The following is a 56,817-nucleotide window of genomic DNA, read 5'->3' as shown; positions in this document are numbered from 1 at the left end:
CTGATAAGGGTGAGGTCGATGGTTCGAGTCCATTCAGGCCCATTTATAATTTGTGGAGGATTACTCAAGAGGCCGAAGAGGACGGTTTGCTAAATCGTTAGGTCGGGAAACTGACGCAAGGGTTCGAATCCCTTATCCTCCGTTATCCAATGGCCCGTTGGTCAAGCGGTTAAGACACCGCCCTTTCACGGCGGTAACACGGGTTCGATTCCCGTACGGGTCATATTTAGGTATTATCCTAATTTAAACTGGAGATATTGACATCGCGGAGTAGAGCAGCTGGCAGCTCGTCGGGCTCATAACCCGGAGGTCACAGGTTCGAATCCTGTCTCCGCAATTTTATTTTACCTAATTTTTTAGGTCCGGTGGTGTAGGGGTTAACATGCCTCCCTGTCACGGAGGAGATCGCGGGTTCAAATCCCGTCCGGACCGTTTCTTTTTCAAGGTCCGATAGCTCAGTTGGTAGAGCACTTGATTGAAGCTCAAGGTGTCGGCAGTTCGACTCTGTCTCGGACCATAAAAATATATTTTGGCCCGTTGGTCAAGCGGTTAAGACACCGCCCTTTCACGGCGGTAACACGGGTTCGATTCCCGTACGGGTCATATGTAAGCAACTCTATAAAGGGTTGCTTTTTTATTTGTCTAAATATATTTCCTAGCTTTGTTCAATTTGATAGATAAAATACACTTTATTCTGCAAAATCTGTCAAAAATTGGCCCTTTTTGATAGAATATGAAAGAAAATGATTGATTAACAGCTGGATTTCCTTTATAATATCCTATGTTAAAAGAGAAAACGATTTCAATTAATGGAGGGAGGTAGATTATGCTTACCGAAGAAAGGCAAAAGTATATTATGGAAGCCTTAACCAAAGTCCCTATCTTAAATCTTCAGGAGGTATCAAAACAGTTAGCTGTTTCTGAATCAACCATTAGAAGAGATTTTGATAGTTTGGAAAAGGCGGGGAAATTAGAACGTATACATGGTGGAGCCAAAAGAGTTCAGCAACGTAATATGGAAGCTTCCTTATCCGAGAAAAGCCAAGTGAATGTTTTAGAAAAACAACTCATTGGAAAATTAGCCGGAGAAATGGTTGCTGATCATGACACGATTTATCTTGATTCTGGTACCACGACGATTGAAATGATTCCCTGGATTATTAATAAGGAAATTATTGTTGTGACTAATGGCCTGGAAGTTGCCCAAGCTCTCTATCAATCACAGATCCACACCATTGTTGTGGGCGGTGAAATTAAAGAAAGCACGGGAACCTTGATCGGTGGCATAGCCTTATCTCAAGTTCAATCTTTTAACTTTGATAAAGCTTTTATAGGAATGAATGGCATTGATCTTGATACAGGATATACCACACCTGACATTGAGGAAGCACAAATTAAGAAGGCGGCAATTGACCATAGTCGTTACCGTTATATCTTGGCTGATGCAAGTAAATTTGACCAAAGTACTTTCTGTCACGTCTGTGATTTAGACCGAGCTATTTTATTAACTAATGAGAGCAATTCAAAATATGAAAACTATATGAAAATTATGGAGGTATCTCAATGATTTATACCATTACCTTTAATCCAGCTGTGGATTTAGTAATGCAAGTTGATGATATAAAATTAGGTGACCTAAACCGCTCCCATGAAGACCACTATGTGGCAGGTGGTAAAGGGATTAATGCATCAGTCGTTTTCCAGCGTTTAGGTAAGGAAAATATTGCCACTGGTTTTATCGGTGGGTTTTCTGGTCAATTTATTATTGATGAATTAGAAGCCGAAGGGGTTAATACCCATTTTATCGAGCTTGACCAGCCTACTCGGATTAATGTGAAGCTCAAAGGCCCACAAGAAACCGAAATTAATGCCCAAGGGCCAAAAGTCGATGCTGATAAATTCCAGGAATTAATGACCTACCTGAATGAAGAACTAACAGAAAATGATACGGTCTTTCTAGCAGGTAATGCTGCCCCTGGATTGGATGAGGAAGCTTATATCAGTATTGCTAAATTGTGCCTCGAGAAAAACGCCAACTTTGTTTTAGATTCTAATAAGCAATTACTAAAAGCATGTTTAGAATATAAACCTTTTATTATTAAACCTAACCGTGAAGAACTTGGTGAATTATTCGAAACTCAGATTGAATCAGACGCTGATTTAATAAAATATGCTAAGGCCTTACAAGAAGCTGGAGCTTTAAATGTTTTGGTATCTTTGGGTGGCGACGGAAGTTTATTGCTTACTGAAAGAGGGGATATCTACCGGGCCAATGTGCCTACAGGAAAGGTTATAAATTCTGTAGGAGCTGGCGATTCCATGTTGTCGGGCTTTATAAGTGCTTACGTTGAAAGTAAGGACTATGCAGAATCATTAAAAATCGCTGCAGCTACTGGGTCAGGAACAGCCTTTTCCGTTGGCATTACGACGAAGGACTTAGTTGAAGAATTAGTTGATCAAATTGTCGTTAAGAAAGAAAATTAAAAAGGAGGATTCAAAGCAATGAAATTATCTGATTTATTTGTCAAAGAGGCTATGGATCTCAACTTACAAACTGAAAGTAAAAAAGATACCCTAGTCCATCTAGCTAAGCGTTTCTCAGATTGTGGAGGCGTCAGTGATGCTGAGGCTTACGTGGAAAAATTAGAAGCCAGAGAAGCTCAATCCACTACTGGCGTTGGTGATGAGATTGCCATTCCCCATGCCCAACATGAATCAATCAAAGAAGCGGCTATTATTTTTGCTCGGAGCGCAGAAGGAATTGAATGGGAATCCTTTGACGGTCAACCAGCTAAATTAATCTTTATGATTGCTGCTCCAGAAGGGGGCGGTGGGGAACACCTGAAGGCCTTAGCGCAATTGTCTAAAGTCTTGTTAAAAGACGGAGTCAAAGATGCTTTATTAAAAGCAGAAAGTCCTGATGAAGTCCTAGAAATTATCAAGGCTCATGATGAAAGTGAAGAAGCAACGGAAGAAAATAGTGAAGCCAAAGCTGCTCCAGTTGAAGCGGATAAGACTGATAGTACTGATAATGATGTATATATCGTTGCCGTGACCGCTTGCCCAACTGGGATTGCCCATACCTATATGGCGGAAGAACGCTTGAAAAAAGCCGGACAAGCCGCTGGTTACCGGATTAAGGTTGAAACTAATGGTCAAAGTGGGGTAGAAAACCGCTTAACCAAAAAAGATATTGAAGAAGCGACAGCTGTTATTGTTGCTGCTGACAAACAAGTTGAAATGGCTCGTTTCGATGGCAAACCAATCATTATTGTTCCTGTTGGTGATGGCGTTAACAAGGCTGACCAGTTAGTGGAACGAGCAGCCAATGATAAGCTACCAATCTATCATGCTAAGAAAGGCCAAAATGCTGAAGAAGAAGAAGAGAGTTCAGATGGCGAAACATTAGGCCGTTTAGCTTATAAGCACTTAATGAATGGTGTTTCTCATATGTTACCATTCGTTGTTGCTGGTGGTATCTTAATTGCCTTGTCATTCTTCTGGGGCATTACTTCCGCTGATCCAGCTGCTGATGACTATAACCAAATTGCTCAAGCCTTAAATACAGTAGGTAACTTATCCTTTGCCATGATGCTACCTATGTTGGCTGGTTTTATCGGTCATTCCATGGCAGACCGTATCGGTTTAGTTATCGGGGTTATCGGTGGTATCTGTGCGGAACCAAGTAAATTTGCTGCCTTTACTGGGGTTGGAATTTTTGAAAATTCGGTTTCTTCTGGTTTCCTTGGCGCCTTGGTTGCTGGTTTCTTAGCCGGCGGTATTGTTTGGCTATTAGAAAAACTATTTGCCTGGCTACCTAAATCCTTAAACGGGATGAAATCGATCTTCCTATACCCAGTCCTTGGGGTATTGATTATGGGCTTCTTGATGCTTTTTGTGATCAATGGCCCAATGGGTGCTGTGATGAACGGCTTAATGAGCCTTATCAATAGTATTCCACCTTCCATGACCATTATTTTAGGTTTTGTGGTTGGAGCGATGATGTCTATCGATATGGGTGGTCCGATTAATAAAGCTGCCTATGTTACTGGTACTGCCCTAGTTACTGCATCTGCTGGTGCAGGGTCTAACGTGATGGCAGCCGTAATGTGTGGGGGTATGGTTCCACCACTAGCCATTGGTATCTCTGCTACCTTGAAGAAGAGTCTATGGACTGAAGATGAACGGAATAGTGCCTATGTTAACTATGTCATGGGGGCTGCTTTCATTACTGAAGGGGCGATTCCTTTTGCTGCTAAAGACCCTCTACATGTCATTCCACCACTAGCTATTGGTTCAGGAATTGCTGGCGCCTTAAGCATGTTCTTTGGCTGTGTTTCCTATGTTCCTCATGGTGGTGTATTTGCAGTCTTAGCTGGTGGGGTAACCAATGGTCTAATGTACTTAGTCGCATGGTTAGTCGGCGGACTTATTGGTGGTCTACTGCTTAATGTATTTTTAAGCCGCGCTAAAGCAAGTGAACAAAGTCAAAAAGCTGAATAGTTTAAGTAAGTCCTTGTGTGTTGCACAGGGACTTTTTTATGAAATGATTAATTTATGCAAAGACTAGTTGGCGTCACTTTTCATCTATGCTATACTTTTAGCTATTGAAGATTCTTACCTTCTTAATAACTTTTTTACACAACTCAACTCAGTTATATTTAAGAATCTTTAAGTCGCTGCACAGACTGTGCAGCTTTTTTTATTGCTTTATGATAGTCATTATAGATCAGTGATGAATACTTTTTACTAAGGGCAGGAACATTGTCATATCAAGCTTTAATTAGTAGAATATAAGGGTCAGCTCATTATGAGTAAAATAGTAGGAGGAATTGCAATGAAGAAATGGATTTTACGCCTAATGGCCCTATTAGCTGCTTTTACCCTAGTGGCTTGTCAATCAGGCAATACTGATAGTGATAAAACGGTAAAAGTAGGGGTAGTTGGTGAGAAAAATGACGAATGGGACTACTTAAAGGATGAATTGAAGGAAAAGGAAGGCATTGACATTGAATTGGTCAAATTTACTGATTATCGGATGCCAATTGAAGCCTTGGAGCACCATGAAATCGATATGCATAGTGCCTTAACCGAAATTTATATGGATAATATGAATGAAGAATCTGGCTATCACAACACCACGATCGGTTATACCACCCTTAACCCCATGGGGGTCTTCTCCAATAAGATTGAAAAGATTGATCAAGTTAAAGAGGGCGACAAGGTAGCTGTGCCTAATGATGTCTCAAATGAAAGTCGGGCACTCTTACTCCTTCAAGAAGCAGGGTTAATCAAATTAAACCCAGATAAAGGGCTCATGCCAACGGTTGAAGATATCACTGAAAATCCAAAGAATTTGGAATTCATTACCCTAGATTCCAACCAAACAGCTAGTGCTTTAAACGACGTGACGATTTCTTGCATCAATAACGATATGGCCGCTGACGCAGGCTTTGTGCCAACCAAGGATTCCATTTATTTAGAAAAGGCGACCGATAGTTCTAAGCCTTATTGGAATGTCATTGCTGTTGATGAAAAGAATAAGGATAATGAAACTTACAAGAAAATTGTGAAGTACTACCAAACCCCTGAAGTCGCTAAAATTATCGATGAAAAAAGTAATGGCTCAAGTATTCCAATTTGGGAAAGTCAAAAATAATTAAAAAAGACCTATCCCTAGCTAAGGATTCCCTTAGTTAGGTGATAGGTCTTTGCTTTATTATAAACCGTGTGTGAGAAGGTTTGGGCAATATCCCGTTTCGCTAAGGTTTAAGAGTGGACTTTTTGTTAGTCTAAATCATAAGACCACAGATCACTATGCCAGTAATCATCATCAGTTAATGATGTTTTCTTTCGTATAGTTGATCGGCGTAAAAAGTCAACCATACCTTTCGTCTCTTTAAATTCATTAGGATTATACATAACTGTTACAGAATAATTTTTATTATCTTTATCATAGATTAGAAGTGAGCCAATATTATCTATATTATCAAATGACATCGTTTCGGATTCGTTTAGTTCACTAAATTGATCGGTTATTGGATAATCAAGTTCTTTAAACAATTCAAGGATGAACCCTTTATCGACATTATAAATAGAGAAACTATTCACTCTTTTCTCATCGTTGGTGACATTTATCACACCATGGTCTTTCAATCTGTATAGTTTAAATTTATCTCTTTTTGGGGTTTCACTAACATCACCGTCTTCTTTCTCCACGTCTTTAGGGTCATATCCCGTCAATTCACATACTCTTCGTGTTGTTTGAGCAGGATTATCCTTGAGTATCCGTGGGCTTAGTCGTTTACTAGAGAATACCAACAAAAGGATAAATGGGATTAGAGCAACGAGTAATATTCTTTTGACAGGATTACCTTTAATCTTTTCGTAAATAGCAATTCCTAGTAAAGCAACGGTAAAAAGCAATGACATTGTCGCCAATGTTATTGACGTAGAAGTGCTTATCATAGATTACCTCCTTATATATATTTTAGTTTGGTAAATGGTTTATAGCATATTGAGCTTCTTCCGGAGTAAATTGTTCCCCATATTGCGATACTAACTGATCATAGACTGCTGCCTTTGACATGGACATATTTGTATAGTAACTTTTAGCCTTTTCTAAAGCGTTTCTTTCCCAATTGGCTTGAACGTGATCAATAGCATATTGAGCTTCCTCGGGAGTGAATTTTTCTCCATGCTCTGAAACTAATTGCTGGTAGAGGCCCAGCTTTGACATAGACATATGAGAACTATAGCTCTTAGCTTTTTCTAAAGCGTTATTTTTCCAGGAAGCTTTTACATTAGTAATAGCATAATTAGCCGCTTCGGGAGAAAAATGCTCTCCATGTTCGGAAGTTAGCTGATCATAAAGCCCACTTTTTGACATGTAGAAATGATTTGAATAACTCGTGGCTTTTTGCAATGCGTTTTTGTATTCTTGAGGAGTATTATCCTTTAATTTAGATTCTGAACTTTCTGTTTTGTACGTGTGATATTCGCTTGATTTTGAATGAGATTCGCTATATTTTTTAGAAGATTCAGATGTATGGCTAGATTGAGATGCTGATGTATCTTTTTTGTCTTTATGGTCCGAATATGATCCAATAAATAGGATTATAATAATAAATATTATTAAACTTATCCCTCCAAATGCATTTTTATGATTATTTTTCATTTTTTCCCTCCTTAAATTTGTTAACAATAATTATATTAGGTCGTAAAATAAAAATAAATAAAATTTTATATTAAGTAAATATGATTATTTTAAAATTATTTTACTTTGAATATATATATTATAAAAAATAAACAAAGGTGAGGAGAGGGGAGCTACTTACACCATAATTAATTGGTTGAACCTTGATAGGATACTTTAATCTTATAAAGAAAACTTCAACGTGGAATCAATTGAAGAAGGTTATATAGAAGAGATAATAGAGCAGAGAAATAGGTAACTATATATTATTTGTGCACTAATAGAGATAAGAATGCTATAAAAAAAGCACCCCGAGGGGCGCTACGTGCTGGCATGGCAATATTCATGATATAGAAAAGTTATAGAATTTCGAGCAAAAACTAGCTAATATTAGACTTTACTAAGTTTTAGTAAGTTCTAGATACACTGTAAAATAAACAATAGTCATTTTTAGACTTCACTAGGTTTTACGAAACGCACCCAGAGGGAATCGAACCCCTTAGCTTATAAAAGGCCGTCATATCAACGTTTCTAGCCGTTCAAAACAGGTATTTATGAAATTTTGCCCCATATCTTGCCCCATGACCTAGTTTTTTATTAAAAATTGGCATAGTTTGCAAAGATTTGAGCAGACTTATCACGGCTATCTTTTGAGACGTGAGTATAGACGTTCAGAGTCATTTCTAAATCCTTATGACCTAATCGTTCCATAGCATTTTTAAGCGGAATGCCAGCGTCAGCCAGCAAAGTGGCATGAGTATGTCTAAAACCGTGCATATTTAACATTGGTAGGCCGTACTTTTTACATACTTTTGATAAAGCGTTCCTAGGTTCACTATGGTTCATATAACTATTATCCTTATATTGAGAAAACACAAGCTGATTTTTATTGAAAATATTAAAACCTAATTTAGTTAATGTCTTAGACTGTTCACTTTTCCAAGACTTTAGAATGTTTAGTGTTTTATCGTCAATACTAATCACTCGAGTGCTTTGGTCGTTTTTTGTCCCTTTGAGGTATTGCGTACGTTTTTTATTAACCTTTTTGCCACGGGCTATGGCTTTGTCGATATTTATTGTTTTCGCTTTATAATCGATATCAAGCCAAGTCAACGCACGAATTTCTTCACTTCTCATACCTGAAAAGGCTAATAGGCGATAGAAAGCATACCAGCGTTTTGTTTTCATTTGGCTTAGAGCATTTAAAACATCTTCTAATTCATCACGAGAATAAAATTTTTTCTTATTCTCGTCAATAGTGTCGTATGATAATTTCTTTTTAGGAATATGTACCTTGTCACAAGGATTATCTCTAATATAACCTTGATCAACAGCATATTTAAGTACCCGTTTTGTATTATTAAATAGTCTTCTGTATTGAGCAAATTGAGGATACCAATCATTAACTTGAGATTGTATTCTTTTTGGGCTTAATTTATCGATATAGATATTACCAAAAGCCGGCAGAATATGAAGATTAAAATAATCTTTGCTTCTTTCAAAGGTGCTTATTTCAACGTCATTTTTATAAATGCTTGCCCATTCATGATATAATTCTTTAAAAGTATATCGTTTGTTTTGTTTGAAGCGATCACCTACAAGGAACTTCTTTTGTTCTTCTTTATAGTAGGCGGTCGCTTCTTTTTTAGTCTGAAATCCTCTTTTGCGACATTCAACCTTTTCACCAGTTTCCTCGTCAACCCCAAGGTAGCCCCGAACTTGCCAGAACTCACCTTGCGAATTGGTATATTTCTTGTATGTTGCCATTCCAACATGTTCCTCCTCTAATTCTACCCCCACGGCTGAATTAGTAAGCGGTTATGTTAGTCTGGTGAAATAAGAAATTATAAATAAACTTCTTCATAAGCTTTTATTATTTGTAAGTCATGGATATGGTCATTTTGATCGATATGTAAATCTGAAATAATTTCTCTATCTTGTGTTTCATCACTATCAGGGTCTTTTTTCATCTCAGCAAATACATTATTTATCGAATTAATTTGATCTTGATAGTATGCTTTCAAATCGTTAATTGAATAAGAGTCCCTTTCTTTTAAGAATTGGTAAATCGGCGGTAGTTTAAAGGTTGAAAATTTAATAACTGGAACTTCATTAAGTAGTTCAACAAATTTTCTTACTTCAGAACTTTTTACTTCTTCAAACACAAAATAATCTTCTAAAAAGCTAAAAACATTATCAAAATCATAATTATAAAAGATTTTGCAGTCCAAAAAAGTAAGATAGTCGGAGTATTCAGAAAGCAAAAACACCTTTTTTATTTCATCTAGTGATGGTTTTGCCTCTTGATTTTCGATAGCTATTAACCGTTCCTCAGTTAATGAAACATTGGGCTGTTCCATTTGATAAAGGACAGGAGCGTTTAAGTCCTTTAAAAATTCATCAACAGTCTTATTTTTACTTAGTCGAATAAACTTGAATATTTTTCCGTAATCACTAGCAGAATGCTGTTGATAGATTTCTGTAGCTTTTTTATCCTCTTCACTTTGCAACAAATCGTCAACCGATATACCGCCTAGGTCTGCTATGGCTTTAAGGGTAATGCTATTTGGGACATTTTCCCCACGTTCCCATTTAGAAACGTTACTTTTTCCTGTTTTAGATATTCCATCAGTTTTATTTCTTATCTCATCAGCAAATTGAGCGAGAGTAAGTTTCAAGTTTACTCTTATTTCTTTGATTCTATTTCCTAATTGTTTTTTATCTATTTCCATTATTTCACCTCCTAGTTAAAGCTATACTATCACAAAAGTTTCAAAAGTTGAATATCGTGCTTGCAATTATTTAACTAGCATGTTAATCTTTAAGTGTCAAAAGTAGAAAGTAGGTGAGATAATGACCAGAGTAAAACAAATGCGTTCTTATATGGGAATGACTCAGAGCGATTTAGCGAATGTTTTAGATATTTCACTTCAATCTTATTGGAAAAAGGAAAAGGGAATTACTCCTTTTACCGATGATGAAAAAGTTATCCTTAAAAAGATATTTAATAAATCATTTCCAAGCGCAACAATCGATGATATTTTTTTTAATCAGAAAGTGTCAAAAGTTTAAAGCCTCCCCACGGCTGAATTAGTAAGTGGTTATGTTGAAGTAATAGAAAGGTGGTGAGGATATGAAGCAAGAAGAACTAACATCACTAGAGCAAGAGCTCTTAGACATCTTACCTAGAGGGAAAGACAATGCACGAACAGCCAGAGAACTGACTAAGCTGTTTAGTTGCCGGCTTTCATTGCGAGTTTTTTATGGTTTAGTTGAATCTTTACGCAAAAAGGGGCTACTCATTGGCGCAAGTCGAACCGACCCTAAAGGGTATTACCTAGTTAGTGATGAAGAGGAGAAACAGCACTTCTTAGCCAGCTATGAAGCGCAGGTTAAACAAGAATTAATCACATTAAGGATCATGAAGCAAGCGAGTTTATAGGCATTAAAAAAAAGCGCTAGCCGGTAACAAGCTAACGCCTTTGGATATGATATGTGACTATATTATATCCAAATTGAGGCTTTAAAACAAACAACGAAAGGCGGTGAGGGCATGTTTATATTACTAGTCATTTTGATGGCAGGAGTTATTCATATAGGTATGGTTAACGAGCAACTAACAGAAGAAAATGACAAGCTAAAACGGGCTGTATATGGCCATGAAGAAAGGAACGATTAACCATGAGTAACAACAACGTTTTTCAATTAGAGATCCCCGAGGATTTTCAAGATCAGTTTAAAGAATCATTAGTTTATTTATACCGTGAAGCCATGGAACAGGCTAGACGGGATTGTGCCATCACAAGGGAAATGCTAACAGTGGAAGAGGTATGCAAAATGTATAACACCAGCCGCAACACCATCACGGAAAATTGGCATAAAGAACTAGGTTTACCACTTAATAAGCTAGGTAACAAGATATATGTAGAACGGAAAGTACTGAATGACTTTATCAGGTCGCACCCTTATCAATAAAAAAAGACTTACAACAAAAATGTCATAAGTCTATCAATGTATAATGCTAGCCCATCACTAAATAAGGCTTGAAAAGGTTGCTGGAACAGCCTTTTCTTTATGCATATTATATCAATTATTTTAGTGATGGGCAATTTTAGAAAGGAAATTGCCCCATGGAAAAGAAAAATTATTTAACCGCAGAACAAAATCAACAGCTAGCCGAAAAATTAAGTCCTACTTTGACACTCATTAAATATCATCAAGCGGTTGAAGATCTAATATTAACCGCAGGAGCTTTTGCTACTAACGAAGAGCAGTTAAAGCAAATAGATAAACTTGAAGAAGAATTGAATGGAATGTTCATTGAATTTTTGATCAAAGAACAGGCCAGCACGTTAGATATTATATTTTGCGCACTAAATAACAGCGATAGGCCTAGAGACCTTAAAAACGATTTAAAAGACTTAGGAATTGAGGCGAACATTGATGGATAAAATATCTTACCTATACGGCCACGACAATATAGGAAATGAAAAAGCTTTTTTAGAAGAGCGTATGAAGCAATTAAAAAAACTTGATGAAACCTATAAAGGTTATGCGACTAGTAAAGTGGACTACCTTGAACGATCTGTTGCCCATTATGAATTATTGTTGGCCACATTGAGTTATGAGGTAGACCGATTTATCAATGGCCAAGCAGACATAACGACTTTAAAAAGCCTTTGTGATGACTTAGACCTTGATACTGAAGCGGTCAAACTGATGGAAAAATATAACATTGGCTATTTTAAGGATTGGGGTGATAGTGATGATTTACACGACTAAAGGCGTTAAAAATAACCGTCTTGAAGAATGTCAATCTAACGGAAGTGACTTTGAGACTTTGGCCTATCTTTGCGAGAATAACATTCAACATTTAGAGGGCATACAGCCCCAAAATAACGGGGATAAGCCCGTTCCTGATGGTATCAAGCTAAATGATTGCTTGTACTTCTTTAGTGGCAAAATCAAAGGAAATAAGCGGTCTGACAGCGAAACCATTAAAAAGTCACTCATCACTTTGGATATTGAACCCCGAGCGATTACCAACCAAGATAGCCCCATTGTTTACGATTACCTTAACTTTGATGAAACAATTAAACAGCTAAAGCAGGAGCTTAAGGGGCTAAAGTATATTATCTATCCAACAATTAATAGCCAGCCTAAACATGCCAGAATACGGGTAATTTTAGAACCTGAACACAGTATGACTAAAGACGAAACCGCTAGCATTACTCAGCGACTTATTGACCACTTTAAATATATTCCCATTGACCCGAGTAGTGGCGACTTCAGCCGGCTTATGGGCATGCCGGTAGATAACGGACTACACGACAACTATAAGGTCATTGTTAACCGTGATGGTGCGAAAGTGCCTATAATTCGTCCTCAGCAACACGAGAAAACGGCATTCACGGTTGATTATAGCCAAATAGGTGGAAATGGCTCTATTGGCAAAGTACCAAGGCTATTACAGGAAGTTTATTCCGGAATTGGCCAAGGGGAACGTAATAATTTCTTCACTAAGGCCTTTGGAACATTGTTAACTGCTAAGGTTGATCCTGAGTATTGCATAATGATTTGCCAAGATTGGAACGAGCGTTTCACACAACCGCCATTATCTGATAAAGAATTGGCCACAGTGATGAACAGCGTTTTAACACGAGAAGAGAGAAAGCGAGGCGTTGTAATGAATGAGTGATGAATTTAAAGACGTGCTGAACCGAGCCAAGCAGTTAAAAGAAATAGAATCTCAGTCAAAAGAAAAACCCAAGACTATGCGAGAAATTAGAAACACTTTATCTCAAAAAGGGCAGGAATGGAAAATAAAGCATAAAGATCCCAAAACCCAAAAATTTCCTAAAATGCATGAGGGGATCGCTTCAACCATTCTTAGAACGACCGTGCATTGCTACTTAATTGGCGACAATAGAGAAACTGCCATGCTAGCTTACTATGATCCTGATCAAGGGATTTATATCACAGGAGAAAATAATTTTATGCGACTAATAAGCGGTATTGATAGTCGATACCGTTCTAGGCAATGGAAAGAAGTTATTCAGCAACTTAGGGTCAGAGTGCCTTTAGTACCAGCTTTTTCTAGTGCTGACCTGATCCCCGTAAACAATGGCATTTATTCAGTCAATGAGCATAGGCTATTACCTTTTAGCCCTGACTATGCCATCACGAGCAAGATTGTAACTAACTACAATCCCAAGGCCACTAACCCAAATATTGATGGCTTTAACTTTAAAGAGTGGCTAAGGTCTATTGCTTGTGGTGATGAAGAAATCGTTACCCTGTTATGGCAGGTTATCAATGAAGCTTTGAACCCTAACCATACACGGAATAAGATAGGGTTTCTCATTGGTAGTGGGAACAGCGGTAAAGGGACGTTTCAACAACTTCTAATAAATCTTATTGGGAAGCAAAACGTCAGCACGCTGAAACCACCACAATTTGGCAGTCAGTATGACAAGGCCAATTTAATTGGCAAGGTATGCAATATAGGGGACGATATTTCTAACGCTTATATCGATGAAATAAGCGATCTGATGAGCATTGCAACCGGTGACCCTATAACGGTTGAAGAAAAATATCAACCGATTTATAGCGCCACCCTTAAACTATTCTGCTTATTTAGTGGGAATGATATGCCCAACGTACGGAATAAATCTTTAGGCTGGTATAGGCGGTTACTACTGATCCCTTTCAATGCTGATTTTAACGGTCAGAAAAATGACCCAAAGATTAAAGAAGTCTATCTGAAAGACAAGCGAATTTTAGAATATGTCTTGAAGAAAGCTATTGAAATGGAATTTACCCACTTTATCGAGCCAGAAGCCGTTAAAAAGGAAATTGCCAAATATCGCCGGTCTAATGACTATATTGAGGGTTATATTAACGATGAGTATATTTCCAATGGCTACCACGAATTGGAAAAAGTACCTAATAACTTTGTAAAGCATTCCCTAAAAGAATATAAGTATGATTTAGGAAATAGAAGTGCCTTGCCTTATGGTCTTATGACTAAATTCATTGAGGTCTTAGAACGGCTAACGGGAAATAAATATAGGCAGGCAAAACAGCGGATTAACGTCAGCGAATCGGAAAGCATGCCAGAGGAGATTCAGCCATACGCTAAAGGAAGCAACCCAATAAGAATTATTCAGAAAATTAGCTAATGTCCCGCTTTGTTCCGGTTTGTCCCGTATGAAGTGGAACGCTAAGATCAGCGTTATATCAATAATCTAATATATATGTTCCGCTTGTCCCACTTATTTAGTAATAAAAAGTAAAAAAATATATAGAAGTAAAAATATATAAGAGAGTGAACCCTAGAAGTGGGACACTTTTAGAAGTAACCCGAAAAGCCTTTGATATCAAGAGTTTTTGGCCTGCTTTTCCCTAAAAAGAGATGGGACAACAAAGGGGACAGATATCTATTTAAAATTATAAATATATAAAGAGGGATAAAATATGATCGATACAGACCTAGTAAGTCAGTACATTGAAGAACGTACCAATAAAATTATTCAGCTTTACCCTAGGCCATCTATTGCTAAAGTGATGGCAGGGCAAGAAATAACCATGCTGACGTTAGTATTAGCGGTAATCGGGTATTTGAATGATGAATTTGCCATTGAAGAGCTTGAGGAAGTCACCTATATGGCAGGTATGCCACAAGACGCCTTTGACCTTATGGAAGAGCTTGGCATTTTGTGAAGCAAGCCCCCGGGGAAAAGTTTATTGGATTAACCCACAGAGCGAACCGGTGGGAGGGGTCAATTACATAAACACTACCGTTATATAGATCCCTCCCCCTATATGTAGGCAATAAAAAAGGACATGACTGAAATCATGCCCGTGAGTGTTAACCCCCACTGAATTAGCTAGCTTTATTATAGCACAAGGGGAGGGGTAAACATATTTCCGGAAGTCGATGAAAATAAGACCATTAGCAAGGTAAATGACCTGTTAGACAACTATGACCGCTTGAAGCGCATGAGCTTGTATGACGGCCATTTAACAGCTAATTACCGTTATTCCCCCGAGAAGAAAACTCAGTCATCTAGTGATGGTGGCATGGGTAAGATAATCGATCGCAGGGAACGAGGGAGGGAGATTATAAATGAAATTGATAATGCTATTGAATTAGTTGAACCAGAATATCGGGAACTATTAAAAGCCAAGTATTTTAGTAAGCGAATAGATTTTGATATTTATTCATCACTCAGCATATCCAAGAGCGGATATTATAAGAAGTTACGCAGGGCAAAGCTTCAATTTGCTGAGGCTTACAAGGCTGGGGAGCTACTATGCTTTGTTTAAGGTAAATATTTACAAGAAGTAAGAAAGGAAAATTAAAATGAATTTAGAACAACAAAACAATCAAACTGAAAACCAAGAAGAAGTAGACTATGTGAAAGAGTATGACAAAGACAAGGCGGAAAAAGAGTATCAAAAACACTTTACTGAAACGCACCTTAACAACAGTATTAATGAGTTTGCCAGAATCCAAAATGAACGAGATGAACGTTTTCGTAAAATAAAATCAAATTGGGATTAAGGGGGATATTATGGATTTACAAAAAGAAATTCTTACAAGTCTTCAACCTAGTGAAGAATTCACTTACAAGCGGAATATAGATAAAATGGACGAAGTTAATACTAAAGGGCTAGAAGCCTTGAATCAGTATAATCAAAAAGTTGAGGAGATAGGGACTAGTACACGGTATTCCGATAAAGGTAAACAGGAAGCTTATGAAGAAGAGCGTGAAGCGACTGAGAAATTTCTTAAGGAGCAACGCAGAATCTACCTCAGTCTAAGACGTGAAAACATTGAGTTATTCAAAAAGGGTAAACAAAAATTCAAAGAAACCGGCTTTGAAGAAAAAGGGCTTTATGATCTAACGCCAATTGATCTTAGTTATTTGCAAACGGTATTAATGATGGACAAGAGCGAAAACACATTAAATTATCTTGCTGAAAAATATGACTATAATTCAGCCGTGATGGACGTTCTTAATGCTAATGGTAAATACGAGGTAAAGAATCCGTTCTATAGTGATTTAGAGAACATTTCCACCACTTTTGACGATGATTTGTACGGTAATACCAGCGAAACGCCTGAGGGCTCTAGGATTGCGAATATTAGGAATGGAATGTTGCTAAACCGCATGGCCAAGCTTGATGAGCCACAAGTTAATGAACGTGAAACGGTAATACCAGACAACACTGCTAGACTAAACTAAAGAAGAAAATAACAACATTAATCTAGGTGAATCAGTGATGGTTCACCTTTTTTATTGTCCTGAAAGACAATGGCAAGGATTTGGCAAGGCAGGAGCGAAAATAGAAACCTTATCACGGTTTGAATGTATTAGCGATGGAATCCATCACGAAATCAAACAACGCTACACAGGGCAATTATGAGCTTGTGGTAGTGATGAAAAGTACTAACATTTCATAACCTTTTTTATCAACTAATAAAAACTACTCCCAAATTACCCCGTTAAATTTATATTTCATTTCTTTCGTCCTTAAAAATCTGAGATAGCTGAGACCTAAAAAAGAAAAAATCGGACATTTCAGACACTATAAAAAGGGGAGGAGCATATAAAACAAACAATCCACCTTAAAAAGGCAAAATCGGCACTTTCGGCGCCCCTAAAAAAGGAGACCCTATAAAACCTTGCATTTTTAAAACAACCTGACAAAACCTGACATATTAATTCACTATAAGACCCTGAGATTTTCCGGCGCTCCTAAAAAAGAAAACCTACAAAAACCTACATAATTCAAAGAATATCCTGAAAAGGTCTGACAAATTTACTCACCATAAGAACCCTAGGGTTTTCCATAGGTAGCGATATTAATAAACCTGTTAAAACCTGTTAAATATCTTGACAATAAAAAAAGCCCACACGGGGCAATTACTAAATAATACTAATTTTGAATTTACTAACTCAGCTATGGGGGTAGAAAGATCTTGCCCCATATTTTGCCCCATGAGAAGCAAAATTAGAGCTTAACTAATATTAACAATTAAGTTGTAAATGCTTTTAAATCAACGTTTCTAAGGTGTATTTGAAAGCCTTAAAATTAAAATACGCACCCAGAGGGAATCGAACCCCCATCTCAAGAACCGGAATCTTACGTGATATCCATTACACTATGGGTGCAAGCAATAAATGTATTATAGCACAAATAGCATAGTTTTGTTAAGAGCTTTTTCGAAAAAAGTATTGCTGTTATCGATGATTTCTTACTATAATAGCCTCACTTGCAAAATCAGATAAAGGCTAGTAAAAAATCTAGCCTAATACTGTCTGAAAGGCACTAATGTCAAATTATCATCAATTTTCTCAGTAATAGAGCGATAAGTTTATCTATTGACCTATATTGACTATTAAGGTTATAATGATTAGGAAGTTGAAAAAGGAGGAAATTAAATGAATTTAGTACCTACAGTGATTGAACAATCACCTCGTGGCGAACGTGCTTATGATATTTATTCACGCTTACTGAAAGACCGTATTATTATGCTCAGTGGAGAAGTGAATGATGATATGGCAAACAGTGTTATTGCCCAATTACTTTTCTTAGATGCTCAAGATAACGATAAAGATATCTATATTTACATTAATAGTCCAGGGGGATCAGTGACTGCCGGGATGGCAATTTATGACACCATGCAATTTGTTAATGCCGATGTTGTCACCATAGTTACTGGTTTAGCAGCTTCTATGGGCTCAATCCTATTAATTGGCGGCACAAAAGGGAAACGCTATGCCTTACCGCATTCTGAAGTGCTTATTCACCAACCTTTAGGTGGCGTTCAAGGTCAAGCCACTGAAATTGAAATCTCAGCCCGTCATATCTTACAAACCAAGCAAACCTTAAAAGAAATTATTGCTGAACGTTCTGGCCAAGATATCGACAAAGTAGAAAAAGATATGGACCGTGATTACTGGATGACTGCCAAAGAAGCTAAAGACTATGGCATCATTGATGAAATCATGGCTTCTAACCAAGGACTAAAAGGTCAAGAATAGTATCTTAAAGCCTTACAAGATATATACAGAATGATTACCGAGTGTAGCTTAAGTAAGTACACTCGGTTTTTATAAAATTTGGATTTTCACTGCAAAATGCTTGCGGCTGCATGATATTCTTGTTATACTACTAGTGTAGAAAAATGAATAGCAGATAGAACTGCTCAAATTTTTTTGCACTATGTTGGTCAAAAATAGGCATGACGGACAATAAAAGTCCATGCAATAGAAAGTTGAATGTCATGAAAGCCGTTTACAGTAGAATCCTTAAAGTGGTTCCTGAATTGGAAGACCTCTTTAAAAAAAGGATGCAAATTTTACAAATGGTCTTACGCTTTCAACCTATTGGTCGCCAAATTTTGGCAAAGAAGTTAGACATGACTGAGCGACCACTCCGGCGTGAAACGAATATTCTTAAAAAAGAAGGGTTACTAGATTCCACCAGAAATGGAATGGTTATCACCGCTAAGGGTGAGGAAGCTTTAGCTTTTGCTCGTGAAATGCTCCATGAAGATTCTAGTTTATTTGCTAAGGAACAACTCTTAGAAAAGCAACTAGGAATCGATGAGGTACATATTATTGAGAGTAATCTTGATGAAGAAAATAGTACCTTGGCGCAAATAGGGGTTTTCCTATCTAACTATTTAGCCAATACTTTGCCAGAAGGATACATTACGGTGGCTGTTTCAGGCGGCTCGACAATCCTCGAGGTTGCTAAGAGCTTAAACCGTAAAGTTTTAACTAAGAATCGGCATTTTACGATTGTTCCTGCCCGTGGTGGCATGGGCGATTCGGTGGCGATTCAGGCAAATACAATTAGTGACCAACTCGCACACCGCTTAAACGGGACCACTAATTCTCTCTACGTTCCTGATGTTCTTACTGAAGAAACGAGAGACTTATTGGTAAAAGAGCCCTCCATTCAAGCAACATTAAATATTTTAAAGCGGACTGATGCTTTATTATTTAGTGTTGGCGATGCTAGAATCATGGCCCAAAGACGGGGATTTTCATCAGAATTGATTGATAAAATCCTTGCTAAAGGAGCTATTGGTGAAGCATTCGGGTGTTTTTACACCAAAGAGGGGGAAATAGTTTATCAAATGCCCCGTATTGGTTTACAATTAGATCAAATAAAGGATATTCAATATCCCATTCTAATTGCTGGCGGACGTGCTAAAGCAAAAGCCATTCAAGCTTTTGCAAAACTCGCACCCTTTAATTTTGTCTTAGTGACAGATTTAGGGGTAAGTAATCAGGTTTTAAATGAGGAAACTCATTAAAAATATTTTTATTTCCGAAGGAGGAAAATTATTAATATGGTAAAAGTAGGTATTAATGGTTTTGGACGTATCGGACGTTTAGCTTTCCGTCGTATCCAAGATGTTGAAGGTTTAGAAGTAGTTGCAATCAATGATTTAACTGACTCAAAAATGTTAGCTCACTTATTGAAATATGACACCACTCATGGCCGTTTCAATGGTGAAATTGAAGTTTTAGATGACGCCTTCAAAGTAAACGGTAAAGAAGTTAAAGTTATGTCTCATCCAGACCCAGCTGAAATTCCTTGGGGTGACTTAGGTGTAGAAGTTGTTCTTGAAGCTACTGGTTTCTTTGCATCAAAAGAAAAAGCTGAACTACACTTAAAAGGTGGAGCTAAGAAAGTTGTTATTACTGCACCAGGTGGAGCAGATATTCCAACTATCGTTTACAACACCAACCACGAAATCTTAACAGGGGATGAAACTGTTATTTCTGGTGCTTCATGTACCACTAACTGTTTAGCACCTTTAGCAGATGCTTTAAACAAGAGCTTTGGTATTGTTGAAGGTTTAATGTCTACTATCCATGCTTATACAGGGGACCAAAACACCTTGGATGCTCCACACCGTAAGGGAGACTTCCGTCGTGCACGTGCCGCTGCAGAAAACATTATTCCTAACACTACCGGTGCTGCAAAAGCTGTTGGACAAGTTTTACCAGAATTAAATGGTAAATTAGATGGTTCCGCACAACGTGTACCTGTTAAATCTGGTTCTATTACTGAATTCTTCACCGTTCTTGAAAAGAATGTTACCGTTGAAGAAGTTAACGCTGCTATGAAGGCTGCTTCAAATGAATCCTTCGGTTACAACGAAGATGAAATCGTTTCTTCAGATATTGTAGGTATGACTTATGGTTCCTTATTCGACGCAACCTTAACTAAAGTTATGGACGTTGACGGTAAGCAATTAGTGAAGACTGCTGCATGGTATGACAACGAAATGTCATATACTTCACAATTAGTACGTACCTTAGAATACTTCGCTAAGTTATAATAAACGCTAACGTTTAATAAAAGCGTCTATCCATGTAAAGGCGGGGAGTCAGACGCTCCCTGCCTTTTTTCTAAGTGATAGAAAAAGGAGAAATGAATATGGCAAAAGAAACAGTAAAAGATGTTAATGTCCAAGGTAAAAAGATTTTAATGCGGGTAGACTTCAATGTCCCTATGAAGGATGGCGAAATTACCGATGATAATCGTATGGTCCAAGCCCTACCAACGATTAAGTATGTGATTGAGCAAGGCGGGAAATTGATCTTATTTTCTCACTTAGGCAAAGTGAAAAGTGAAGAAGACAAAAAAGACAAGTCCCTTGCTCCAGTCGCTAAACACTTAGAAGAACTCTTAGGGCAAAAAGTAGTCTTTGTTCCTGCTACTCGGGGACAAGAGTTAGAAGAAGCCATTGACCAATTAAATGACGGGGAAGTTTTACTCTTTGAAAATACCCGTTTTGAAGATGTTGATGGCAAGAAAGAATCCGGTAACGATCCTGAATTAGGTAAATACTGGGCTTCATTAGGCGACGGTATTTTTGTTAACGATGCCTTTGGGACCGCTCACCGTGCCCATGCATCTAATGTTGGTATTTCTGCTAATGTTGACCATGCGGTAGCTGGCTTCTTGATGGAAAAGGAATTAAACTTCTTAGGTGATGCAGTCAATAATCCTAAGCGACCTTTTGTTGCTATCTTAGGTGGGGCTAAAGTTTCCGATAAAATTGCCGTGATCGAATCCTTACTTAATAAGGCCGACAAAGTGCTTATTGGTGGGGGTATGGCTTATACCTTCTTAAAAGCAAAGGGTTATGAAGTGGGTAACTCCTTGTTAGAAGAAGACCGTGTTTCATTAGCCAAAGAAATCATGGAAAAAGCTGGTGACAAACTTTACCTGCCAGTAGATGTTGTCGTTGCCGATGACTTTTCAAATGACGCTAATACGCAAGTAGTGGCTGCTGATGCCATTCCTGAAGGTTGGGAAGGATTGGATTCCGGTCCTAAGACCAATGAATTATTCGCTAAACAATTAGAAGATGCCAAGACGGTTGTATGGAATGGACCAATGGGCGTCTTTGAAATGGAAAAATTTGCCGTTGGTACCAATGCTGTATGTAAAGCGGTTGCTGACCTTGACGATGCCATTACTATTGTTGGTGGTGGAGATTCTGCATCAGCTGCTAAGAATTCAGGCTTTGCAGAAAAATTCTCACACATTTCTACCGGTGGGGGAGCTTCTTTACAATTCTTAGAAGGTAATCCTCTACCAGGTGTTGAAGCGTTAAGTGAAAAATAAGGAAGGATGAACAAAGTGAGACAAGTTTTAATTGCCGGAAACTGGAAATTAAATAAAACCGCTAGTGAAGCAAAAGCTTTTATTGAAGACTTGAAAGCTAAATTAAGTGGTAGTGAAAAGGCTGAAGTTTTGGTTTGCCCACCAGCTCTATACGTTCAAAGCTTACTCTCTGAAAGTCAAGGCACTAACATTAAAGTTGGTGCTCAAAACTGCTACTATGAAAATAGTGGGGCTTTCACTGGAGAAATTTCACCTTTAGCTTTAGCTGATTTAGGAGCCAGCTACGTGGTTATCGGCCACTCTGAACGTCGGGAATTATTTAACGAAAGCGATGAAGATGTTGCTAAGAAAGCTAAAGCAATCTTTGACAATGGTATGGCTCCAATTATTTGTTGCGGTGAAACCTTAGAGCAACGTGAAGAAGGCATTGCCAAAGAATGGATCACTGGACAAATCAAGGCAGCCTTAAAAGAACTTAGCCAAGAAGAAATTGCTAAGAGTGTCATTGCTTATGAACCTATCTGGGCAATTGGTACCGGTAAAACAGCTTCTCCAGAAGATGCTGAAGAAATTTGTGGCCACATCCGTGACGTTGTTTTTGAAGTTGCAGGTCAAGAAGCTAGTGACGCTGTTCGTGTCCTCTACGGTGGTTCAGTGAAACCTGCTAATGTAAAAGATATTTTAGCCCAAGAAAATATTGATGGCGCCCTAGTAGGGGGAGCTAGTCTTCAAGTCGACGATTTTCTTGCTTTAGTTAATGCTGCAGAATAATTCATCAAATAGATTATAAAATTAATTAGATAAAAGGAGATAAAATCTATGTCATTAATTACTAACATCCATGCCCGTGAAATTTTGGACTCCCGTGGTAACCCAACCGTTGAAGTAGAATTATATACCGAATTAGGTGCATTCGGCCGTGGCTTAGTGCCTTCTGGTGCTTCTACCGGTGAACATGAAGCGGTTGAACTTCGTGATGGCGACAAAGACCGTTATGAAGGTAAGGGTGTCCTAAAAGCTGTTGAAAATGTTAATACAGTGATTGCTGAAGCTATTGTTGGTATGGAAGTTACTGACCAAGTAGGTATTGATGAAGCAATGATCGCTTTAGACGGTACCAAGAACAAAGGTAAATTAGGGGCTAATGCTATCTTAGGTGTTTCTCTTGCTGCTGCTCATGCTGCTGCTGATGAATTAGACGTGCCATTGTATAACTACTTAGGTGGATTCAATGCCCATGTTTTACCTACTCCAATGATGAATATAGTTAACGGTGGTTCTCACTCAGACGCACCAATTGCCTTCCAAGAATTTATGATTGTGCCTGCAGGGGCTCCTTCATTTAGAGAAGCTCTACGTTGGGGTGCTGAAACTTTCCACGCTTTGAAAGGCATTCTTAAAGGCCGCGGTTTAGAAACTTCCGTTGGTGACGAAGGTGGTTTTGCTCCTCGCTTTGAAGGTACTGAAGACGCTTTACAAACCATTATTGACGCGATCGAAGCTGCTGGACGTAAAGCTGGTGAAGATATCTTTATCGCTTTAGACTGTGCTTCTTCTGAATTCTACATTGATGGAAAATATGACTACACCAAATTCGAAGGTGAAGGCGCTGCTGTTCGCTCTGCTGCTGAACAAGTTGAATACATCGAAGAATTAGTTAACAAATACCCAATCATCTCTGTTGAAGATGGTATGGATGAAAATGACTGGGAAGGTTTCAAATTATTAACCGAACGTATCGGTGATAAAGTACAATTAGTTGGTGATGACCTCTATGTAACTAATACCGACTACTTGAAACGTGGTATTGAAGAAGGCATTGCAAACTCAATCTTAATTAAGGTTAACCAAATTGGTACCTTAACTGAAACCTTCAACGCCATCGAAATGGCTAAACGTGCTAACTACACCGCCGTTGTTTCCCACCGTTCTGGTGAAACTGAAGATGCAACCATCGCTGATATTGCTGTAGCAACCAACGCTGGTCAAATTAAGACTGGTTCCTTATCACGTACAGACCGGATGGCTAAATATAACCAATTACTACGTATTGAAGACCAACTTGGTGAAACTGCTGAATACCAAGGAATCCATGCATTCTACAACTTAAGCAAATAATCCAATAAGTAAATTTAAAAACGTTTTTAATTAATAAGGTGGGTCGCTCCCACCTTTTTATTTTTACTCTAATGGGGACGGCCTTCTTGAAAACTAAGAGGCTTTTCGTGTTAAATAAAGTGTGCTAAGATAGAAATTAATGATTCCAGGGAACAAGGAGGGATTAAATGTCTCAAACACAAGACCGCCAAGCTTGGATAGAACAACGTAAGAGCGACAATTATATTTTTGCTGATGTCATCCAACAGGCTGATGATCGCTATTTAATCAATGGCCAAGCTTTTCAAGTGGTTAAGGATGCTGAAGCGGGCATCGATAAGCAGGAGTTAGCTAACCGCTATATGGATATTTTGGATAGCTATGACTATGTGGTGGGCGATTGGAGTTTCCAACAATTGCGTTTGAAGGGCTTTTATGAAGATAAATTACCCCACACCGGTATTGACCAGCAAATTTCTTTTTTAGATGATTATTTGTATGAATATTGTAGTTTTGGTTGCGATTATTTTGTTTTAAAGCACTTGCGTAGCGAAGAAGAAATTAATGAACGTAACCGCCAATTGAAGAGTAAACGGAATAATCAAAATTCTAAGCGCAAGAAGAGAAGGAATAGTCGTCATAATAACCAAGGAAATAATCATAAAAAAGCTTCTAAAAAACAAACGAAGACAGTGGGTAAGCGCTTCTCGGTAAAAAAGAAGAATTCCAGTCGTAAAGCCAATGCTGTTAAAGTAACTGATAAAAAAACGTTTAAAATAAGGAAAAAGTGATGACAAAAGCTAAGAAGATAAAAGGCTTATTGATTGATTTGGATGGAACGGTTTATCGTGGGAAAAGTTCTATTAAGGGAGCTAAAGCATTTATTGAAAAACTCATTACTAGTCAAACGCCCTTTTTATTTTTAACCAATAATTCCATGAGGTCCCACCAAGAAGTCCAAGCTTTCCTAGAAAAGGAACATCAAATCTTGGTTGATCCAGAAAGGGTTTATAGTAGTGTGGACGCCTTAGTTTATGCCCTGAAAGGCGCTTACCACCAGGTCGATCACCAACAGGCCGCTTATATTATTGGTAGTGAAATTCTTAAAAAGAGTGTCAGTGACTTAGGTTTTGAGGTAAGAACAAATATTGATCAGCAGATTGACCTAGTAGTCGTAGGCTTGAATCAAAGTGTTTTTTATGACCAGATCGCTCAAGCAGCTATTGCAGTCCAAAGAGGGGCGGATTTTTACTTAACTAACCCGGATATACAATTTCCAGATGAACGAGGATTTGTGCCCGGTGCTGGCTCATTGGGTCGCATGATCAGTGAGGTAAGTCGGACGCGTCCGCTGGTTTGTGGCAAACCAGAAAAGTTGATTATGTCCGGTGCCTTAGCTAAACTAGGTCTCCAAGCCAATGAAGTGGCCATGCTGGGTGATAACTTAACCACTGATATCTTAGCGGCAAATCGTATGGATATGCCGGCGATATTAATTGAGACCGGTGTCCATCATAAAGAAGACTTGGAGCATTTTTCGGGTCAACCTGACTATATCGTTAAAGATTATGAGGAATTAGGAAAATTATGGCAAGAAATATCCGATTTTACCTAGGACTTAGCAGCCTGGTGCTTTTTATATTGTGTGGAGCGATTACCTTCACGATTTGGTTTACCCCACTCTATTATCTGAGTGCATATCTTGAAAAGGTCAATCAAGTCGTTGATTTATCATGGTTGGAGATTTTCCAGGACTACCATCGTATTATTGCCTATCTCAATTTTCCGTGGATTGAACATTTGTCCTTACAGCATTTTCCGATGAGTTCAAAAGGAATCTTTCATTTTTATGAAGTAAAGAGGCTATTTCAAATCCTATATATCTTATTATTAACCAGTGGTCTATTATCCCTAAACTTCCTAAAAAAATTAAAAAATAACCAGGCTTACTTCTATTTATATCGACCCATGAAGGGGCTAATGGTCTTACCTTTTCTATTAATACCACTCTTTCTCTTGTTTTTTGACCAGGTTTTTGTTCTATTTCACCAAGTTTTATTCAATAATGATGCTTGGCTCTTTGATCCTAAGCTTGACCCAGTGATTGAAATCTTGCCAGAGACTTTCTTTTTGGCTTGTTTTATTTTGGTGGTGGTTCTGGTTGAGGGGGCTTTTTATTATTTTTATCGTCTAGGAAAAACTAGTCTCGAAAAGTAGGCTGGTTTTTATTTTTGTTTAAATATTAAATAGGCTTTTTTTCTGGTCTTTGCTATACTTATTGGTAAGAAAAATCTTGAAACAATCATAGAGTTTATATAGGAAGGCGTGTTGAAAATGACTCGTGTGTGGAATTTCTCTGCCGGACCGGCAACTTTACCCTTAGAAGTATTAGAAAATGTTCAGGAGAACTTAGTTGATTATCATGGTCAAGGCTTATCCGTTTTGGAAATGAGTCACCGATCTGACTCTTTTCAAGAGATCATTGAAGGAGCAGAAGCTTTAATTCGCGAATTATTAGCTGTCCCTTCCAATTATCAAGTGTTATTTATGCAAGGTGGTGCAACCTTGCAATTTTCAGCACTTCCATTAAACTTATTAAAAAACGGTAAAGCGGCTTACCTTATTGGTGGTAGCTGGGGTGAGAAGGCCTATAAAGAAGCTAAAAAATTAACCGGTAAGGCTACTATTCTAGCCTCTTCTAAAGACGATCAATACCAAAAATTACCCGTCTTAACCGATTTTAATTCCAGTGACTATGACTACATTCATATCACCAGTAATAATACCATTGAAGGAACTCAATACCGAAATTATCCTGATGCTAAAAGCTCAGTCTTAGTCGCTGATATGTCATCGGACTTCCTTAGCCACCCCGTGGATGTTTCTCAATTTGCTTTGATTTATGCGGGGGCGCAAAAGAATGTTGGACCAGCTGGTGTCAGTGTAGTGATTATCCGTGATGATTTATTAGAGGATAATGGTCAAGTAATTCCGACTTATTTAGATTATAAAACCCATGCCAGCAAGCATTCCTTATACAACACCCCACCAACCTTCTCTATTTATGTGATGCGTTTAGTTCTGGAATGGATTAAAAACCAGGGGGGCTTAGCCGCTATTGACCAAATCAATCAAAGAAAAGCCGCTAAACTCTACCAAGCCATTGATCAATCAGAAATCTTTGTTAACCCGGTTGATCCATCAGATCGCTCACTCATGAATATTCCTTTTACCAGCCAAGATGCTGACATCGACCAAAAATTTATCCAAGCAGCCAAGGAGAAGGGGTTTATTAATTTGAAAGGTCATCGTTCTGTAGGTGGGATGCGCGCAAGCATCTATAATGCCTTCCCTGAAGCGGGTGTGGATACCTTGGTCCAATTCATGAAGGATTTTGAAAGTGAGGTTAAACATGAAAAAAATTAATACTTTAGACAATATCGCTGAAACCGGGCTTAATTATTTACGTAAACAGGGCTACTTAATTAATAATGACCAAGAGCCGGACGCTCTTATTTTACGCAGTAGCGATATTCATAACTACAACTTTTCGTCTCAACTAAAAGCAATCGGGCGCTCAGGCGTGGGGGTAAATAATATTCCTGTTGATGAATGTAGTGAAAAGGGGATTGTTGTCTTTAATGCACCGGGGGCCAACGCCAACTCGGTTAAGGAACTGGTTATTGCTATGATGATTAATCTCTCTCGCAATGTCTTTCAAGCAGAACATTGGATCAACCGCCTAGATGGGGAAGATGTCCACAAGCAAGTTGAAGCTGGAAAGAAGATGTTCCGTGGTCAAGAGCTAATGGGCAAGACCTTAGGAGTTATTGGCCTAGGTAATGTCGGCGCTCGGGTCGCTAATGCGGGAATTGAACTAGGTATGGATGTCATTGGCTATGATAACTATATTTCAGTGAAAAATGCTTGGCAAATTAACCAAAAAGTGTCTTATTGTGATGATGTGAAAGATATTTTCCAACAATCCGACTACATCACCATCCATACCCCCTATACCGAAGAAACCCACCATTTAATTGGCTTTGAAAACCTCTCTCTGGTTAAAACGGGAGCGATTATTCTTAACTATTCACGTCAAGAAACAGTTGATCCCCAAGCCATGCTTACCTTCTTAGAAAATGGCATGGTGAAATACTTTGCTAGTGATTTCTATTTTGAAGAATTGGCAGGTAGGGAGGACTTTATTATGACACCTCACTTAGGAGCAAGCACCGAACAATCTGAAGAAAAGTGTGCCTTGATGGTGTCCCAAGAAGTAAATCATTACCTGGAAAGTGGCGAAATCAAGAATTCTGTCAACTTCCCCAATGTGGAAATGACCTTCAATGCGCCATTACGTCTGTCCATTATTAATGAAAACATTCCTAATATGGTGGCTGGGATATCTCGTTACCTAGCAGATGAAGATATTAACATCGAAAAAATTATCAATAAGAGTCGAGGAAATTATGCTTACACCTTAGTCGATGTGAGTGGGGATGATCTTTTAAGCAAGGTCAATACCTTTATGGAAGATGTTAGAAGCGTTAAAGGGATTAAAAAGATTCGTATGATCCAAAATCCTCATAATAAATAATGACTAGCTGTCCTGCTGAGACGAAATGGTTTTTTCCTTGAGTCCCTATGATTATTATGTTACTATTGCTAAGAAACCTAGTAGAAGAGACGAGGGAAACTTTTGAAAAATATATTACTTATTTCAATAATTGTAATTAGTATTTTATTGATATTAGCAGTGATTATTTCCCCAGCCAAAACAAGTTCCAGTGCCAATATCACAGGTGCAATGGACCAAGGAATGAATGGAAAAAAGGCCCGCGGTTTTGACGCGGCTATGGATCGCATTATTAGCGTTCTAGGATTTGCCTTTATGATAATTGCTGTCGTGTTAGCAAAATTATCTTCCTAGTTTTAGGAAAGTGCTGGGCTTATCCCAGCTTTTTTTATAGAAAAATGTCAATCTTAGAAAGATCAGGGACCACTATGCAAAAGCAAGAATCATTTTATTTTACCGGCGATAATGAAGTAGCTGTCCTCTTATTTCATGCTTATACAGGAACCACAGCTGATGTAAGAATGACAGGGCGGGCTTTGAATCGTGAAGGCTATACTGTCTATTGTCATAATTTAACCGGTCATGGCACTGGACGCGTAGAAGATATTTTAGCAGCAGATCCAAGTGATTGGATCGAGGATGCTCGCCAAGCTTTAGCCTTTATCAAAAGCCAAGGCTATGACAAGCTAGCGGTCTTTGGTTTGTCTTTGGGTGGTTCTATTGCCACCAAGTTATTTATTGAAGAAGAGAGTCAATTTATAGCAGCTGGCTCTTTTTGTACGCCTATTATGACTACAAATATTGAAGAAACGAATGTAGGAAAGGCTTTTATGGCCATGGCTAGAAATGTCAAAGAAAAGGAAGGCTCTAGTGGAGAGGCTCTGGAAGCGGAATTAAAGGACATTGAAGCGGACCTATCTCTTTCCCTAGAGAAGATCAATCGTTTTAACAATTCCATGCATAGCCAACTAGGGACAATCACTAAACCTTACTTCATCGCCGAAGCCGGTCAAGATGAACTTGTCGGTGATAATAGTGGTCGTCTGTTGAAAGAAGCTATGCCTAATGCTCAGGTGACCTTAGCCCATTTTGAAGATAGTGGCCATGTGATTACCGTTGGCAAAGCCCATCAAGCATTTGAACAAGCACTAATCGAATTTCTCAACCAGGTGGTGTAAAACATATATGAATATAGACCAAGTCAGTCAGCAATTGGTCGCTGCAGTAAAAAAAGAAGCGACCCCCTTAACGATACAAGAATGGAGTCAGAGGTTTAATTGTAATAGCAGTGATGACTATCCTGAATTTATAAAATTAGTTGCCCAGTTACAGAGAAATGGTGACATCGAAATTCTTGATAACGGGGGCTTAGTTTCTAAAAAATCAGACAAACGTTATCAGGGAAGTTTTTCTTTAAATCAAAAAGGCTTTGGTTTTGTTTCCATTGAGGGATTTGATGACGATATTTTTATCCCCCGTGGTGAAACTGGTGGTGCAATGAATGGCGACCAAGTGGCGGTTCAATTGACTAAACGTAACCGGGGAGAACAAAAAGATGAAGGCACGATTACAGAGGTACTAGAAAGAGCTTTGAGTCGAGTGACCGGTGAATTTGTTCCTTATAATGACAAGCTAAAAGCCGAATCCGGTTATATTGGTGGGATAAGGATTCAAAATAAAGGCGAAGAAATGATTACTTGCTTTGTCTTGAGTGATGGACTACACCCAGTGGAGGGTGAAATTGTCATCGCAGAAATTGCAGAATATCCTTCCCTCGACCAGCCCTTACAAATGACTGGTCGTGTCATCCAAACCATTGGTCATAAGGATGCTCCTGGGGTCGATATTCTCGCTATCTTAAATATGTTTGATATTCCTCATGAATTTTCTGAGGAGGTTCTTGATGAAGCGGAGGAAGTCCCTGAGCAAATTGACCCAGGGGAGGCTCAAAAACGTGATGATTATCGTTCCTTACTTACGATTACCATCGATGGGGCTGATGCTAAAGACTTGGACGATGCGATTTCCTTAAGAAAACTTGACAATGGCCATCTGGAATTAGGTGTTCATATTGCCGATGTTTCCTATTATGTTACTGCAGGAAGCGCTATTGATAAGGAAGCCTGGGAACGTGGGACCAGCGTATATTTAACTGATCGCGTGGTTCCTATGCTACCTCAACGTTTATCCAACGGAATTTGTTCCTTACAGGCTAACCAGGACCGTTTAACCATGTCGTGCCTAATGGAAATTGATCCTAAATCAGCCAAGGCTATAAATTATCATATTGGGCCAAGCATCATCCAATCGGACTATCGGATGGTTTATGATGACGTTAATAAATTATTAGAGGGTAAAGATAAACAATTAAGTGAAAAATACGCTGAACTTTTACCTATGCTTAATGACATGGCTGCACTCCACCAGTCTTTAAGCGATAAACGCCATCACAGAGGGGCGATTGATTTTGATACGCCTGAAGCTGAAATCATTGTTGATAAAGAAGGCCATCCCCTTGATATTGTGGTTAGGGAACGTGGAACAGCTGAACGGATGATTGAATCTTTTATGCTAGCTGCTAATGAAACCGTGGCCCATGAATTTACTAAGCGCCACCTGCCTTTCATTTATCGTATCCACGAATCGCCTGATGATGAGCGGATGAAGACCTTTATTGAATTTGCTCAAACCTTAGGGGTTCATGTGAAGAAAACAGACGGCAAAGTAAGTCCTAAAGATTTGCAAAATACCCTGGAAGAAGCAGCTGGTGAAAGTTATGCTCCCGTTGTCCAAGTCATGGCTTTACGGAGTATGCAACAGGCTAAGTATGACCTCCAGCCAATTGGTCACTACGGCCTAGCTGCCAAGGACTATACCCATTTTACTTCACCAATTCGTCGTTATCCTGACCTCTTAGCCCATCGCCTCATCCGTTATTATCTCACCCACAAACCTAATCCTGCCAAGAAGGATGAGCTCAGTCAAAGCATTGAAGTTACTGCCGACCAAGCTTCAAAAACAGAACGGCGTAGCGTGGATGCCGAAAGAGAAACCGAGAGCCTTAAGAAAACTGAATTTATGGTTGACAAAGTTGGGGAAGAATTTGATGGTATTATTTCTTCAGTGACCAAGTTCGGTATCTTCGTTCAACTCGCTAATACGGTTGAAGGATTGGTTCATATCTCTAACTTGGATGATGATTATTATAACTATGTGGATAAACATATGATCTTAGTCGGGGAGCATACGGGGAATATTTATCGCATAGGAGACCCAGTGCGGGTGAAATTGGTCAAGGCAGATACAGACTCTAGACAGATTGATTTTGAGATTATCAACCCAGAGAAAAAGACTAAGAAAACTAATTCCCAGCCTAAGAAAACCGATCATAAAGGGAAAAATATTCAAGGACACAAGAAGCATTCTAAAAAAGCTAAAAAGAATAAACATAAGAAAAAGCATAAGAAGCAGAAAAACAAGAAGAATTTTGTTATTCGAAAGGCTAAATGATAACAAAAGGGGAGAAACTGTGTGACAAAGAAGAAGCAAGACAATGTGGTAGCGACAAATCGCAAAGCGAATCATGATTATATCATTGAAGATACTATTGAAGCTGGTCTTGTCTTAACTGGAACAGAAATTAAATCGATTCGTAAGGGAAAGGTAAACTTAAAGGATTCCTTTGCCCGGGTAGAAAATGGTCAGGTATGGGTCTATGGGATGCATGTGAGTCCCTTTGAACAAGGCAACCGTTTTAACCCGGATCCTATGCGGCAAAGAAAATTATTATTAAAGAAACGTGAAATCAATCGCCTAGCTAAGCATGTTAGCCAAGAAGGTTATGCGATTATCCCACTACGGATGTATATTAAAAGACGCTTTGCTAAATTACTTATCGGCATTGGTAAAGGGAAGAAAAAATACGATAAGCGCCAAGCCTTAAAAGAAAAAGATATGAAGCGTGACATTAAACGGGCAATGAAAGAAAAATATTAAAAGCCTATTGGCTATGTAATAAAAGAACATGGATTCATAAAAAGGACTATGACCTGTAAGAGTGCCCCAAAGGTTGGACTAAATGTCAAACTTTTGAGGCTTACAACAGGTCGTAGTCCTTTTAATCATTTAAAAGGGGCGTTAGGTCAGAAGAAACAAGATATAGAAAATCAGTTATTTGGCTGCTGTGAGTGATTAATTGTTTTCTTTATTATCTTGGCTATGTTCTTTCCGATATTGACTCGGTGAGATGCCGTTTAGTCTTTTAAACATTTTTTAGAAGTATGAAGCTGAGCCAAAGCCTACTAACTTACCGACATGACTGATACTAAAATTGGTGGCCTTCAGGAGCTGCTTGGTTTTATCTATTCTTACTTTAATTAAATAATCGATCGGAGACGCGGAAAAGGCTTCTGAAAATAGACGAATCATATAGTATTTATTCATACTGATTAAATTACTGAGATGGTCCAAACTAATATCCTTGGTATAATAATTATCAATATACTTTTTCAGCCAGTGAATTTTTTCCTCATTGGTAAATTCACTTTTTAAAGCGAATAAATTTTTTTGCTGGAAATATATTCGAGTAAATAACATTTGGATCAGCATTTGTAAGATGGTTTCTTTTTCGTCCTCTGCAAGCTCACCTTTTTTATCTTCGTAGTCAATTAATTGTAAATAATTCTCAATCCCTTTATGAGTGTCTTGACAACAAGCAATGTTTTCATGCGATAGTTTAAAACTTTGATTACGGCCGACTAGACTGATGATCGATAATTCATACCATTTTTCTAAAGCTTCCGCATCGATATCTTGGGCTTTTAAATGGGCTCTGTTGTTAATAATACAATAGCTGTTATTATCCATAATATAATTTTTATCATCAGAATTTATAGTTAGAAAGCCTTCTTTGCAGTAAATAATGATTAATTCATTAGGTCTTTGATCGCTAAAGAGGAGGGATGATTCTAAGTGCTTATCCTTCCTGCGGTCAAAGTAGCGTATACTTTTAAAATGAAGTTCAAGTTGAAGAAGACGGTTTCTAACGAGTTGTTCACGTTCCATAGGAAATCTTCCTCTTTCTAGACTTAAGAATAGAAATCTCTTTTTATATCTAAATAAATTATATCAGAAAAGCCTTAGTAAACGTTTTATAATTTGATATGTTTCGCTAAAATGGGCATTTTTTGTTATGATAGTTTCAGGTTTATCAGTATGAATGCGAGGTTGAAAGAAATGAGTAAAGGTGTAACAATTTATTTTATGCGTCATGGCCAAACCTACCTTAACCACTATCATCGGATCCAAGGTTGGGCGGATGCGCCTTTAACAGAGAAGGGTAAACGCGATGCCCAAAGGAGCGCCATAGGTTTACGTGATGTTAATTTCTCGGCTGTCTATACCAGTGACTTGCAACGGACTGTAGCCACAGCGGAGATTATTTTAAAATATAATTACCATGCTGGTTCCAACCTTCCAATTAATAAACGTAAAGCCTTTCGGGAACAGTTCTTTGGGAGCTTTGAAGGGCTAGAAGTTGAACGGATCTGGGGAAAAGTCTCTGACTATATCGAGAATGAAAAGCAGGACTTGTTAACTACAAATGACCGCGTGAAGGTAGAAATGGATACTTTCCATGAATTAGATCCTACCCATGATGCCGAGGATTTTATGACATTCTGGCTACGGGTTGAATTAGGCTTGATCGATGTGATTACAGCTCATCGTGAAACTGATCAAAATATTCTGATTGTGAGTCATGGCATGACGATTCGCAATATGATCCATGAATTAATCCCAGAATTTTCTCTAGGTGAACCCTTAGATAATGCTAGTGTATCTATTGTTAGGTATCAAGATGGTTTTTACCATTTGGAAGCCTATAATCAAACCGATCATTTTGCTTTAGAGGAAAAAATTGATGATGTGAATAAGGACCGGGAAAGAAAAGAATAAGTCTCAGCAAGACCTTTGACAGATTACGGGAATCAAGTTAACTATAAGAATAATGAAGTCGAAGTTTTGAATGAAGCGTAAATCTTGACTTTTCGGTAAGATGTTTGTTATATTAGAAAAGTATCCCTTTGGGGGTGTTTTTTGGATTCGACAGGCATCAGACCGGGGTACAGCTACATTTCGGAGGTTACGTCTCCGTCACAAACGTTAACTTAAATTTAATTGACAAAAACGAAAGTCAATCTTTAGCATTCGCTGCCTAGCAGCATGCTAAGATCTGCCTAGTATCGCCCATGTATTAGTTACAGGTCTCATTGAAGTGGGATACGTCTTGCGCTTCCGCCTGGAGCAATAGAAAGAGAACAATCAGGTACGCAAGCTAGCAGGTTTGTTTATTGACCTCTAGTGCGCTTAATCAACAATAAACTATGAGTGTAAAAGCTGTATTAGCGGGGTGTCTGGACAGGGGTTCGACTCCCCTCACCTCCATAAATAGTAAGCATTAGCGGTCGTCAGCGGCCGCTTTTTTGCTTTTACAATATGTATATAAAAAAGGTGTTGATGAAGAAAATATATTTCTTATCAACACCAATAATGGATTATTCACTTAGTTTCCAAATTGCTTTTTTACCAACACTAAATAATGGTTGCCATTCTAACTCAATATCTTTTCCGTCTACACCGTAATAAACGGTGCTATCAACAGTTCTACCTGCTGATACTGAACCAAAACCAATATCACCATCAGAACCGCTTAAAGGATAGGTCTTAGCTTTCTTACCATCTACATAAAGCTGAGTATCGGCACCGAAAGCGTAATCTTTATCTTGACCATTTTCTAAAGTATAGCTAATCTTAATGACGCGTTCAGGATTTGATTCTGCAAATTGATTTCTTTCATCAGTAAATTCAACCTTATTTACTTTAAATTTTATGCCATCAATTTCAGCAGCATCACCTACTGCTAATTTTTTATTTTCTTTCTTATTTGAAGATTGGCTCTCGCTGGTTTGGCTTTCACTAGATTCAGTGTTTACGGATTTTTTACCACCACTAAAAAGCGATCCAATAATAAAAAGAGCGATGAGGGCAATTATTCCAATACCAATCCACTTCAAACATCCACCACGTTTCACTTCATTCCCATTTTCGTCATACAATTTCTTGGCCATATTTTTCTCCTCCTATGGTATAATGTTTTTGATCAATTGAGCGCTCTCCGAGAGAAGCGCTTTTTATTGATTTTGCTTCAATTTCAATACTAAAAAATAAAGTCAGAATATAGATTTGATATTTTTAATTTCGAAATAGTAAATTATATATCCATTTAATAAATATTATTAGAAATTGAACCTATAACATGATTATAATAAATGAATAAAGTTTTAACAACATAGTTTTTTCTGCTACTCTCTAGTAGCTTAGAATGAATTATTTCTAGATTATTTAGCCTAGTATTTCCTGGTTAGATTTATTAGTTAGCCAATAGATATATAGGTTAATAATGGAAATATGTATTGAAGCTTATTGCTTATTTATTCAAACTTGCACGAAACTAAGCAATTTTAACTTTTTGCTTTCATATGAAATATTTTTACTTTTTGTGTTGACATCAGCGAGTGTCCTTGCTACAATACTTGTGATTTAGAGCGAGACTCTATACTTTAATTCTGTCCAGAGAGGCACGAAAAGTGATGATAAGAATACCTATAAGTGTGCATACTTATAGCTAATTATGATGACTTAAAGGCCTAGACAGAATTGTCTAGGTCTTTTTTCGTTAAAGAGGTGAAAAAATGGAAACATTATATGTGGCGTTGGATTTTAAAACAGAAGCAGAAACCTTTGATTTTCTAAAATTATTTGAAGGCCGACAAATCGGGGTCAAGGTAGGTATGTCGCAATTTTATATGTCAGGACCAAGTATCATTGAGCGTTTATGTGATATGGGACATGAAGTCTTTCTTGATTTGAAGTGCCATGATATTCCTAATACGGTTTACCTAGCGATGTTACAGCTTAGTCAATTACCGATTGAACTTGTGACGATTCATGCCATGGGTGGTAAAGAAATGATGCGAGCTGCGGTTAAAGGGGTTCAAGAAGGCAAACACCAACCAAAAGTTCTTGCAATCACCCAGCTGACCTCAACGAACCAAGAAATGTTAAATAATCAATTACAAATTCCTGGTACAGTCGCTGAATCGGTGGAACATTTGACCCGCTTAGCATTAGACAGTGGCGTGGATGGCCTAGTTTCTTCGGTCCAAGAAAGTAAAATGATTAAGGAAGTTTCCAAAGGGCAATTACTTAGTTTAACACCAGGGATTCGTTTGAATAAGAATGCTCACGATGACCAAGAAAGAATTGCTAGTCCAGAAGAAGCCCGTGCCAACGGTGCTGATTACATTGTAGTGGGCCGTCCGATTATTCAAGCTGACGATCCAGTGAGAGCCTATGAAGAAATGAAAGAACATTGGGAGGGTAAGTAGATGAGTCAAAATATTAAACGCGAAGTTGCCGAAGCATTATTAGATCATGAAGCCGTGATTATCCGTAATGAGGATTGGTTTACCTGGGCCAGTGGGATTAAGAGCCCAATTTACTGTGATAATCGTCAATTAATGAGTTATCCCAAGGCCCGTAAGTTGGTGGCTCAAGCCCTAGCTAACTTGATCAAAGAAAAATATCCTAATGTGACCTGTATTGCTGGGACCGCGACAGCCGGGATTCCTCATGCTGCTTGGGTGAGTGAAATTTTAGACTTGCCTATGGTGTATGTTCGCTCTAAGGCTAAAGACCATGGGAGACAATCGCAAATTGAAGGTCACCTAGAGGCTGACGACCAAGTGGTATTGATTGATGACCTCATTTCAACAGGTGGTAGCGTCTTGGAAGCTTGTCAACCCGTAGCTAAAGAGTGTTCAGTGATCGGCGTCGCTGCGATTTTCACCTATGAGTTGGATCGGGCCAAGAAAAACTTCCAAGCTGCTGATATTCCTCTAGCCGTACTGAGCGATTTTCATAGTTTATTAGAAGTAGCCAAAGAAAAACATGACTTTAGCCAAGCAGACATGGATAATATCTTGGATTGGCACCGTCAACTGAACCAGCCTTCCAATGAGTAAAAGTGACTGCTAACAGTCAAAAGAGTTAAATAATAAATACCTGTGAGTATTTGTTTAAGGAGTGTAAAAATGGAAAATAAGAAAAAAGCTGTTATTTCAAGTATCATTGCCTCAGGTACCGATGACCTCAACGTAATGTTTCTATCCTTTTCAATGGCAAGCATTATTAGTGAGTTTTCACTATCAGGTGCCCAAGCGGGAGCTATCGCTACCATAACTAACTTGGGGATGTTATTAGGTGGATTAATTTTTGGATATCTGGGTGACCGTTACCATAAGCTAAACATCTTAAAGATAACCCTGCTTATCTTTTCTTTAGCCTCAGGAGCAATTGCTTTTGCGCCTTCGATCACTATGCTTTATATCCTACGTTTCATTGCCGGTATTGGTGTCGGTGGTGAGTACGGAATCGCTTTAGGAATCATGGCTCAAATTGTCCCCGTTCATAAAATGGGACGGATTTCTGCTTTAAATGGGGTAGCTGGCCAAGTCGGCTCGATTACTTCAGCTGCTCTAGCGGGATTATTCTTGAGTCACCTAGGTTGGCGCGGATTGTTCTTATTTGGCCTGGCTCCTTTACTCCTTGTATTATACATGCAAGTAGCTATTAAAGATGAAAAAGAATTTTATCCGGTAAAAAATGATTCAGCTCTCGATAAAAGTGAAAAAATTAATTTTGCTGTTTTATTTAAAGACTTGCGGACCAGTTACCAAACCATTGCCCTCATGTTAATGTGTACGGTTCAAATTGCTGGCTACTTTGGCATGATGAATTGGTTGCCAACCATTATGCAAGAACAAGCCGGCCTCAGTGTGCAAGGCTCCTCATTATGGATGATTAGTACCATTGTGGGCATGTCCTTAGGGATGGTTGTCTTTGGCCGACTATTTGACCAATTTGGCCCTCGGCTAATGTTTGGTGCTTTCTTACTTGCATCAGCGTTTGGTGTCTACTTGTTTAGCCAAATTACCTCACCACTTGGAATGCTATTTGGCGGAGCCATGATGGGATTCTTTGTCAATGGGATGTTCCCGGGATATGGAGCAACGGTTTCTTACCTATACCCTAAGTCCGTCCAAAGTATGGCCAATAATTTAATCTTAAACGTTGGACGAGCAGTAGGTGGATTTTCTTCAATGATTATTGGGATCATTATGGAACATGGTAATGTGACCATGGTTATGCTCTTCCTATCATGTCTTTATATCTTCTCTTTTGTGGTCATGTTAACCATTCCCGGGATCAAGCAAAAATCTTTTAAAAAGGTTTATGCCCAATAATTAGGAGTTATTCATAGAAAGCTTATAGCTTATTAGAGGCTTACCAAGTCAATGATAAATAACCAAACCGTATTGAGATCGGTGTGGCTAAGACAAAGGCTGTGATTTTCACAGCTTTTTTTGTTTTTTCACTAATTCTTATGCGCGTCAATAATAAAAAGAATATATAAAAGGTGCTGATAAACCATAATGTTCATCAGCACCTAATAAAGTGAAAATTATATTTTCTTATTTAGCCGTTAAGATCGACAACCTTGCCTTCATCTAAATAGATAATGCGTTCGCAGAGATTGGTCACGTAGTCACCCATGCGTTCTAGATTAGAAATCATGGAAATATATGAAGCACCAGTTACCACTAAGCTGTTATCCTTCTTCATATCTGACACGACTTGTGGGATTAGTTTATCAAAGTAGTGGTCAACTTTGGCGTCCATTTCTGCTGCCGCCTTAGCTTGTTGGTCATTACGGGTAACAAAGGCGTTAACAGCTAGCTCGGCCATTTCAATGACTGTATCAGTCATTATTTCTAGGTCAGATTCAATATTTTCTAAACGGGGTTCATCTGCGATCCGTAGAGCTCCTTTTGCAATAGAGACGGCATGGTCGCCCATTCTTTCAAGGTCAGCACTGGCCTTGATGATGGAAATAATAAAGCGTAATTCATCGCCGATAGGGCTTTGTAGGGAAATTAGCCGAAAACATTCCTTATCAATGGCCACTTCATATGCATTAATCTTTTCGTCATTTTTAATCACTTTTTCAGCGGCTTCATTATCATGGTTGAGAAGCGCATCAACAGCTTCTTCAATAGCTTTAGTAGTATCGATTCCCATACGTGTAAATTGACCATCTAAGGTCTTTAATTCTTCGACAAAGGCCTTTCTTAGTTGTGTCTTTTTCATTAAAAACTCACTCCCCGATATCTTATATAGAAATAGTATTTTACCATAATCCACTCATAAAGTAAAAGGAAGCCCTTACAATATTATTGATTACTGGAATACTAATTTTCGTATCTCTATTTTAACATGAATGTTCTGAATAATTATTGTTTAAAAGTGATAGCTTTTTAATAAAAGTTAAAAATTGTTTCTGATATTGGCTTCTTTTCCGTAATATATTATTTATTGACTTTTAGCTTATATATTGCTAATCTTTCAATAAATTTAATGAGTAGACTGACAATTTGATCACTAAAAGCAGTTTTTAGGGTAAAATAGTTAGTATCATGAAAAATATCTAGGAGGCAAAATATGAAACTGACGCAACACATGCAAGTGGTTAATAATGAATTAAACATTGCCGATATTCCTGTTTCTCGTCTGAAGGAAGAGTACGGAACTCCGCTTTATATTTATGATCAAAAAGGGATTAAAGATCAAGCGAAAACATTTATCAATGGCTTCCATTCTAAAAAGTTTACTACTCATATTATCTATGCCTCCAAGGCCTTTTTAAACCTTTATATCGCTCAACTAATCAATGAACAGGGCTGTTATCTTGATGCCGTTAGTGGTGGGGAAATTTACACACTCTTGGCAGCTGGTGTTCCAGGTGAAAAAATATATTTCCATGGCAATAATAAAACAGAGTCAGAGATCATTCTAGCTCTTGAGCAAGGGATTGGAACATTTGTTATTGATAGCCAGACTGATTTTTATAAAGTAGAGAAAATTGTTAAATCCCTTAATAAACAGGTTAAGGTCCTTTTGAGAATTAATCCAGGGATTGAAGCAAGCACCCATAAATATATCCAAACCAGCCGCGATGATTCTAAATTTGGTATGAGTAGCCATGATGAGGATACGGTGGCTTTGGTTAAAGAGATGGTTAAGAGCGATTGGCTCGACTTTGCCGGCTTCCATTGCCATATCGGCTCACAAATATTAGAAGAAAGATTCTTCTTTGAAGAAGCCGATTTAATGTTGGGATTCTGTCGGCAAATGGAAGAAGAAACCGGCTGTCAGGTAAGAGAGATTAACCTGGGCGGCGGTTTTGGTGTGTACTATAGCCAAGCAGATCGTCCTTTTGATTATGAGAAATTTTTACAAAGCTACATTCAAGTCATTGAAGCAGCAATTGATCAATATGGCTTAGAGCATGTCGATACCGTAAGCATTGAGCCGGGACGGGCTTTAATTAATGATTTCGGGACAGCTCTTTATAGCGTTGGGGGTGTCAAACATACCCTGGCTGGAAAACCCTTTGTCTTTGTCGATGGTGGGATGTCAGACAATATTCGCCCAGCCCTGTATCAAGCCAAATATGAAGCGGCCTTAGCTAATCGGATGAATGATGAGGTCGAAGGGGAGTACCGCGTGGCAGGAAAATTGTGTGAAACTGGTGACCAGTTGGTTCAAGATGCTCCCTTGCCAGAGGCTCGGATCGGGGACCTCTTGGTGATTCCTCGAGTAGGGGCTTATACTTATACAATGAGTTCGAATTATAATCGTCTGGGACGTCCAGCCTTGGTCTTTGTCGAGGATGGGCAATCTTATTTGGCTGTCAAACGAGAAAGCTACCAAGATTTGCTCAGAAACGACTATAATTATAAGAATAAAGAAGATTAGTTTTATTGGAATTTAAAGGAGGAAACAAAAATGATAAAAGTTGGTATTGTTGGCTATGGTAATTTAGGTAAAGGCGTGGAAATTGCAGTTAATGCAGCGGAAGATATGGAATTGCTAGGAATTTTTACTAGACGCCAGCCTGAGCAATTAGATACAAAGAGCCCGGCCTATCAAATTGATGACATTCTTGACTTTAAAGACAAAATTGATGTCCTAATTTTATGTGGTGGTTCTCAATCTGATATTCCTGTTCAAGCTCCTCGTCTAGCGGAAAACTTTAATACCGTGGATGCTTACGATAACCACGATAAGATTCCAGAATACTTCGATCAAATGGATCAACTTGCTAAAGAAAATAACCATGTCTCTGTGATTGCTACGGGTTGGGATCCAGGTCTGTTCTCACTTAACCGCTTATTAGCTGAAACAATCTTACCGCAAGGGCAAACCTATACTTTTTGGGGCAGAGGGGTTAGCCAAGGCCATTCTGATGCAGTACGCCGGGTAGATGGCGTCAAGGCAGCTATTCAATATACCGTGCCTAATCAAGCCATGCTAGAGGCAGCAAAGGCTGGTGATCCTATTGATTACCAACAAGCGACTGCCCATAGTCGTGAAGTCTATGCGGTCTTAGAAGAGGGCGCTGATCCAGACCAAGTTGCCGAAGCGATCAAGACCATGCCTGATTACTTCGCCCCCTATGACCAAGTCGATGTGCATTTTATTTCTCAAGAAGAATTAGATCAAAACCATAAAGGAATTCCTCATGGGGGCGAAGTGGTGCGCCAAGGGCAAACCAGCGCTGACCACCACGCAGTTTATAATTTTGCCCTGCAATTAGGCAGCAACCCTGAGTTCACCGGTGCAGTGAATACTTGCTATGCGCGAGCTGCTTACCGTTTAGCTAAGGAAGAACAATTTGGGGCTAAGACCGTCTTTGATATTGCCCCCGCTTACCTTTCTGCAAAATCCGGTGCACAACTCCGCCACGAATTGCTCTAGCCTTGAGCATAAAGAAAGCATTTACATGTCATATTTGATATACTGAAGTCAGTTGGAAATTGAGAGGATCAGCTCTGATCCTCTAACTGTTTTGAGTCAAATATGTGAATGGAGGCTTTGTATAATGAGAATTGGTGTACCTAAAGAAATCAAGAATCATGAAGATCGGGTGGCAATGACACCGGCCAATGCCTTTAACCTTGTCCAAGCTGGTCATGAAGTGCTTATCGAAAGCTCAGCTGGTCTAGGTTCTTCATATGAAGATAGTGAATATGAAGAAGTAGGAGCTAAGATCGTAAGCTCTGCTAAAGAAGCATGGGACGTGGATATGGTGGTTAAGGTTAAAGAACCCCTTGAATCTGAATACCAATATCTCCGTGAAGACTTAATTGTGATGACCTATCTGCACTTAGCGGATAACGAACCTTTGGTGGATGCTTTAATTGAAAATAAAACCACAGGTGTAGCTTATGAAACCATGGAGTTAAATGGAAAATTGCCTTTACTTAACCCAATGAGTGAAGTGGCTGGACGGACTGCTATTCAAGTCGGTGCTCACTATCTTGAAAAAACTAATGGTGGTAAAGGGAAACTTTTAGGTGGTGTGCCAGGAACCCAAGCTGGAAAAGTGGTTATTATCGGCGGCGGTAATGTTGGTTATAATGCCGCTCGGATGGCTGTTGGCTTAGGCGCTAATGTAACTATTCTTGACTTGAATCCAGCACGTTTAGGTGAATTAGATGACCTCTTCCAAGGTCGCGTTAATACATTGATGTCCAATGCTTATAACATTGCTAATGAAGTAAAGGATGCTGATGTAGTCATTGGCTCCGTTCTTATTCCTGGACGTAAGGCACCAATTTTAGTAACAGAAGATATGGTGAAAACCATGGAAGAAGGTTCTGTTTTAATCGACGTTGCTATTGACCAAGGTGGTAACTTTGAAACTTCTGACCATGCAACCAACCATGATGATCCTGTATATACTAAACATGGTATTGTTCATTATACCGTTGCAAATATTCCAGGAGCTGTACCAAAGACAGCTACAGAAGCATTAACCAACGCTACCATGACTTATGTTCAACAAATTGCTAATTTAGGTATTGAAGCAGCTGCGATGGCAAATCACACAGTATTTACTGGGGTAAACACCTACAAGGGTGAATTAACTAGTGCTGATGTAGCTGAAACCAGTAAGCATGACTACAAAGAGTTAAAATTCTAATAGTCTTTAGGTAAAGAAAAAAGAGAGGCTGTGAAAACAGTCTCTCTTTTCGTTTAGCCGTTTTAGTGATTATTGAAAAATAGCAAAAAAGATAATTACTATAATTCCTAAAGCAATCCGATACCAACCAAAGGCTTTAAAATCATTCTTTTGGACATAGCGTAGTAAGAAGCGAATCGTTAAAATCGAAACAATGTAGGCGATGACCATTCCTAAGATTAGTAGGAAGCCTTCTTCGGTTGAAAAACGAAAACCGTCGAGGAAGCCCTTAGTCAGTTTTAAGAAAGTCATTCCGAACATAATGGGAATACTCATAAAAAAGGAAAAATCGGCAGCAGTAGGACGGGAGGTTCCTAAAATCGTTGCCCCTAAGATAGATGAACCAGACCTTGAGGTCCCAGGAATGACTGATAGGGCCTGGAAGAGTCCAATTTGAAAGGCTTTTTTGTAAGATAAATCTTGGGTAGAATGGACGGTTACAGGGCGGTTTTTATTTCGATTTTCAACGACGATGAAGGCAATTCCGTAAATAATCAGTGCAGCAGATACTACCACCCAATTTTGAAAATGTTCTTCAGCGAAGTCGTTAAATAAAAGACCAATAACACCTGCGGGAATACAGCCAACTACCACCTTAAACCAAGTTTCCCAAGTCTGCTTTTTCTCTTCAGCACTTTTTTGACTTGAAAAAGGATTTAAGCGGTCAAAATAGATCCAAACAACGGCTAAGATTGCCCCTAATTGGATAACGTATACAAAAATATTCCAAAATTCCGGTCTAAAATCCATGGAAATAAATTCTTCTACCAAAATTAAATGGCCAGTACTACTAATTGGCAACCATTCGGTAATTCCTTCGACAATCCCCATGATGAAAACTTTGATAATATCTAACATTAAAAAAACGCATCCTTTCACTAGCATTTTTGTAGTATAGCTAAAATACGAGGCCTTGACTAGGCCTAGGCGTAATTTTTAGCTTTTTTTAATTTGCTTAAGCCTATTGGACGCAAACAATTTCATTAATGGGGCAGCTGACATTGAGTGGGCTTAACTGTCCGGTATTGTGGTCACGTTTAAAAAAGGTCACTTTCTTCTCTTTTTGATGTCCTACAATGACGTGACTTTGGTTAGCGTCAAAGTTAAAATCACGTGGAAAGTCTCCACCAGAAGAAATGGATTGAATATGACTTAATTGAGAACCATCTTTAGAAACTTCAAATACTTCTAGGCTGTTGTAACCTCGATTGGAGACATATAAGAAGTTTCCATCTTGGGAGATACGAATTGCAGCACTACTATTTTCACCGCTATAAGTCTCTGGTAAACAATTCACCCGGTCGACAAAGGAAAAGTGACCCTCATCATAAGTCAAAATATCGATGGTGTGTGAAAGCTCACCAATCACATAAAGAATGTCTTCTTTAGGGTGGAAAACTAAGTGGCGGGGGCCAGTACCTGGTTGACATTGGTAGGAGGCTTTTTCCTGTAATTGGCCCTCTTGGTCAAATTGATAGCTGATCACACTATCTGTCCCTAAGTCACAGGCTAGGTAGTATTTGCCATCTGGACTAGTGTTAAAATAATGACAGTGAGAGCTTTCTTGGTTGGGGTGAGGTCCTTGTCCAGTCCGGCTGATTATTTGTTGGAGCTGTAATTGACCATCACTTTGTATTTTTATAAGCGCCAATGTCCCTTCATGGTAATTGGCATTGAGTAATAATTGGCGCTCTTCATCTAGAGCTAGGTAACAGCCGTTATGTTCCAAAAAGGCACAGTGATCAACAAAAACGAAATGCTGCCCTTCTTTTCGATAATGGCTGACTCCAGGGCTCGGTTGGTCAGTGAGCGTATAGAGTTCTTTACCATCAGTAGAAAGAGCCAGGTAAGTTGGATTTGATTCAGAAATTATTAATTCATGTCCTTTAATTTCCTCATGATGACTATCCCATTTTAGAAGATGGATGCCTTGGTTGTCTTGACGTGTATAGCCAGCTAAATAGATCTTTTCCATAATAATCTCCTTTACAATCTCTGATATATTAAATTTTACACTATGTTAATTTATTTAGCGAACAAGTATGGTAAAATCATTTGGAAAAGTAGGTGTTTATATGTCTCAAAACAAGCAGAATACAGAAATAAAAAATAAGGATAAAAAGCAAAATAAGCAAGGTTTTTCCTGGCTAAAAATGCCCGATATCGTTAGTCGCGTCCTAGACAATCGTTATGTCTCGCTATTAGTCATTTTAATCTTATTCGCTTTATTTATCCTATTATTAACCCAAATCGCTTTTGTCTTTACCCCAATTATTGAATTTATCCAAACAATAATCTTGCCCATTATTTTTGCTGGGGTCTTTTACTACTTGTCTTCACCCCTAATTAATTTTCTAAGGAAAAGGGGCTTGAATTCTTATTGGATAGCTGGAATTGTGCTCCTGGTACTGGTTTTAATCATTCTATGGTTAATTTCATTCATTCCTAATTTAATTGATGAAGCCAAACATTTAATCGGCAATTGGTCAAATATTTGGGCCCAGTACCAGTCAGAAATTGAAAATATTATCTTTGGTCGCTGGTTCGAGAGAAGTCAGGAGACTTTAGCAGAATACTTAAATAATTTTAATCTAAATCAATTTAACTTTAATTGGCGCGAGCTCATGAATACAACCTTGTCCAGTATTGGTTCTGTTTTCGGTGTGATTACCCGGGTGATTATTGCCTTAGTGACAGCACCTATAATCTTGTTTTATTTGATTGCTGATGGTGAGAAATTTAGGAATAATTTTGCTTCCTTTATTCCAGTGAAGATTCGTAATAAGACCATGCGGCTATTGGCGGATATGAACCAGCAAATATCAGCCTATGTTAGAGGGCAAATCTTTGTAGCAATCGCGGTAGCAGTGATGTTTGCCATTGGTTATGCCATAATCGGCTTAAATTACGGGACCATCCTAGCGGTTGTTGCAGGGGCCTTGAATGTTATCCCCTATGTAGGGTCTTTCTTTGGAATCTTGCCGTCTTTAATTGTTGGTTTAGTTCAAGATCCTTTTATGGTTATCAAGGTACTTATCGTGTTTGCTATTGAACAAACCATCGAAAGTCGGATTATTTCCCCACTCATTTTAGGCAGTAATTTGAATATTCACCCCATTACCATTATGCTTCTACTAATTGCTGGTGGAGACCTCTTTGGAGTGGTGGGAATTATCATTATTATTCCGGTTTACGCCGTTTTAAAGGTGATTTTCACCTATATCTTTGAATGGTATCGGGAAGTTTCGGGCCTCTATGAAGAAGATTTGATCCAAGAACAGGAATTAAAGGAGCCCCTAGTCGACCAAGACCATAAATAATAATCTTAGTGATCCTGGTCAAGGCCTTTTATTGACGAAGAAAAAGTTAAGCAAATTTCCTAGCTAAGCGAGCTAACTCGATAGCTACAGGAAAATGAATTTGAAGATGTAAGTAAAAAGAGGAGAGTAGCTTTTAATGACATTGCGTTCACAAGTTGCCAAGCATAGCGCCCGCTTGGTGCAAATTTTACTCAAGAAATTAACCAAAGGCGGATCCAGTTTGCCAGGGAAAATTGCTAAAAAATTGGATCCGGCTATTTTAGCTGAACTGGGCAAAAATTACCGGGTAGTTATCATTACCGGAACCAATGGTAAATCAGTTACCACGGCTCTTACCGTTAATATTTTGCGCCAAAAGTTTGATGAAGTATTAACTAATGATACCGGCTCAAACCTAGAACAAGGGATTATATCCACTTTCTTGAATGCTAATTCCACAGGACAGGGGGATAAAATAGCTGTTCTTGAGGTTGATGAGGCTAGCGTTCGCCACATTACCGAATACATTAAACCGGAAGTGATCTTAGTAACTAATCTATTTAGAGATCAGTTGGACCGCTTTGGGGAGATTTATACGACCTTCGATTACATTTTAGAGGGGGCTAATAAGAGTCCTAAAAGCTTGCTCTTGATGAATGGTGACGCGCCAATTTTTGCGTCACGGGATTTTCATCATAATGTGGCTTACTTTGGTTTTAGTAATTCGGATAAAACGACTGATAAGATGGCCCATTATAATACCGATGGGGTCCTATGTCCCCGCTGCGAGCATATCCTTCACTATCATATGATTACTTATAGTAATTTAGGTGATTATTTCTGCCCTAATTGTCAGTTTCACCGGCCAAGCTTAACTTATTCAGTGGACCAGGTGGATAATTTAACTCCAGAAGCTTCAACATTTACTATTGAGGGTCAATCCTTTACTATCCCAGTTGCGGGAATTTATAATATATATAATGCCCTAGCGGCTTATTCAATTGCTCGTTATTTAGGGCTAAGCCAAACAGCCATTCATGAGGGCTTGCAGGGGGCCAAGCGGATGTTTGGTCGTCAAGAGGCCTTAACCATTCATGGCAAGGACACTCGTATTAATCTCATTAAGAACCCGGTTGGTTTTAACCAAATCGTTTCTTTATTGGAGTTAGACCAAGAAGAGTTTTCTCTATTAGTTCTCCTCAATGATAATCCTGCTGATGGTCAGGATATTTCCTGGATTTGGGACGCCATGTTTGAAAATATCGCCCAATTACCTAACATGAAAGCTACGGCGGTAGGGGGCATACGGGTAAAAGACCTTAAAGTTCGGATGCAAGTGGCCGGTTTTGATGAGGACCGCTTAGAAGAACTTTCTAATTCACAGGGAGCCCTACAATGGATTGCATCTGTCCCCAGCCAAAAAGTCTATGTCTTAGCTACCTATACTGCCATGCTCGATTTTAGACGAGAATTAGCTGACCAACATCTTGTGAAGGAGCGGATGAAATCATGATCTTTAGAATTGGCCATCTCTATGGCAATTTAATGAATACCTATGGCGATAATGGAAACCTGCTTATGCTCCAGTACCTCGCCAAGGAAAAGGGACTTCAGGTAGAAAAAGAGATTATTTCTATTGATGACACCTTAGACAGTGACCGCTATGATTTTATCTTCTTTGGCGGCGGACAAGACTATGAGCAATCGGTAGTGAGCCGTGACTTGCAAAATAAAAAAGGCGCCTTGCTCGAGTACATCGAAAGCAATAAGGTGCTGTTAGGAATTTGTGGGGGCTACCAACTCTTGGGAAATTATTATCAGACCATTAATGGGGAAGACTACCCCGGTATTGGAGCCATTGATTTCTATACTAAGAGCTATCCAGAACGACTGATTGGAACCACAAAAATGCATTGTGACCGTTTTGATGAGGACTATGTAGGCTATGAAAACCATGCCGGTCGGACCTATCTCGCCTCTGGTGTAGAGCCTTTGGGGCGGATGATTGAAGGCTATGGGAATAATGATGAAGACCAGGTAGAAGGGGTTATTTATAAGAATACCTTTGGCTCTTATTTTCACGGTCCTCTATTAGTTAATAATCCCCATTTGGCTGAAAGATTGATTGATCTGGCCATCGATCAAAAAGCGCATTAGGTGGATACTGGCGGATGAATGCATCTGCCAGTTTTTTTATGAGTAAAAACAGCTTCAGTGGCCATACGTTTTAGCTTTTAAAGTTTAGCTGTTTGTTGACTATTGACTTGACTAAAGTTATTATAAATAATTGAGAATAGTGAGGTATAAAATCCATGGCACAGTTATTTTATCGATACGGGGCAATGAATAGTGGAAAATCTTTTGAAATCTTAAAAGTTGCCCATAATTATGAAGAGCAAGGTAAACCTGTCAAAGTAATGACTAGCGCGATCGATGACCGGTCAGGAACCATCGGCGTTATTTCGAGTCGTATAGGAGAAGATCGTGAGGCCTATAGTATCGATCCTGATACTGATATTTTTTCCTATATTGAATCTGAAAATGAAAAGGAAAAAATCTACTGTGTCTTAGTTGATGAAGCACAATTTTTAAGTAAGCAGAATATTTTTGATTTGGCTAAAGTGGTCGACCAGTTAAACATACCAGTGATGGCATTTGGCCTAAAAAATGATTTTCAAAATGAACTTTTTGAAGGCTCCCACTATTTGTTAATTTTGGCTGATAAAATCGAAGAAGTAAAAACAATTTGTTGGTTCTGTGCTAAAAAAGCAACAATGAACTTACGAATTCATAATGACAAACCGGTATATACTGGTGAACAAATTCAAATTGGTGGTAATGAATCTTATTATCCAGTATGTCGTAAACATTATAACCACCCCCCATTAGAAGATGGGAAAATCGCAGTTCACCGTGCATCATTATGCCAATAAGGGAAGGTTGATTAAATGTTAGAAGAGCAATTAGATACTTTTATCGCTCGTTATCAAGAGCTTGCTGAGCTTTTAAGTGATCCAGATGTGATTAATGATCATAAACGCTTTCGGGATTTAGCTAAGGAAGAAGCGGATCTTCGTCCTAAAGTAGATACTTTTAAGCACTATAAGGAAGTTGTTTCAGGCATCGAAGATACTGAAGAGCTGATTAAAGAGACATCCGAAGAGGACATGCTAGAGCTGGCTAAGAGTGAACTCGATCAATTAAAAGCTGAGCGTGACGATTTAGAAGAAGAAATTAAGGTCTTAATGTTGCCTAGTGATCCTAATGATGACAAGAACATTATTATGGAAATCCGTGGGGCAGCTGGTGGGGACGAGGCCCAATTATTTGCGGCTGACCTCTTTGAAATGTATTCGCGCTATGCAGAATCCCAAGGCTGGCATGTTGAAGTTGCTGATGCCTCATCAAATGACTTAGGGGGCTATAAAGAAATTATTCTTCAAATTTCAGGGGACAAAGTCTATTCAAAATTAAAATATGAAAGTGGCGCTCACCGGGTGCAACGGGTGCCTAAAACTGAATCCCAAGGTCGGGTCCATACTTCAACAGCTACGGTTGGTGTTATGCCTGAATTGGAAGATTTAGACTTTGAAATTGATGAGAAGGACATTAGAACCGATATCTATCGCGCTTCCGGTGCTGGTGGACAACACGTTAACAAGACCAGTTCAGCGGTGCGGATGACCCATATTCCGACCGGTATTCAAGTCGCTATGCAGGACCAACGTTCTCAACAACAAAACCGGGAAAAAGCTATGCTTATCTTGCGGTCACGGGTTTATGACTACTATCAATCACAAGAACAAGATGAATACGACGAAAAAAGAAAGAACTTAGTAGGAACAGGGGACCGGTCTGAGAGAATCCGAACCTATAATTACCCACAAAACCGGGTAACCGACCACCGGATTAACCTAACTTTACAAAAATTAGATCGCATTATGGGCGGAGAATTAGATGAAATAATCGATGCCCTGATTCTTGCTGATCAAGCGCAAAAATTAGAGGAACTCAATGAAACTACCATCTAATCAGCTACGATTTATAGAAGCTCAGCAATGGGCTTCTTCTTTTTTGGAAAGAAAGGGTAAGGACCCAGCCATTGCCTACCATCTGTTATTAGGCATGATGGATTGGGATGTAACGACTTGGTATCGTAAGCAGCGAGAGCAAATGGATCCAGTGACTTTAAAAAACTACCAGGAAATGTTAGAAAAAATCGTTAATGAGGATATGCCTTACCAGTACTTATTAGGGGAGGCATGGTTTTATGGCTATCGTTTTCGCGTGAATGAAGCTACTTTGATTCCTCGCTTTGATACGGAGCGTTTGATTGATTGTGTTCATACTTTAAGGAAAAGCGGCCAGTTAGAAAAGCAAGCCGATGTCTTAGATCTAGGGACAGGTTCAGGGGCAATTGCGGTGACCTTAGCTAAAGAATTGTCTGATTTGAAACTGACAGCTGTTGACATCTCTTCAGATGCCCTAGCAGTTGCTAAGGAAAATGCCTATTTTCACCAAGTCACTATTGAATGGATCAAGGGCGATATGCTAGATGCAGTAGCTCAGCGAAAATTTGATCTGATTATTTCTAATCCGCCCTATATCAGTGAAAATGAAATCGATGAAATGGGGGAGGACGTCTTAAAGTATGAGCCGAAGCTAGCTCTCTTTGCCAAAGACGATGGGTATTATTACTATAAGCAATTCGCCCGCCACATCCAGTCCTTTATGAAGGCTGACGGTATCCTATTAATGGAGTGTGGAAGTCACCAAGCCGCTAAGATTATCAGTCTCTTTAAAAAGTCAAATCCTAAGGCTGAAGTGAAATCGATTAAAGACTATAATGGTATTGATCGAATAATCTATGTGCAATGGAAGAAGGATAAATAAAATGATTACCAAGCGCTTTACATTTGAACAGACTGCTCAGGCAGCAGAATATTTAAAACAAGGCCAATTGGTTGCCTTCCCTACGGAAACTGTCTTTGGTTTAGGAGTGATTGCGAATAACGAAAGGGCAGTGGCTTCTGTTTATGAGGCTAAGGGGCGCCCTAGTGATAACCCTCTGATTGTTCATGTTTGCCGTAAAGAAGATTTGTTTCGTTATTCCAATATAGCCAATGAAGCTCAAGCTGCAATTGCTAAAAAACTGACTGATCAATTCTGGCCGGGACCCTTGACCTTGATTGTTCCGACTAAGCCTGGAGTTTTTGGGCCAACCGTTACTGGGGGGTTAAATACAGTGGGCATTCGGATGCCCGACCACGATTTCACCTTGGCAGTCATTAGAGAAACAGGTTTTCCGATTGTGGGACCATCCGCCAATTTATCAGGTAAACCGAGTCCAACGACGGTTGACCATGTTTTACATGATTTTGATGGTAAAATCGCGGGAGTATTAGATAGTCAACCTACCCATATTGGGGTTGAATCGACGGTGTTAGATATTAGTAATCCAGAAGAATTGGCTATTTTAAGACCAGGTGCGATCACCTTAAAAGACTTACGGAATGCCTTACCAAATCAAAGAATAATCGATGCCACCCAGCAAATTGCTGAAGATTCTAAGGAACATCCCAAGGCACCAGGGATGAAATATCGCCACTATAGCCCCCACCAAGAGGTGATTGCCATCAGTCATGCCAAGCTCCTTGATCTTATTGATTCTAAGCAGGGATTATCTCCTGAAAGTGCGGTGATCGCTAGCGATGAAATCTTGAGTCACTTAGATGCTGACCTGCCTACTTTTAGTTTAGGAACTAATGAAGCAACAGCCACCCACCTTTTATTTGCGGGTTTACGGGCCTTTGATGATAATGATCAAATTAAAAGACTCTACGTTGAATTATTAGCTAATACAGAGGCTAATACCGCCTACCGTAATCGTTTACTAAAAGCTGCCAGTAAAAAGATAGAATCGTAAACATCTATCACGATCTATGGTAAAATCGACTTAGTATCAACAGAAACGATCTGTATTGAAAGAAAAGAAGTGAGATAATGGATGAAGTTTTTACCTTAATTGATCAAGAAAGACAACGCCAAGAAAATGGTATCGAGTTAATAGCTAGCGAAAACTGGGTATCAAAGGATGTTTTAGCCGCACAAGGGAGTATTTTAACCAATAAGTATGCGGAAGGTTATCCAGGAAAAAGATACTATGGCGGTTGTGAGGTTGTTGATAAGATTGAACAATTAGCCATTGACCGCGCTAAGAAATTATTTAACGCAGACTTTGTGAATGTCCAGCCTTATTCTGGTTCGGGAGCTAATATGGCCGTTTATGATGCCCTCCTAAAAGCAGGAGATACGGTTTTAGGAATGAATCTGACCGATGGCGGTCATTTGACCCATGGCTCTCCAGTTAATTTCTCTGGACGTCGCTACCATTTTGTTTCCTACGGTGTCGATCCCGAAAGCGAACAGCTGGATTATTCCGCTATTCGTCAAACTGCCTTGGAGGCAAAGCCAAAAATGATTGTGGCAGGATATTCTGCTTACTCTAGAAAGTTAGACTTTAAAGCCTTTCGCCAAATAGCTGATGAAGTCGGGGCTCTTTTAATGGTCGATATGGCTCATTTTGCTGGTTTGGTAGCAGCTGGAATCCATGAAAATCCAGTCGACTATGCTGATGTAGTGACTTCAACTACCCATAAAACCCTGAGAGGTCCCCGGGGAGCGATTATTCTAACCAATAATCCTGACTACGCTAAAAAAATTAATAGCCGAATTTTTCCTGGTAACCAAGGGGGTCCCTTACTTCATGTTATTGCTGCTAAGGCGGTCGCTTTTCAAGAGGCTTTAAACCCTGATTTTAAAGATTATATGGAAAATGTAGTGATCAATGCTCAGGCCATGGCTAGCGAATTTAGTAAAGCGGGTATTCATGTGGTGTCTGGTGGAACGGATAACCACTTAATCGCTTTTAGAGTCAGTGACTTTGACTTAACTGGTAAAGCAGTTGAAGAGAAGCTTGGTCAAGTCCATATCACGGTCAATAAGAACACCATTCCGGGTGAAACTTTGCCGCCAACCCAATGCAGTGGCATTCGTATTGGGACACCAGCGATAACGACACGTGGCTTTACAGCAGATGATTGTCGCTTGCTGGCACAATTGATTGTCCAAGTCGTCAAACATTTTGATGATGATCAAGTCATTGCCAAGGTTAAGGAACAAGTTAAGCAATTGACCCAAAAATATCCGCTCAGTGAGTAAAGTAGGGAAATAGATTTAAAAAGAAGGAGTTTCTTATGAACAAAGAAGGATTACATATTGTTAACCACCCCTTAGTACAACACAAATTAGCGATTTTACGCGATAAAGATTTAGGGAGTAAGGACTTTCGTGAATTGGTTGATGAAATCACGGTTTTTGTTGGTTATGAAGCGACACGTGACTTGCCATTAAAAGAAGTTGAAGTCGAAACCCCGATTACAAAAACGACTCAAAAAATGATTACTGGTAAAAAGATGGCCATTGTTCCCATTCTTCGGGCTGGCTTAGGTATGGTTGACGGAATCCTATCTTTGTCACCAGCCGCTAAAGTAGGCCATATTGGTATGTATCGTGATGAAGAAACTCTAGAACCACACGAGTATTTCTTTAAAATGCCTAGCGACATTGAAGAACGTCAAGTACTTGTTGTAGACCCCATGTTAGCAACAGGTGGATCAGCTATTCTAGCCATTGAGGCCTTAATGAAACGCAATGTTTCGCCTGCTGATATTAAGTTCTTATGTATGGTTGCTGCTCCTGAAGGGGTAGAAGCTTTACAAGCAGCTCATCCAGAAGTGGAAATTTATACAGCAGCTCTTGACGAAAAACTCAATGAAGATGGCTATATTGTTCCTGGTTTAGGGGACGCTGGTGACCGCTTATTCGGTACCCTTTAATTTAAGGAAAAAGTTTCGTTAGAAAGCATAGGAAAATGGATGGTGTCTAAATAAATGGAAACGATGGTCGTTAAAGGCGGTCAGCGCTTAGAAGGAACTGTACAAGTCGATGGAGCCAAAAACACGGTGCTTCCTATTTTGGCTGCAACATTATTGGCCGAAGAAGGAAAAAGTGTTATTGAAAATTGCCCTTTATTTTCTGATGTCTATTTGATGAATAAGGTTTTAGGTTACCTTGATGCTCAAGTGGACTTTGATGAAGCAGCTGGAGTGATAACAGTGGATGCTAGTGGGGCTATCCAAAGTGAAGCGCCCTTTGAATTTGTCAGTAAGATGCGCGCCAGTGTCGTTGTTATGGGCCCTTTATTAGCTCGCTTAGGTTGTGTCAAAGTGGCCATGCCAGGCGGTTGTGCTATTGGCTCACGGCCCATTGACTTACACATAAAGGGCTTTGAGGCCCTGGGAGCTAAGGTGACGACCGAAAATGGTTATATTGAGGCTCGTTGTGATGAATTAGTCGGGACCGATATTTATCTGGACTTTCCTAGTGTAGGAGCAACTGAAAATATTATGATGGCGGCAACTTTAGCCAAAGGGGACACCATTTTAGAAAATGTTGCCAAGGAACCTGAAATTGTTGACTTGGCTAATTTCCTCAACCGTATGGGGGCAAGGATTTCTGGTGCTGGTACCGATATTATTCGGATCCGCGGCGTGGAATCCTTGCATGGTACCCAGCATGCCGTTATCCATGATCGTATTGAGGCTGGGACATTTATGGTGGCTGCAGCAGTCACTGGGGGCAATGTCCTGGTTAAAGACGCAGTAGCAGAACATAATCTCCCTTTAATTTCTAAATTAAAGGAAATGGGTGTTCAAATTGAAGAAGAAATGGAAGGAATACGGGTTATCGGCCCGAAAGAATTAAAGGCCACAAATATAAAAACCATGCCTTATCCCGGTTTTCCAACAGACATGCAGGCCCAATTCAGCATTGCCCAAGCCATTGCCCATGGAAGTTCAAAATTAGAAGAGACTGTTTTTGAAAATCGTTTTATGCACTTAGAAGAATTAAGACGGATGAACGTTTCTTTTAATATTACCAGTGATACTGCAACGATTGATGGCCCTAACCACTTACAAGGGGCAGCAGTTGTGGCAACTGATTTACGTGCAGCAGCAGCTCTTATTATTGCTGGTTTAGTGGCAGAAGGCATTACTAAAGTAAGTAAACTAGAGTATCTCGACCGTGGCTATGCTAATTTTGATAAAAAATTGCAAGCTTTGGGAGCAAAGGTTATTCGGCTTGATCTTGATAAATATAGTCAGGAAGAAATTGAAAGCCGCTTAGATGAGGTTGGATCATGAATAAGGAGCTTTTAGTTAGTCGATTTAAAAACTTTTTTAAGTGGTTACTTATTTGCCTTTTAGGAATGGTCCTCTTATTTTTAATTGGATTATTACTGGGTTATGGTATTAGTAGTGACCACCAGCTATTTAACGTCTTTAACCAAGATGTTTGGAACCATTTATACGCTTTCTTTCAATAAAAACTAATAGAAAAGGAGCGACTTCAGTGAAAGATTATTCACTGAAGTTGCTCCTTTTTTACTTGCTCATTGGCTTAAACCGGCATGATAACAGGTAGAATCATTGGATTACGTTTGGTACGCTTGTGTAGGAAAGGATAGAGAGCATTTTGAATACTATCACGGAGTATCTTCTCATTGACTTCCTTTCCTGAGTTGAGATGACCAATAACCGTCGTTTGAACAACCTTTTGGGCATCTTTAATTAAGTCGCCAGATTCACGCATATAAATAAATCCACGTGAGACAATGTCAGGACCTGCAACTAATTCGTTATTTTCAAAGTTAACC

Annotated in this window: 58 protein-coding genes, 8 tRNA genes and 1 other RNA gene (2 of these 67 cut by a window edge); 56 read left to right on the top strand and 11 right to left on the bottom strand. The window is 38.9% G+C overall.

Annotated elements, in window-relative coordinates:
• The 11 genes from JFU01_RS02340 to JFU01_RS02290 form a co-directional block, all read left to right on the top strand.
• Positions 1–42, top strand: a tRNA-Ile gene (locus tag JFU01_RS02340) (it extends 32 nt beyond the left edge of the window).
• Positions 43–54: 12 nt separating this feature from the next.
• Positions 55–142, top strand: a tRNA-Ser gene (locus tag JFU01_RS02335).
• A gap of 9 nt (positions 143–151) precedes the next feature.
• Positions 152–223: transfer RNA gene (locus tag JFU01_RS02330), tRNA-Glu, on the top strand.
• Between the two features lie 41 nt (positions 224–264).
• Positions 265–337, top strand: a tRNA-Met gene (locus JFU01_RS02325).
• A 22-nt stretch (positions 338–359) separates the two neighbouring features.
• Positions 360–432, top strand: a tRNA-Asp gene (locus JFU01_RS02320).
• Between the two features lie 12 nt (positions 433–444).
• A tRNA-Phe gene (locus JFU01_RS02315) sits at positions 445–517 on the top strand.
• Between the two features lie 14 nt (positions 518–531).
• A tRNA-Glu gene (locus JFU01_RS02310) sits at positions 532–603 on the top strand.
• A gap of 223 nt (positions 604–826) precedes the next feature.
• Complete coding sequence (locus tag JFU01_RS02305) at positions 827–1,567, top strand: DeoR/GlpR family DNA-binding transcription regulator (RefSeq protein WP_013669665.1); 741 nt, start codon at positions 827–829, stop codon at positions 1,565–1,567.
• On the top strand, positions 1,564–2,484 hold the full coding sequence (pfkB, locus tag JFU01_RS02300) for a 1-phosphofructokinase (protein WP_195855687.1): 921 nt from the start codon (positions 1,564–1,566) through the stop codon (positions 2,482–2,484). The genes JFU01_RS02305 and pfkB overlap by 4 nt, the downstream gene beginning before the upstream one ends.
• A gap of 18 nt (positions 2,485–2,502) precedes the next feature.
• Entirely contained in the window at positions 2,503–4,503 is a 2,001-nt protein-coding gene (locus JFU01_RS02295) for a PTS fructose transporter subunit IIABC (protein ID WP_195855686.1), read from the top strand.
• A 334-nt stretch (positions 4,504–4,837) separates the two neighbouring features.
• Positions 4,838–5,659: a MetQ/NlpA family ABC transporter substrate-binding protein gene (locus JFU01_RS02290; protein WP_013668515.1), complete on the top strand. Its 822-nt coding sequence runs from the start codon at positions 4,838–4,840 to the stop codon at positions 5,657–5,659.
• Between the two features lie 128 nt (positions 5,660–5,787).
• Here the strand turns inward: JFU01_RS02290 and JFU01_RS02285 are convergent, their stop codons facing one another.
• From JFU01_RS02285 to JFU01_RS02270, 4 genes are all read right to left on the bottom strand, one after another.
• Entirely contained in the window at positions 5,788–6,468 is a 681-nt protein-coding gene (locus JFU01_RS02285) for a hypothetical protein (RefSeq protein WP_195855685.1), read from the bottom strand.
• 22 nt (positions 6,469–6,490) lie between these two features.
• Positions 6,491–7,177 (bottom strand): Ltp family lipoprotein, encoded by a 687-nt coding sequence (locus tag JFU01_RS02280; protein WP_195855684.1) that lies wholly within the window; start codon positions 7,175–7,177, stop codon positions 6,491–6,493.
• Between the two features lie 615 nt (positions 7,178–7,792).
• On the bottom strand, positions 7,793–8,962 hold the full coding sequence (locus tag JFU01_RS02275; RefSeq protein WP_195855683.1) for a site-specific integrase: 1,170 nt from the start codon (positions 8,960–8,962) through the stop codon (positions 7,793–7,795).
• Between the two features lie 77 nt (positions 8,963–9,039).
• A complete protein-coding gene (locus tag JFU01_RS02270) occupies positions 9,040–9,927 on the bottom strand; it encodes a helix-turn-helix domain-containing protein (protein WP_195855682.1) in 888 nt (295 codons plus the stop codon).
• Between the two features lie 121 nt (positions 9,928–10,048).
• On the opposite strand from JFU01_RS02270, the gene JFU01_RS02265 reads away from it, so the two are divergent.
• From JFU01_RS02265 to JFU01_RS02215, 11 genes are all read left to right on the top strand, one after another.
• Complete coding sequence (locus tag JFU01_RS02265) at positions 10,049–10,267, top strand: helix-turn-helix transcriptional regulator (protein ID WP_195855681.1); 219 nt, start codon at positions 10,049–10,051, stop codon at positions 10,265–10,267.
• 61 nt (positions 10,268–10,328) lie between these two features.
• Positions 10,329–10,637 carry a hypothetical protein gene (locus tag JFU01_RS02260; protein WP_195855680.1) on the top strand — a complete coding sequence of 103 codons (309 nt, stop codon included), beginning with the start codon at positions 10,329–10,331 and terminating at the stop codon, positions 10,635–10,637.
• 239 nt (positions 10,638–10,876) lie between these two features.
• Positions 10,877–11,170: a helix-turn-helix domain-containing protein gene (locus tag JFU01_RS02255; RefSeq protein WP_195855679.1), complete on the top strand. Its 294-nt coding sequence runs from the start codon at positions 10,877–10,879 to the stop codon at positions 11,168–11,170.
• A 155-nt stretch (positions 11,171–11,325) separates the two neighbouring features.
• Complete coding sequence (locus tag JFU01_RS02250) at positions 11,326–11,646, top strand: hypothetical protein (RefSeq protein WP_195855678.1); 321 nt, start codon at positions 11,326–11,328, stop codon at positions 11,644–11,646.
• The gene (locus tag JFU01_RS02245) at positions 11,639–11,977 is read left to right on the top strand and encodes a hypothetical protein (RefSeq protein WP_195855677.1); all 339 of its coding nucleotides are present in this window, start codon (positions 11,639–11,641) and stop codon (positions 11,975–11,977) included. Before JFU01_RS02250 ends, JFU01_RS02245 begins: the two co-directional genes overlap by 8 nt.
• Entirely contained in the window at positions 11,961–12,893 is a 933-nt protein-coding gene (locus JFU01_RS02240) for a primase alpha helix C-terminal domain-containing protein (RefSeq protein ID WP_195855676.1), read from the top strand. Before JFU01_RS02245 ends, JFU01_RS02240 begins: the two co-directional genes overlap by 17 nt.
• Positions 12,886–14,376 carry a DNA primase family protein gene (locus JFU01_RS02235; protein WP_195855675.1) on the top strand — a complete coding sequence of 497 codons (1,491 nt, stop codon included), beginning with the start codon at positions 12,886–12,888 and terminating at the stop codon, positions 14,374–14,376. Before JFU01_RS02240 ends, JFU01_RS02235 begins: the two co-directional genes overlap by 8 nt.
• 295 nt (positions 14,377–14,671) lie before the next feature.
• Complete coding sequence (locus JFU01_RS02230; RefSeq protein WP_195855674.1) at positions 14,672–14,917, top strand: hypothetical protein; 246 nt, start codon at positions 14,672–14,674, stop codon at positions 14,915–14,917.
• Between the two features lie 201 nt (positions 14,918–15,118).
• Complete coding sequence (locus JFU01_RS08985) at positions 15,119–15,523, top strand: ArpU family phage packaging/lysis transcriptional regulator (protein ID WP_195855705.1); 405 nt, start codon at positions 15,119–15,121, stop codon at positions 15,521–15,523.
• A 37-nt stretch (positions 15,524–15,560) separates the two neighbouring features.
• Entirely contained in the window at positions 15,561–15,761 is a 201-nt protein-coding gene (locus JFU01_RS02220; RefSeq protein ID WP_195855673.1) for a hypothetical protein, read from the top strand.
• Between the two features lie 10 nt (positions 15,762–15,771).
• The gene (locus JFU01_RS02215) at positions 15,772–16,446 is read left to right on the top strand and encodes a hypothetical protein (RefSeq protein WP_195855672.1); all 675 of its coding nucleotides are present in this window, start codon (positions 15,772–15,774) and stop codon (positions 16,444–16,446) included.
• Positions 16,447–17,304: 858 nt separating this feature from the next.
• On the opposite strand, the gene JFU01_RS02210 is transcribed toward JFU01_RS02215, so the two are convergent.
• Positions 17,305–17,376: transfer RNA gene (locus JFU01_RS02210), tRNA-Arg, on the bottom strand.
• Between the two features lie 270 nt (positions 17,377–17,646).
• Here JFU01_RS02210 and clpP point away from each other — a divergent pair.
• From clpP to smpB, 15 genes are all read left to right on the top strand, one after another.
• The gene (clpP, locus tag JFU01_RS02205; protein WP_013669776.1) at positions 17,647–18,249 is read left to right on the top strand and encodes an ATP-dependent Clp endopeptidase proteolytic subunit ClpP; all 603 of its coding nucleotides are present in this window, start codon (positions 17,647–17,649) and stop codon (positions 18,247–18,249) included.
• 242 nt (positions 18,250–18,491) lie between these two features.
• Positions 18,492–19,532: a sugar-binding transcriptional regulator gene (locus JFU01_RS02200; RefSeq protein ID WP_195855671.1), complete on the top strand. Its 1,041-nt coding sequence runs from the start codon at positions 18,492–18,494 to the stop codon at positions 19,530–19,532.
• A gap of 36 nt (positions 19,533–19,568) precedes the next feature.
• Entirely contained in the window at positions 19,569–20,567 is a 999-nt protein-coding gene (gap, locus tag JFU01_RS02195; protein ID WP_064293523.1) for a type I glyceraldehyde-3-phosphate dehydrogenase, read from the top strand.
• A gap of 98 nt (positions 20,568–20,665) precedes the next feature.
• The gene (locus tag JFU01_RS08870; protein ID WP_013668894.1) at positions 20,666–21,862 is read left to right on the top strand and encodes a phosphoglycerate kinase; all 1,197 of its coding nucleotides are present in this window, start codon (positions 20,666–20,668) and stop codon (positions 21,860–21,862) included.
• 15 nt (positions 21,863–21,877) lie between these two features.
• A complete protein-coding gene (tpiA, locus tag JFU01_RS08865) occupies positions 21,878–22,633 on the top strand; it encodes a triose-phosphate isomerase (protein ID WP_195855670.1) in 756 nt (251 codons plus the stop codon).
• A 48-nt stretch (positions 22,634–22,681) separates the two neighbouring features.
• Positions 22,682–23,980 carry a phosphopyruvate hydratase gene (gene eno / locus JFU01_RS02185; RefSeq protein WP_064293521.1) on the top strand — a complete coding sequence of 433 codons (1,299 nt, stop codon included), beginning with the start codon at positions 22,682–22,684 and terminating at the stop codon, positions 23,978–23,980.
• 167 nt (positions 23,981–24,147) lie between these two features.
• A complete protein-coding gene (locus tag JFU01_RS02180; protein WP_195855669.1) occupies positions 24,148–24,750 on the top strand; it encodes a YutD family protein in 603 nt (200 codons plus the stop codon).
• The gene (locus JFU01_RS02175) at positions 24,750–25,574 is read left to right on the top strand and encodes an HAD-IIA family hydrolase (protein WP_195855668.1); all 825 of its coding nucleotides are present in this window, start codon (positions 24,750–24,752) and stop codon (positions 25,572–25,574) included. The genes JFU01_RS02180 and JFU01_RS02175 overlap by 1 nt, the downstream gene beginning before the upstream one ends.
• Positions 25,547–26,176, top strand: a complete 630-nt coding sequence (locus tag JFU01_RS02170) for a TIGR01906 family membrane protein (RefSeq protein WP_195855667.1) — start codon at positions 25,547–25,549, stop codon at positions 26,174–26,176. Before JFU01_RS02175 ends, JFU01_RS02170 begins: the two co-directional genes overlap by 28 nt.
• Positions 26,177–26,293: 117 nt before the next feature.
• On the top strand, positions 26,294–27,385 hold the full coding sequence (gene serC, locus JFU01_RS02165; RefSeq protein WP_195855666.1) for a 3-phosphoserine/phosphohydroxythreonine transaminase: 1,092 nt from the start codon (positions 26,294–26,296) through the stop codon (positions 27,383–27,385).
• Positions 27,372–28,556 carry a 3-phosphoglycerate dehydrogenase family protein gene (locus JFU01_RS02160; RefSeq protein WP_195855665.1) on the top strand — a complete coding sequence of 395 codons (1,185 nt, stop codon included), beginning with the start codon at positions 27,372–27,374 and terminating at the stop codon, positions 28,554–28,556. Before serC ends, JFU01_RS02160 begins: the two co-directional genes overlap by 14 nt.
• A gap of 102 nt (positions 28,557–28,658) precedes the next feature.
• Positions 28,659–28,889, top strand: a complete 231-nt coding sequence (gene secG, locus JFU01_RS02155; RefSeq protein WP_013669309.1) for a preprotein translocase subunit SecG — start codon at positions 28,659–28,661, stop codon at positions 28,887–28,889.
• Between the two features lie 74 nt (positions 28,890–28,963).
• Positions 28,964–29,713 carry an alpha/beta hydrolase gene (locus JFU01_RS02150; protein WP_195855664.1) on the top strand — a complete coding sequence of 250 codons (750 nt, stop codon included), beginning with the start codon at positions 28,964–28,966 and terminating at the stop codon, positions 29,711–29,713.
• 7 nt (positions 29,714–29,720) lie between these two features.
• Positions 29,721–32,045: a ribonuclease R gene (gene rnr / locus JFU01_RS02145; RefSeq protein ID WP_198434175.1), complete on the top strand. Its 2,325-nt coding sequence runs from the start codon at positions 29,721–29,723 to the stop codon at positions 32,043–32,045.
• A 21-nt stretch (positions 32,046–32,066) separates the two neighbouring features.
• Positions 32,067–32,531, top strand: coding sequence for an SsrA-binding protein SmpB (smpB, locus tag JFU01_RS02140; RefSeq protein ID WP_195855662.1), 465 nt, complete (start codon positions 32,067–32,069; stop codon positions 32,529–32,531).
• Between the two features lie 276 nt (positions 32,532–32,807).
• On the opposite strand, the gene JFU01_RS02135 is transcribed toward smpB, so the two are convergent.
• Positions 32,808–33,599 (bottom strand): helix-turn-helix transcriptional regulator, encoded by a 792-nt coding sequence (locus JFU01_RS02135; RefSeq protein WP_195855661.1) that lies wholly within the window; start codon positions 33,597–33,599, stop codon positions 32,808–32,810.
• A gap of 171 nt (positions 33,600–33,770) precedes the next feature.
• On the opposite strand from JFU01_RS02135, the gene JFU01_RS02130 reads away from it, so the two are divergent.
• Positions 33,771–34,490, top strand: a complete 720-nt coding sequence (locus JFU01_RS02130) for a histidine phosphatase family protein (RefSeq protein ID WP_060778105.1) — start codon at positions 33,771–33,773, stop codon at positions 34,488–34,490.
• A 130-nt stretch (positions 34,491–34,620) separates the two neighbouring features.
• Positions 34,621–34,982: a transfer-messenger RNA gene (ssrA, locus tag JFU01_RS02125) on the top strand.
• 107 nt (positions 34,983–35,089) lie between these two features.
• Here ssrA and JFU01_RS02120 read toward each other — a convergent pair.
• Positions 35,090–35,662 carry a DUF4352 domain-containing protein gene (locus JFU01_RS02120; RefSeq protein ID WP_195855660.1) on the bottom strand — a complete coding sequence of 191 codons (573 nt, stop codon included), beginning with the start codon at positions 35,660–35,662 and terminating at the stop codon, positions 35,090–35,092.
• A 624-nt stretch (positions 35,663–36,286) separates the two neighbouring features.
• Here JFU01_RS02120 and pyrF point away from each other — a divergent pair.
• The 3 genes from pyrF to JFU01_RS02105 all read left to right on the top strand — a co-directional run bounded on the left by pyrF (position 36,287) and on the right by JFU01_RS02105 (position 38,899).
• Positions 36,287–36,982 carry an orotidine-5'-phosphate decarboxylase gene (gene pyrF, locus JFU01_RS02115; RefSeq protein WP_060778107.1) on the top strand — a complete coding sequence of 232 codons (696 nt, stop codon included), beginning with the start codon at positions 36,287–36,289 and terminating at the stop codon, positions 36,980–36,982.
• The gene (gene pyrE, locus JFU01_RS02110; RefSeq protein ID WP_195855659.1) at positions 36,983–37,618 is read left to right on the top strand and encodes an orotate phosphoribosyltransferase; all 636 of its coding nucleotides are present in this window, start codon (positions 36,983–36,985) and stop codon (positions 37,616–37,618) included.
• A 69-nt stretch (positions 37,619–37,687) separates the two neighbouring features.
• Positions 37,688–38,899 (top strand): MFS transporter, encoded by a 1,212-nt coding sequence (locus JFU01_RS02105; protein ID WP_070558114.1) that lies wholly within the window; start codon positions 37,688–37,690, stop codon positions 38,897–38,899.
• A 232-nt stretch (positions 38,900–39,131) separates the two neighbouring features.
• On the opposite strand, the gene phoU is transcribed toward JFU01_RS02105, so the two are convergent.
• The gene (gene phoU, locus JFU01_RS02100) at positions 39,132–39,803 is read right to left on the bottom strand and encodes a phosphate signaling complex protein PhoU (protein ID WP_013669817.1); all 672 of its coding nucleotides are present in this window, start codon (positions 39,801–39,803) and stop codon (positions 39,132–39,134) included.
• Between the two features lie 351 nt (positions 39,804–40,154).
• On the opposite strand from phoU, the gene lysA reads away from it, so the two are divergent.
• The 3 genes from lysA (at position 40,155) to ald (ending at position 43,701) form a co-directional block, all read left to right on the top strand.
• On the top strand, positions 40,155–41,471 hold the full coding sequence (lysA, locus tag JFU01_RS02095) for a diaminopimelate decarboxylase (protein WP_195855658.1): 1,317 nt from the start codon (positions 40,155–40,157) through the stop codon (positions 41,469–41,471).
• A 30-nt stretch (positions 41,472–41,501) separates the two neighbouring features.
• The gene (locus JFU01_RS02090) at positions 41,502–42,473 is read left to right on the top strand and encodes a diaminopimelate dehydrogenase (RefSeq protein WP_195855657.1); all 972 of its coding nucleotides are present in this window, start codon (positions 41,502–41,504) and stop codon (positions 42,471–42,473) included.
• Between the two features lie 124 nt (positions 42,474–42,597).
• Positions 42,598–43,701, top strand: a complete 1,104-nt coding sequence (gene ald, locus JFU01_RS02085) for an alanine dehydrogenase (RefSeq protein WP_195855656.1) — start codon at positions 42,598–42,600, stop codon at positions 43,699–43,701.
• Positions 43,702–43,770: 69 nt separating this feature from the next.
• Here the strand turns inward: ald and JFU01_RS02080 are convergent, their stop codons facing one another.
• Together JFU01_RS02080 and JFU01_RS02075 are read right to left on the bottom strand one after the other, a co-directional pair.
• Positions 43,771–44,598: an undecaprenyl-diphosphate phosphatase gene (locus tag JFU01_RS02080; protein WP_070558105.1), complete on the bottom strand. Its 828-nt coding sequence runs from the start codon at positions 44,596–44,598 to the stop codon at positions 43,771–43,773.
• 103 nt (positions 44,599–44,701) lie between these two features.
• A complete protein-coding gene (locus JFU01_RS02075; RefSeq protein ID WP_195855655.1) occupies positions 44,702–45,715 on the bottom strand; it encodes a lactonase family protein in 1,014 nt (337 codons plus the stop codon).
• Between the two features lie 100 nt (positions 45,716–45,815).
• On the opposite strand from JFU01_RS02075, the gene JFU01_RS02070 reads away from it, so the two are divergent.
• From JFU01_RS02070 to JFU01_RS02020, 11 genes are all read left to right on the top strand, one after another.
• Entirely contained in the window at positions 45,816–47,060 is a 1,245-nt protein-coding gene (locus tag JFU01_RS02070; protein WP_195855654.1) for an AI-2E family transporter, read from the top strand.
• Between the two features lie 136 nt (positions 47,061–47,196).
• Positions 47,197–48,552, top strand: coding sequence for a Mur ligase family protein (locus JFU01_RS02065; RefSeq protein ID WP_195855653.1), 1,356 nt, complete (start codon positions 47,197–47,199; stop codon positions 48,550–48,552).
• Positions 48,549–49,196 carry a type 1 glutamine amidotransferase gene (locus JFU01_RS02060; RefSeq protein ID WP_195855652.1) on the top strand — a complete coding sequence of 216 codons (648 nt, stop codon included), beginning with the start codon at positions 48,549–48,551 and terminating at the stop codon, positions 49,194–49,196. Before JFU01_RS02065 ends, JFU01_RS02060 begins: the two co-directional genes overlap by 4 nt.
• A gap of 155 nt (positions 49,197–49,351) precedes the next feature.
• A complete protein-coding gene (locus JFU01_RS02055; RefSeq protein WP_060778118.1) occupies positions 49,352–49,972 on the top strand; it encodes a thymidine kinase in 621 nt (206 codons plus the stop codon).
• A 15-nt stretch (positions 49,973–49,987) separates the two neighbouring features.
• Positions 49,988–51,070 carry a peptide chain release factor 1 gene (gene prfA, locus JFU01_RS02050; protein ID WP_195853619.1) on the top strand — a complete coding sequence of 361 codons (1,083 nt, stop codon included), beginning with the start codon at positions 49,988–49,990 and terminating at the stop codon, positions 51,068–51,070.
• Complete coding sequence (gene prmC / locus JFU01_RS02045) at positions 51,054–51,932, top strand: peptide chain release factor N(5)-glutamine methyltransferase (RefSeq protein WP_195855651.1); 879 nt, start codon at positions 51,054–51,056, stop codon at positions 51,930–51,932. The genes prfA and prmC overlap by 17 nt, the downstream gene beginning before the upstream one ends.
• A gap of 1 nt (position 51,933) precedes the next feature.
• A complete protein-coding gene (locus JFU01_RS02040; protein WP_195855650.1) occupies positions 51,934–52,965 on the top strand; it encodes an L-threonylcarbamoyladenylate synthase in 1,032 nt (343 codons plus the stop codon).
• Positions 52,966–53,042: 77 nt separating this feature from the next.
• Entirely contained in the window at positions 53,043–54,260 is a 1,218-nt protein-coding gene (gene glyA, locus JFU01_RS02035) for a serine hydroxymethyltransferase (protein WP_111822355.1), read from the top strand.
• Positions 54,261–54,295: 35 nt separating this feature from the next.
• A complete protein-coding gene (gene upp / locus JFU01_RS02030; RefSeq protein ID WP_060778123.1) occupies positions 54,296–54,937 on the top strand; it encodes a uracil phosphoribosyltransferase in 642 nt (213 codons plus the stop codon).
• A gap of 54 nt (positions 54,938–54,991) precedes the next feature.
• Positions 54,992–56,305: a UDP-N-acetylglucosamine 1-carboxyvinyltransferase gene (gene murA / locus JFU01_RS02025; protein WP_195855648.1), complete on the top strand. Its 1,314-nt coding sequence runs from the start codon at positions 54,992–54,994 to the stop codon at positions 56,303–56,305.
• Positions 56,302–56,487 carry a DNA-directed RNA polymerase subunit beta gene (locus tag JFU01_RS02020; protein WP_195855647.1) on the top strand — a complete coding sequence of 62 codons (186 nt, stop codon included), beginning with the start codon at positions 56,302–56,304 and terminating at the stop codon, positions 56,485–56,487. The genes murA and JFU01_RS02020 overlap by 4 nt, the downstream gene beginning before the upstream one ends.
• Before the next feature lie 74 nt (positions 56,488–56,561).
• On the opposite strand, the gene rnjA is transcribed toward JFU01_RS02020, so the two are convergent.
• A protein-coding gene (rnjA, locus tag JFU01_RS02015) for a ribonuclease J1 (RefSeq protein WP_070558085.1) crosses the window boundary here: on the bottom strand, positions 56,562–56,817 show its final stretch. The gene runs 1,418 nt beyond the window's last position; only the last 256 of its 1,674 coding nucleotides appear in the window; its start codon lies off the right edge, out of view — the gene reads right to left on this strand; its stop codon occupies positions 56,562–56,564.

It is taken from the genome of Aerococcus sp. Group 2 (assembly GCF_905125285.1).
Lineage (GTDB): Bacteria > Bacillota > Bacilli > Lactobacillales > Aerococcaceae > Aerococcus > Aerococcus urinae_E.
The sequence above is the reverse complement of the archived record's forward strand: the minus strand, read 5'-3'. Positions and strand labels throughout refer to the sequence as shown.

What these genes read in the sequence shown, in the direction of transcription:
- JFU01_RS02230 (WP_195855674.1), top strand. Translation starts at nt 14,672, where the DNA reads ATGATCGATACAGACCTAGTAAGTCAGTACATTGAAGAACGTACCAAT.
- JFU01_RS02270 (WP_195855682.1), bottom strand. Translation starts at nt 9,927, where the DNA reads ATGGAAATAGATAAAAAACAATTAGGAAATAGAATCAAAGAAATAAGA.
- JFU01_RS02215 (WP_195855672.1), top strand. Translation starts at nt 15,772, where the DNA reads ATGGATTTACAAAAAGAAATTCTTACAAGTCTTCAACCTAGTGAAGAA.
- rnr (WP_198434175.1), top strand. Translation starts at nt 29,721, where the DNA reads ATGAATATAGACCAAGTCAGTCAGCAATTGGTCGCTGCAGTAAAAAAA.
- JFU01_RS02020 (WP_195855647.1), top strand. Translation starts at nt 56,302, where the DNA reads ATGAATAAGGAGCTTTTAGTTAGTCGATTTAAAAACTTTTTTAAGTGG.
- JFU01_RS02200 (WP_195855671.1), top strand. Translation starts at nt 18,492, where the DNA reads ATGAAAGCCGTTTACAGTAGAATCCTTAAAGTGGTTCCTGAATTGGAA.
- JFU01_RS02150 (WP_195855664.1), top strand. Translation starts at nt 28,964, where the DNA reads ATGCAAAAGCAAGAATCATTTTATTTTACCGGCGATAATGAAGTAGCT.
- JFU01_RS02235 (WP_195855675.1), top strand. Translation starts at nt 12,886, where the DNA reads ATGAGTGATGAATTTAAAGACGTGCTGAACCGAGCCAAGCAGTTAAAA.
- JFU01_RS02160 (WP_195855665.1), top strand. Translation starts at nt 27,372, where the DNA reads ATGAAAAAAATTAATACTTTAGACAATATCGCTGAAACCGGGCTTAAT.
- JFU01_RS02040 (WP_195855650.1), top strand. Translation starts at nt 51,934, where the DNA reads ATGATTACCAAGCGCTTTACATTTGAACAGACTGCTCAGGCAGCAGAA.
- prfA (WP_195853619.1), top strand. Translation starts at nt 49,988, where the DNA reads ATGTTAGAAGAGCAATTAGATACTTTTATCGCTCGTTATCAAGAGCTT.
- gap (WP_064293523.1), top strand. Translation starts at nt 19,569, where the DNA reads ATGGTAAAAGTAGGTATTAATGGTTTTGGACGTATCGGACGTTTAGCT.
- JFU01_RS02130 (WP_060778105.1), top strand. Translation starts at nt 33,771, where the DNA reads ATGAGTAAAGGTGTAACAATTTATTTTATGCGTCATGGCCAAACCTAC.
- JFU01_RS02280 (WP_195855684.1), bottom strand. Translation starts at nt 7,177, where the DNA reads ATGAAAAATAATCATAAAAATGCATTTGGAGGGATAAGTTTAATAATA.
- pfkB (WP_195855687.1), top strand. Translation starts at nt 1,564, where the DNA reads ATGATTTATACCATTACCTTTAATCCAGCTGTGGATTTAGTAATGCAA.
- JFU01_RS02055 (WP_060778118.1), top strand. Translation starts at nt 49,352, where the DNA reads ATGGCACAGTTATTTTATCGATACGGGGCAATGAATAGTGGAAAATCT.
- JFU01_RS02250 (WP_195855678.1), top strand. Translation starts at nt 11,326, where the DNA reads ATGGAAAAGAAAAATTATTTAACCGCAGAACAAAATCAACAGCTAGCC.
- JFU01_RS02260 (WP_195855680.1), top strand. Translation starts at nt 10,329, where the DNA reads ATGAAGCAAGAAGAACTAACATCACTAGAGCAAGAGCTCTTAGACATC.
- JFU01_RS02220 (WP_195855673.1), top strand. Translation starts at nt 15,561, where the DNA reads ATGAATTTAGAACAACAAAACAATCAAACTGAAAACCAAGAAGAAGTA.
- JFU01_RS02240 (WP_195855676.1), top strand. Translation starts at nt 11,961, where the DNA reads ATGATTTACACGACTAAAGGCGTTAAAAATAACCGTCTTGAAGAATGT.
- JFU01_RS02305 (WP_013669665.1), top strand. Translation starts at nt 827, where the DNA reads ATGCTTACCGAAGAAAGGCAAAAGTATATTATGGAAGCCTTAACCAAA.
- ald (WP_195855656.1), top strand. Translation starts at nt 42,598, where the DNA reads ATGAGAATTGGTGTACCTAAAGAAATCAAGAATCATGAAGATCGGGTG.
- JFU01_RS02170 (WP_195855667.1), top strand. Translation starts at nt 25,547, where the DNA reads ATGGCAAGAAATATCCGATTTTACCTAGGACTTAGCAGCCTGGTGCTT.
- pyrE (WP_195855659.1), top strand. Translation starts at nt 36,983, where the DNA reads ATGAGTCAAAATATTAAACGCGAAGTTGCCGAAGCATTATTAGATCAT.
- JFU01_RS02090 (WP_195855657.1), top strand. Translation starts at nt 41,502, where the DNA reads ATGATAAAAGTTGGTATTGTTGGCTATGGTAATTTAGGTAAAGGCGTG.
- JFU01_RS02070 (WP_195855654.1), top strand. Translation starts at nt 45,816, where the DNA reads ATGTCTCAAAACAAGCAGAATACAGAAATAAAAAATAAGGATAAAAAG.
- murA (WP_195855648.1), top strand. Translation starts at nt 54,992, where the DNA reads ATGGAAACGATGGTCGTTAAAGGCGGTCAGCGCTTAGAAGGAACTGTA.
- lysA (WP_195855658.1), top strand. Translation starts at nt 40,155, where the DNA reads ATGAAACTGACGCAACACATGCAAGTGGTTAATAATGAATTAAACATT.
- eno (WP_064293521.1), top strand. Translation starts at nt 22,682, where the DNA reads ATGTCATTAATTACTAACATCCATGCCCGTGAAATTTTGGACTCCCGT.
- phoU (WP_013669817.1), bottom strand. Translation starts at nt 39,803, where the DNA reads ATGAAAAAGACACAACTAAGAAAGGCCTTTGTCGAAGAATTAAAGACC.
- JFU01_RS02295 (WP_195855686.1), top strand. Translation starts at nt 2,503, where the DNA reads ATGAAATTATCTGATTTATTTGTCAAAGAGGCTATGGATCTCAACTTA.
- prmC (WP_195855651.1), top strand. Translation starts at nt 51,054, where the DNA reads ATGAAACTACCATCTAATCAGCTACGATTTATAGAAGCTCAGCAATGG.
- JFU01_RS02180 (WP_195855669.1), top strand. Translation starts at nt 24,148, where the DNA reads ATGTCTCAAACACAAGACCGCCAAGCTTGGATAGAACAACGTAAGAGC.
- glyA (WP_111822355.1), top strand. Translation starts at nt 53,043, where the DNA reads ATGGATGAAGTTTTTACCTTAATTGATCAAGAAAGACAACGCCAAGAA.
- JFU01_RS02075 (WP_195855655.1), bottom strand. Translation starts at nt 45,715, where the DNA reads ATGGAAAAGATCTATTTAGCTGGCTATACACGTCAAGACAACCAAGGC.
- pyrF (WP_060778107.1), top strand. Translation starts at nt 36,287, where the DNA reads ATGGAAACATTATATGTGGCGTTGGATTTTAAAACAGAAGCAGAAACC.
- JFU01_RS02175 (WP_195855668.1), top strand. Translation starts at nt 24,750, where the DNA reads ATGACAAAAGCTAAGAAGATAAAAGGCTTATTGATTGATTTGGATGGA.
- JFU01_RS02135 (WP_195855661.1), bottom strand. Translation starts at nt 33,599, where the DNA reads ATGGAACGTGAACAACTCGTTAGAAACCGTCTTCTTCAACTTGAACTT.
- JFU01_RS02245 (WP_195855677.1), top strand. Translation starts at nt 11,639, where the DNA reads ATGGATAAAATATCTTACCTATACGGCCACGACAATATAGGAAATGAA.
- JFU01_RS02120 (WP_195855660.1), bottom strand. Translation starts at nt 35,662, where the DNA reads ATGGCCAAGAAATTGTATGACGAAAATGGGAATGAAGTGAAACGTGGT.
- clpP (WP_013669776.1), top strand. Translation starts at nt 17,647, where the DNA reads ATGAATTTAGTACCTACAGTGATTGAACAATCACCTCGTGGCGAACGT.
- JFU01_RS02285 (WP_195855685.1), bottom strand. Translation starts at nt 6,468, where the DNA reads ATGATAAGCACTTCTACGTCAATAACATTGGCGACAATGTCATTGCTT.
- upp (WP_060778123.1), top strand. Translation starts at nt 54,296, where the DNA reads ATGAACAAAGAAGGATTACATATTGTTAACCACCCCTTAGTACAACAC.
- JFU01_RS02065 (WP_195855653.1), top strand. Translation starts at nt 47,197, where the DNA reads ATGACATTGCGTTCACAAGTTGCCAAGCATAGCGCCCGCTTGGTGCAA.
- JFU01_RS02105 (WP_070558114.1), top strand. Translation starts at nt 37,688, where the DNA reads ATGGAAAATAAGAAAAAAGCTGTTATTTCAAGTATCATTGCCTCAGGT.
- JFU01_RS02255 (WP_195855679.1), top strand. Translation starts at nt 10,877, where the DNA reads ATGAGTAACAACAACGTTTTTCAATTAGAGATCCCCGAGGATTTTCAA.
- JFU01_RS08870 (WP_013668894.1), top strand. Translation starts at nt 20,666, where the DNA reads ATGGCAAAAGAAACAGTAAAAGATGTTAATGTCCAAGGTAAAAAGATT.
- JFU01_RS02290 (WP_013668515.1), top strand. Translation starts at nt 4,838, where the DNA reads ATGAAGAAATGGATTTTACGCCTAATGGCCCTATTAGCTGCTTTTACC.
- JFU01_RS02275 (WP_195855683.1), bottom strand. Translation starts at nt 8,962, where the DNA reads ATGGCAACATACAAGAAATATACCAATTCGCAAGGTGAGTTCTGGCAA.
- JFU01_RS02060 (WP_195855652.1), top strand. Translation starts at nt 48,549, where the DNA reads ATGATCTTTAGAATTGGCCATCTCTATGGCAATTTAATGAATACCTAT.
- JFU01_RS02080 (WP_070558105.1), bottom strand. Translation starts at nt 44,598, where the DNA reads ATGTTAGATATTATCAAAGTTTTCATCATGGGGATTGTCGAAGGAATT.
- serC (WP_195855666.1), top strand. Translation starts at nt 26,294, where the DNA reads ATGACTCGTGTGTGGAATTTCTCTGCCGGACCGGCAACTTTACCCTTA.
- JFU01_RS02265 (WP_195855681.1), top strand. Translation starts at nt 10,049, where the DNA reads ATGACCAGAGTAAAACAAATGCGTTCTTATATGGGAATGACTCAGAGC.